Here is a 57671-nt window from a genome sequence, read left to right as displayed (position 1 = left end):
CCTGGAAGCCGGTGCTGGGTTATGCCGACATCGAGAAAAAGATGGCGCAGTCCGCGATCACCCAGCCCGATGCGCTGCAGATTTATGAGTGGATCTGCGAGATCCGCAAGGCCAAGCTGCCGGATCCCAAGGTCATCGGCAATGCCGGCAGCTTCTTCAAGAATCCGACCGTGACGCCCGAGCAGTGCGCCGACATCATCCAGCGCGAGCCCAAGATCGTCCACTACCACCTGGACGACGGCTCGGTCAAACTCGCCGCCGGCTGGCTGATCGACGCCTGCGGCTGGAAAGGCAAGAGCATCGGCAACGCCGGCGTGTACGACCGTCAGGCCCTGGTGCTGGTCAACCGCGGCGGCAGTACCAACCCGGTGACCGGCGGCGAGGTCATGACCCTGGCCAAAGCCATCCAGACCAGCGTGTATGAACGTTTCGGCATCCTGCTGGAGCCGGAACCGGTGGTGGTCTAGCGGGTTTGCTGGCCTGCACTTGCTACTATATTCATAGCTGCTTGCGCCCGTTGGACGGTGCTTCGAGCACTTTTGACCTGAAATAAGGGTTTCGGCGCCTCGAGAACGGTTTTTTGGCCGGTTTTATGCCCGGTCAAGCCAAAGCGGCTGGGCCGGCGTTGCACGTGGGGTGGGGGAAGCTGAATTTTTTTTCCGGGCATCTGCGCTCTGTTCAAGCTTGCTTTCATGCTTGCGTTTCATATTAAAGATTGGTTTAATGTGATTTCGTCAAATTAAAGAACTCTTTCACACCATGCGCAGCACCGGCACCTACGCCACCTCTACCACCTCGGGCGAGTCCGTGCAGGCGTTTGTGCCGCACGCACTGCCGCCCGCCAAGCCAGCGCTGGCGCCCGAGTCCTTCGTGGAGGCCAACCGTGCGGCCGAGCTAGCGCTTGCCCGGTTGTCAGGCGTTGCCGGGTTGGTGCCGTCGGTGGACTGGCTGCTCTACAGCGCCATTCGCAAAGAGGCGCTGCTGACCTCGCAGATTGAAGGCACCCAGGCCACGCTCGCAGATTTGTTTGACGAAGAAGCGGGTTTTGCGGTCAGCAACACCGACGACGTGGAAGAGGTCACCAACTACCTGCGCGCCTTCCGGCTGGTGCAGTCGCAACTGCGTGACCCGGCTGGCTTGCCCTTGAGCGTGCGCTTGCTGTGCGATGCCCATCGGCTGTTGCTGGATGGCGCGCGGGGCAACGGCAAACAACCGGGCGAGTTGCGCCGTTCGCAAAACTGGATTGGTGGCACACGGCCTGGCAATGCGGTGTTTGTGCCGCCACCGCCTGAGCGGGTGCCTGCCTTGCTGGCAGACTTGGAGCGCTTCGTCCACGACCAGGACAATGGCTCGCAACCCCTGCCGCCGCTTGTGAAAACGGCACTGGTCCATCTGCAGTTCGAGACGATTCACCCCTTTCTGGATGGCAACGGCCGCATCGGGCGCCTGTTGATTGCCGCGCTGCTGGAGCATTGGGGCTTGCTGCCCGAGCCGCTGATGTACCTCAGCGGCTACCTGAAGCAACACCAGGCCGAGTATTACCGCCGCCTGTCCAGCGTGCGCACTGAAGGCGACTGGGAAGGCTGGGTGACTTTTTTCCTGGAGGGCGTGGCCACGGCGGCCCACGATGCCGAGCGCAACATTGTGACCATCGCCACATTGCTGGCTACCGACCGCCGCAGTTTGCTGGCTGCGCCCAAAGCCGGACCCAGCAGCTACCGTTTGTTTGAAATGCTGCCCATGATGCCGCGCTTCACCATCGACCAAGTGCGCCAGAGGCTGGCCACCAGCTTCCCCACCGCCACGGCGGCGGTCAAGGTGCTGGAAGATTTGGGCATCGTCACCGAGCTAACCGGGCAGAAGAAAAACCGCAGCTACAGTTACACGGCGTACATTGCGCTGCTGGCTGAATAAGAAATTCGAGGGGGAGTTAAAAACCTATGCCAATCCCAAAATATGACGATCTTTTCAATCCACTGCTACAGGCAGTTCGAAACTTGGGTGGATCAGCTTCTGTTGCTGAACAAGAGGATGAGGTCGCAACGATTCTGAAATTGACGGATGCCGAGGTCTCGGAAATCCACCGAGGCAATCGCACCAAGCTCAGCTATAGATTGGCTTGGGCCAGAAACTACTTGAAGCGTTACGGGGTTCTCGACGATTCATCTAGAGGTGTTTGGGCTCTAACGAGTGAAGGGCAAAAACATCAGACGTTGAGTAAAGACATAGTCAAGAAATTTGTTCAATCCCTAGACCGAGATACGGTGAGCGGTGGCAGTGAGGTTGACCATGTCGATGTCTCAGATGAACTCAAAGATATTGATTGGGAAGACAAGCTGCTGGCGGTCATAAAAGCAATGCAACCGGATGCATTTGAACGCTTGTGCCAGCGTCTCCTTCGGGAGTCAGGATTCATTCAAGTTGAAGTGACTGGGAAAACAAATGATGGAGGGATAGATGGGAAAGGCGTTGTCCGGATTGGTGGACTCCTATCTTTTCATGTGATTTTTCAATGCAAGAGATACCAAGGTAGCGTTTCTTCCCCTGTCGTTCGAGATTTTCGAGGGGCGATGGTTGGTCGCGCTGACAAAGGCTTGCTAATCACAACAGGTACGTTCACTAAAGATGCGAGGACTGAGGCGCAACGAGACGGTGCACCGCCAATCGATCTGATCGACGGTGAGGCGCTGGTGGAAAAACTAAAAGAGTTGCGAATTGGAGTTCAGATCAAGGAGCGCGTTGTTGAAGAAGTTTTTATTGATGAGGCGTATTTTCAGAACGTTTAGCCACCTCGAAAAACTAAAAAGCCCGCATCTGCGGGCTTTTTAATCTCAAAGGAAGGTACAGGCTACTTTCCCAGCTTCAGGAAATCATCCCCCTTGCCGAGCTCCAGCATCCCGGCATTGGAGTAAATGCCTAGCTTGGCGCGGGTGTCGGTGATGTCCAGATTGCGCATGGTCAGTTGCCCAATGCGGTCCAGCGGGCTGAACGGCGCGTCTTCCACTTTTTCCATGCTCAAACGCTCAGGCGCGTAAGTCAGGTTGGGCGATTCGGTATTCAGCAGCGAATAGTCGTTGCCACGGCGCAGTTCCAGCGTGACGGTGCCGGTGATGGCGCTGGCGATCCAGCGTTGGGCGGTTTCGCGCAGCATGATGGCCTGGCTGTCGAACCAGCGGCCTTGGTACAGCAGGCGGCCCAGCTTGCGCCCGCTGTCGCGGTACTGCTCGATGGTGTCTTCGTTGTGGATGCCGGTGACCAGGCGCTCGTAGGCGATGAACAGCAGCGCGAGGCCCGGGGCTTCGTAGATGCCGCGGCTTTTCGCTTCGATGATGCGGTTTTCGATCTGGTCGCTCATGCCCAGGCCGTGGCGGCCGCCGATTTCATTGGCCTTGAGGATCAGGCTGACCAGGTCGGGGTAGTGCACGCCGTTGAGTGCGACGGGACGGCCTTCTTCAAAGGTCACGCTCACTTCTTCGGCCTTGACGACGCAGTCGTCTTTCCAGAAGGGCACGCCCATGATGGGGTTGACGATCTTGATGCCGCTGTTGAGGTTTTCCAGGTCTTTGGCTTCGTGCGTCGCGCCCAGCATGTTGCTGTCGGTGCTGTAGGCTTTTTCGGCGCTCATCTTGTAGCCAAAGCCGTTGGCGGTCATGAAGGCGCTCATCTCGGAGCGGCCGCCCAGCTCGTCGATGAACTGCTGGTCCAGCCAGGGCTTGTAGATCTTCAGCGCGGGGTTGGTGAGCAGGCCGTAGCGGTAAAAGCGCTCGATGTCGTTGCCCTTGAAGGTGGAGCCGTCACCCCAGATGTTCACGTCGTCTTCCTTCATGGCGCTGACCAGCATGGTGCCGGTCACGGCGCGGCCCAGCGGCGTGGTGTTGAAGTAGGTGGAACCCGCGGTGGTGATGTGGAAGGCGCCGGCCTGCAGCGCGGCCAGGCCTTCAGCAGCCAGTTGCGGGCGGCAATCAATCAGGCGCGCCTTGATGGCGCCGTATTCCATGGCCTTGCGCGGGATCTCGTCGTAGTCGGCCTCGTCAGGCTGGCCCAGGTTGGCGGTGTAGGCGTAGGGCAGGGCGCCCTTCTGTTTCATCCACAAGAGCGCGGCGCTCGTGTCGAGGCCCCCGGAGAAGGCGATGCCGACCTTTTGGCCGGCGGGAATGTTTTGCAGGATGGTGTTGGACATGTAGTGGCCTCTAGCCCTTGTGGATTAATCGCAGGCTGCTATGAAATTAAGAGTAAATCGCCTGCGGATCAACCGAAGTGGCAGATGTAGTGATAGGCCTCGCCGACACGGATGTCGAAGGACGAGTTGCCCGGCACGCTGAATTTTTCACCCGCGACGGACTTCACCCAGGCGTCGCTGCCGGCGAGTTTGTACTCGCAGGCGCCAGCCACACATTCCATGATCTCGGGCGCACCGGTCTTGAAGGTCAGCGTCGAGGGCAGCACCACGCCGACGGATTTTTTGGTGCCATCGGGGAAGGTGATGCCATGGCTGACACACTTGCCGTCGAAATAGACATTGGCCTGGGTGGTGACGCTGATGTTGTCGATTTTTTCTGTAGTCATGGTCGTGTGAAGGTGGGCGGGGGAAACATCCGGCTGCCGGGCTGGGGATGCAAAGCCCCTGATTTTAGGTCACCCGGGCCGCCGGCACGCGGCGGGCTGGTCTTGACGGGGTGAGGGCCCTGAATCCGATCGGCCATTTCAGGCGTATCACGAATGCAGGACAATCAGGTCCATGAAAGCAGAAAGCCCGGATACCCAATTGATCGCGCTCATTGACCGCGTGGCACTGGCCGATGAATCGGCGCTCAGGGAGCTGTATGAACTGACCTCTTCCAAGCTGTATGGCGTGGCGGTGCGTGTGGTCAGCAACCGAAGCTGGGCCGAGGACGTGCTGCAGGAAGCCTTCATCAACATCTGGCGCATTGCAGGCGACTACAAGGCGACGCTGTCGCCGCCCATGGCCTGGCTCTGCCTGATCGTGCGCAGCCGGGGGCTGGACTTCCTGCGGCGCCGCAACTCCGACCGGGCCGATGCGGTGCAAGAGCTTGACGATGTGCTGTCCGACACGCTGGAAGGCGACTCCGCCAACCCGATGGACACCGCGCTCGCGGGCGAGCAGGCCTGGGCCCTGCACCAGTGCCTGAGCCAGTTGGGAAACAAGCAGCGCGAGGTGGTGAGCCTGGCCTACCTGCGCGACTTGAGCCACGGCGAGCTGGCCGAGCAGCTCAAGCTGCCGCTGGGCACCGTGAAGACCTGGATACGCCGCGGCCTGGAGCAGTTGCGCGGCTGCATGGCCCGGTTTGCCTGAGATGAAACCGATGTTTGATTTGTTTGATCTGTTTGCTCTGTTTGTTCCCGCTGCGTTGCGGCGGGAAACTTCTGAAGAAGGTGGCGTATGAACCTGACCCGCAATCCCGCGCTGATCGATCAGCTGGCGGCCAGTTATGCGCTGGGCACCTTGCGTGGCGGTGCACGGCGCCGGTTCGAGGAACTGGCTCGCACCCATGCCTCGGTGCGCGCCGCCGCGCTGATCTGGCAAGGGCGCATGGCGTCGGTTACCGAACTGCAGGCGCAGGAGGCGCCCAGCCCGGCGGTCTGGAAGCGGATTGAAAACCTCATCCAGGCGGACAAGCAGGCCCGGGCCATGCAGGCCGCGCGGCAGGCGCCTGCGGGCCGCGTCAGCGCGGGCTGGTGGGCCAGCCTGGGCTTGTGGCGCGGGGCTTCAGCCGCCGGTGCCATGGCTGCCGTGGCTGCCGTGGTGGTGGGCGTGAACCTGAACACCCAGCTCAATGGTCAGGTCCGGGAGTTGAGTGCCAAGCTCGCGGCCACGCCTGAAATCCAGTACGTTGCCGTTCTGGCGGATGACAAGGCGGCGCCCTCGGTGCTGGTGACCTACGACCCCAAACACAGCCTGCTGCAACTCAAACACGTGGGCCAGTTCCACCCCGCGCCCGACAAGTCCCTGCAGCTGTGGGCGCTGCCCCCCTCGGGCGGTCCCAAGTCGCTGGGGGTGCTGGGTGACGGAACCGTGGTTCGCCTTCCCGCGCGCAGCGGCGAGGTCAATCAGGTGCCGGCGCTGGCCATCAGCCTGGAGCCCAAGGGCGGCGTTCCGGCCGGCAGTGGGCCGAGCGGGCCGGTGCTGTTCAAGGGTGCGCTGCTCCAGACCACGCTGTAGAGCCGGAAAGCGCCTCGGGCTTCAGCGGCCGGCAACAAAAAAGGGGCTAAAAAGCCCCTTTTTTTGTTTGACCGGCTTAGCGCCAGTGGCGGTGTCCGTAGCCGCCGCGGCTGTAACCGAAATTGAGCGACACGCCCACCGGTGGGTAGTAGGGCCGCGGGTAATAGCCGGGGTAGGCCACTACCGCCGGCTGCACATAGACCGGCTGCGAATACACCGGTTGGGCATAAACAGGTTGGGCATAGACGGGCTGCGAATACACGGGCTGCGCGTACACCGGCTGGGCTGGCTGGGCATAACCTGGCTGGACACCGGCCTGTGGCGCGGGCATCGCGCCGACCGGCGTGACCTGCAGCCGCACATACAGGCCGGGGTCGTTGGGCATCTGCACGGTGTGCTGCTTGTCGGCGTATTCGTAGACCACGTTGTAGTGCGTGGTGCGGTTTTCGTAGGACATCTGGGTGCCGCATTGCTGCACGTTCTGCACCTGGCTGCGGTTGCCTTCGATGTTGTTGCCGACCATGGCGCCGCCGACCAGGCCGATCATGGTCGCCAGGGCACGGCCGCCGCCATCACCGATGGCATTGCCCATCGCGCCGCCGGCCAGGGCGCCCATCACGGCGCCGGCGCCCGAGGGCGGAGCTTCGGTGACCATGGGCTGGACGGAGCAGACCTGGCGCGGCACGCTGACCTGCTGGACCACCGGGGTGCTGGAGATCACGCGCGCCAGGATGTCCATGGCCGAGGCGTTGACGGCAAACAGCCCGGAGGCTGCGGCGACAGCGGATAAAACAAGTGTTTTCTTCATGATTCAAATCCCTTTTCAGCCGGCTGGAAGAGGCCCGCCCGGGGAGCCAAAATAAAGTCTACCAGTTTAATGATTCAGAGTGGATTTGGTGCACACAAGTTCAGTAAAGCCCTGTAAAGCTGGCCCGGGACCCGGCCGTTTCAAAGCCTTTCCGACCAGCTTTTTTCGTCAAAACCGACCGTGACCTGCGGGCCCCAGTCCACCACCGGCCGCTTGATGACGCTGGGCTGCGCCAGCATCAGGGCCCGGGCGCTGGCCGCGTCCACCGTGGCGGCCTGCAGTTGCGGGTCCAGCTTGCGCCAGGTCGTGCCCTGACGGTTGACGAGTTTTTCCCAGCCCACCGCTTGCTGCCAGGCGGTGAGCCGGTCTGCCGGCACGCCCTGTTTTTTGAAGTCATGAAACGTGTGGGCCACACCGTGCGCGGCCAGCCAGGCGCGGGCTTTTTTGACGGTGTCGCAGTTGGGGATGCCGTAAACAGTAATCATGCGCGCATTTTCGCATGGTTTGACATCAAATTGGCCTTGACCCCTTATGGAGCGGGCGCTGACAGCTATTGATTTGATAGCTATACAACCCCATCCGGCGTACGGATGGGGCCGCGGCAGCAACGGACGCGGCGCGGCAGCGGCGACAATACCGCTTCCATGGACAAGCCCACCACCCTCGACGACTGGCTCGCACACTGCGAGCGCCTGCATCCCCGCGCCATTGACCTCGGACTGGACCGTGTGCGCAACGTCGCCGAACGCATGGCCTTGCGTTTCGACTGCCCGGTCATCACCGTGGCCGGCACCAACGGCAAGGGGTCGAGCTGCGCCATGCTCGAGGCCATCCTGGGGCAGGCCGGCTACCGTACCGGCGTCTACACCTCGCCGCACCTGGTGCATTTTGAAGAGCGCTGCCGCCTGCGCGGCGAGATGGCCAGCGCCGACCAGCTACTGCCGCATTTCGAGCGGGTCGAGGCGCTGCGTGGCGACATTTCGCTGACCTATTTCGAGTTCACCATGCTCGCCATCTTCAGCCTGATGGCTGCGTCCGGCCTGGACGTGGTGATCCTCGAAGTCGGGGTCGGCGGGCGGCTCGACTCGGTCAATATCATTGATGCCGACTGCGCATTGATCACGAGCATCGACATCGACCACACCGAACTGCTGGGCAAGGACAGGGAAAGCATCGGTCTTGAAAAAGCCGGCATCATGCGCGCCGGCAAGCCCGCGGTCGTGGGCGACCCGGTGCCGCCGCAAAGCGTGCTGGACCACGCCGCCGAAGTGGGTGCTGACCTGTGGCGTCTGGGCCATGACTTCAACTTCTCCGGCGACAAGCAGCAGTGGGCCTGGGCCGGCCGCGGTCGTCGTTATGCGGGCCTGGCCTATCCGGCGCTGCGTGGCGCCAACCAGCTGGTCAATGCCTCGGGCGTGCTGGCCGCACTTACCGCCCTGCGCGACCGCCTGCCGGTGACCGCGCAGGCGGTGCGCAACGGGCTGGGCATGGTGGAGTTGCCAGGGCGCTTCCAGATCATTTCCGGCCAGCCGACGCTGGTGCTGGATGTGGCGCACAACCCGCACGCGGTGGCGGCGCTCACCGAGAACCTCGACGCCATGGGGTTTTACCCCTGTACCCACGGCGTGTTCGGCGCCATGGCCGACAAGGATCTGGCGCAGATGCTCAAGCGGGTGGGGCCCCTGGTGGACCGCTGGTATTTCACCGATCTGCCGACCGCCCGCGCCGCCAGGGCCGACGATTTGCTGGCCACGTGGCAGGCGCTGAACACCCGCCAGGATGCCCGTGCCAGCGTCCATGCCGACCCGGTGCAGGCCCTGCAGGCCGCCGTCGCCGCCGCAGACCCCGCTGATAGAATTGTGATCTTCGGATCGTTCTATACGGTGGGAGGTGTTTTGAAGGACGGCCTGCCGCGTCTTTTCGCTCCGCACGCTGCCCCTGAGCGCCACGCTTCATCAACCGATACCTAACGTAACGGATACCGTCATCGCCATGCCGTTTTTCAACTTTCGCCGGGGCCAACCCTCTGCTGCAGCCGGGTCTGCCGCCCAGACCGAGAGCGTGGAAGTGATGCGCAAACGTGCCAAGCACCGCCTGATCGGTGCGGTGGTGCTGGTGCTGGCTGGGGTGATCGGTTTTCCCCTGTTGTTCGACACCCAGCCGCGCCCGGTCGCTGTCGATATTCCGATCGAGATTCCTGCCAAGAGTGGCGTCAAGCCGCTGGTGATGCCGGCGCCGGCCACCGCACCCGCCGCTGCAGCCAGCGCTGCGCCGGTCGTCAGCGACAAGGTCGCCACGCCGTCCAGCCTCTCGCCGCGCGAAGAAATCATCACGGAGAAAAAGGCCGAGGCGCCCGCTGAATCTGCGCAGGATGCTATCAAAAAAGAAGCAAAACCCGAGCCGAAACCGGATCTGAAGCCAGAACCCAAACCAGAGCCCAAGGTCGCGGCCAAAACGCCAACGGCGCCTGCCGGCGACGAGGGCGCCCGTGCCAAGGCCCTGCTCGACGGCAAGGTGCCTGCCGCGGCGCCCGCCACCAAGGCCGCGCCGGCCGAGGCGGAAGGCCGGCTGGTGGTGCAGGTTGGCGCTTTCGCCGATGCCGACAAGGCCCGGGAAGTGCGCCAGAAACTGGAAAGGGCGGGGCTCAAGACCTACACCCAGGTGGCTGACACCAAGGACGGCAAGCGCATTCGCGTGCGGGTCGGGCCTTTTGCCAGCAAGGCCGATGCTGACAAGGCCGCCAGCAAGATCAAAAGCCTTGATTTGCCGGCTGCTGTCCTGACTTTGTAAGCAGCTGACCTGTGGCGGTTGCTGACCTGGCTTTTCTGGGGGTATTGGTGGTGTCGCTGATCATCGGCGCGTGGCGGGGGCTGGTGTACGAGATCCTCTCCGTCCTCGGCTGGGCGCTGTCGTTTTACATCGCGCAATGGTTTGCGCCGGAAGTGGCGACCATGCTGCCGTTGCAGAGCGTCTCTGATCCAGTGCGTTACGCCGCGGCCTTTGTACTGATTTTCATTGTGTCCGTGTTTCTGGCGGGCCTGTTGGCGGTGCTGATCAAGAAGCTGGTGGAGGCGATCGGCCTGCGTCCAGTGGACCGCACCCTGGGGGCGGCCTTTGGCCTGGTGCGCGGGGTGATCCTGCTGCTGGCGGTCACGGTAGTTGTCAACATGACCGCCTTCAAGGCCAGCGCCTGGTGGCAGGAGTCCGTGGGTGCCGGCGTGCTGACCGCGGCGGTCCAGGGCCTGAAGCCGGTGTTGCCCGAACAGTTTGCAAAGTACCTCTAATGATTGGCGAATTGATGAACGGAAATGTATGTGCGGAATAGTTGGTGTTGTCAGTAACGCCCCGGTGAACCAGCTGATTTACGACGGGCTGCTTCTGCTGCAGCACCGCGGTCAGGATGCGGCCGGGATTGTCACGCAGCAGGGACGCAAGTTCTTCATGCACAAGGCCAAAGGCATGGTGCGCGACGTCTTTCGTACGCGCAACATGCGCGCGCTGCCGGGCAACGTGGGCCTGGGCCAGGTGCGTTACCCGACGGCCGGCAACGCCTTCAGCGAAGACGAGGCGCAGCCGTTTTACGTCAACGCGCCGTTTGGCCTGGTGCTGTCGCACAACGGCAACCTGACCAACGCTGCCGAACTCAAGGCGGAACTGTTTACCACCGACCACCGCCACATCAACACCGACAGCGACTCCGAAGTGCTGCTCAACGTGCTGGCGCACGAACTCGAAAAAACCACGCGCGGCCTGCCGCTCACGCCCGCCGACGTGTTTGCGGCCGTGCGCGGCGTGCACAAACGCATCAAGGGTTCCTATGCCGTGGTAGCGCTGATTGCCGGCCACGGCCTGCTGGCTTTTCGCGACCCCTTCGGCATTCGCCCGCTGTGTTTGGGCCACGGCCAGAACGACAGCGGCAACACCGTCATGGTGGCCAGCGAGTCGGTGGCCCTCGAGGGCACGGCGCACCAGTTCGAGCGCGACATTGCGCCGGGCGAGGCGGTGTTTGTGGACATGGAAGGCAAAGTCCACGCCGAGCAGTGTGCCGAGCATCCGCAACTGATGCCCTGCATTTTTGAATTCGTCTACCTGGCGCGGCCTGACTCGGTGCTGGACGGCATCTCGGTCTACCAGGCGCGCCTGAACCTCGGCGAGACGCTGGCCAAACGCGTGGTATCCACCGTGCCGCCCAACGAAATCGACGTGATCATCCCGATCCCCGAGTCCAGCCGCCCGAGCGCGACGCAGCTCGCGCACCTGCTCGGCATTCCCTACCGCGAAGGTTTTGTGAAGAACCGTTATGTGGGCCGCACCTTCATCATGCCGGGCCAGGGCGTGCGCAAGAAATCCGTGCGGCAAAAGCTCAATGTGATCGCCAGCGAGTTCAAGGGCCGCAACGTGTTGCTGGTCGATGACTCCATTGTGCGCGGCACCACCTCCCGAGAGATCGTGCAGATGGCGCGTGACGCTGGCGCCAAAAAAGTTTACCTGGCCAGCGCCGCGCCGCCCGTGCGTTATCCCAACGTCTACGGCATCGACATGCCGACCGCGGCCGAGCTGGTTGCGCATGACCGCACGGTCGAGGAAATCCGCGTCGCCATCGGTTGTGATGCGCTGATCTACCAGGACGTCGAAGGCATGAAACGCGCCATCGGTTCGCTCAACGGCAAGCTCGACGGCTTTGATGCCTCGTGTTTCGACGGCGTCTACATCACCGGCGACATCACGCCCGAGAGCATCGCCAAAATGAACGCGCAGCGCGTGGACAGCAGCGAAGAAGGCGATGTCGATGTTTCGCGCCTGGCGCTGCCCAATCCGCAGGAGGCCTGAGCATGGCCGACAAACAACTGCCCGACAACCTGCACCGCGACACGCTGGCCGTGCGCGTGGCACTGGAGTCCAGCCAGTACGGCGAGCACTCCGAAGCGCTTTACCTGACCAGCGGTTTCGTGCAGCCCGACGCCGAAACCGCGGCCCGGCGTTTTGCCGGCACCGAAGACGGCTACACCTACGGCCGTACCTCCAACCCGACGGTGACCAGCTTCGAGCGCCGCCTTGCCGCCATGGAAGGCACGGAAGCCGCCATCGGTGCCTCCACCGGCATGGGCGCCATCCTCATGATGTGCATGGGACTGCTCAAGGCCGGCGACCATGTCGTCTGCTCGCGTTCGATGTTCGGCTCGACGCTGACACTCATCGGCCGCGAATTCGGAAAGTTCGGCGTCGAGACCACCTTTGTTTCGCAGACCGATGTGGCCGAGTGGAAGGCAGCGATCAAGCCCACCACCAAACTGCTGTTCGCCGAAACACCGACCAACCCGCTCACCGACGTCTGCGACATTGCGGCGCTGGCCGATCTTGCGCACGCCGCCGGTGCGCTGCTGGCGGTGGACAACTGTTTCTGCACGCCGGCCTTGCAGCGGCCGGCTGAACTGGGCGCCGACCTGGTGATCCACTCCGGCACCAAATACCTCGACGGCCAGGGCCGCGTGATGGCCGGGGCGATCTGCGGCCCGACCAAGCTGATCGTCGATGTGTTCGGCCCGGTGGTACGCACCGCCGGCATGACGCTCTCGCCGTTCAATGCCTGGGTCGTGCTCAAGGGGCTGGAGACGCTGGGCATCCGTATGCAGGCGCAGTGCGCCAATGCGCTGGCCGTGGCGCGCTGGCTCGAAGCGCAGCCCGGCGTGGCGCGTGTTTATTACCCGGGCCTGGCTTCCCATCCGCAGCACGAACTGGCCATGCGCCAGCAGTCGGGGCAGGGCGGGGCGGTGGTGTCCTTCGATGTGGTGGGCAACGACCCCGATACCGCGCGCGCCAATGCTTTTCATGTCATCAACAGCACCCGTGTGCTCAGCATCGCCACCAACCTCGGCGACACCAAGACCATCATCACCCATCCCGGCACCACTTCGCACGGACGCCTGACCGAAGCCCAGCGGCAGGCCGCCGGCATCAGCCAGGGCCTGATCCGCGTGGCGGTGGGGCTTGAGCATATTGAAGACATCAAGGCCGACCTGCAGCGCGGCTTGGGCACCCTGACATGACACCAAAAACAAGAACGCGTTTTGCGCCTTCACCGACAGGCTTCATCCACCTCGGCAACATCCGCTCGGCGCTTTACCCCTGGGCGTTCGCACGCGCCACCGGTGGCGACTTCATCCTGCGCATTGAAGATACCGATGTCGAACGTTCCTCGCAGGCCGCGGTGGACGTGATCATCGAAAGCATGCGCTGGCTGGGTCTGGACTATGACGAAGGCCCGTACTACCAGATGCAGCGCATGGACCGCTACAAGGCGGTGCTGGCCGAGCTGCAGGCCGCCGGTCATGTCTACCCCTGCTACATGAGCATCGCCGAACTCGATGCCCTGCGTGAAAAGCAGATGGCCGACAAACAGAAGCCGCGCTACGACGGCACTTGGCGGCCCGAGCCCGGCAAGACCTTGCCGCCCATTCCCGCCGGTGTGTTGCCGGTGCTGCGTTTCAAAAACCCGCAGGGCGGGGCGGTGGTCTGGGACGACAAGGTCAAGGGCCGCATCGAGATCAGCAACGACGAGCTCGACGACCTCGTGATCGCGCGGCCCGACGGCACGCCGACCTACAACTTCTGCGTGGTTGTCGACGATCTCGACATGGCGATCACGCATGTGATCCGCGGTGACGACCACATCAACAACACGCCGCGCCAGATCAACATCTTCCGTGCCCTGGGCAAGGACGTGCCGGTCTATGCCCACCTGCCGACCGTGCTCAATGAGCAGGGCGAAAAAATGAGCAAGCGCCACGGCGCCAAGGCGGTCACGCAGTACGCCGAAGAAGGCTACCTGCCCGATGCCATGGTCAACTATCTGGCGCGCCTGGGCTGGAGTCACGGCGACGATGAAATCTTCAGCCGCGAGCAGTTCCTGCAGTGGTTCAACCTCGACCACCTCGGCAAGAGCGCGGCGCAGTTCGACGAAGCCAAGCTGCGCTGGGTCAACGCCCAGCACATCAAGGCCCTGGCCGACGACAGGCTCGCCGAACTGGTGTTGCCCTTCCTCAATGCGCATGCGCGGGCCAGCCTCGATGCGGATCGGCGCGTGGCCGCCTGCGCCTTGTTGAAAGACCGTTGCAGCACTCTGGTGGAACTGGCCGACTGGATGGGCGTGCTGGTCAGCCATGAGCCGGTCAGTGCGCAAGACATCCAGGCCCATGTGCCGGCCGATGTGGCGCCGGCCGTGTACCAGCTCGCCGAGTTGCTGGCCAGCTGCGAGTGGAACAAGCCGGCGATCGCGGCCGCCATCAAGCAGGTGTTGCTGGAGCAGGGTCTGAAGATGCCGCAACTGGCCATGCCGGTGCGGGTATTGGTCGCCGGACGCCAGCAAACACCGTCGCTCGATGCTTTTTTGTCATTGATGGACAGGGAAAACGTGATTGCGCGTCTCGTCCACTTGAAAAGGCTCTGATTTTCGGGCTATAATTCAAGGCTCGACGATTGCAGGGAAACTTGCAACATGGGGGTATAGCTCAGCTGGGAGAGCGCTTGCATGGCATGCAAGAGGTCATCGGTTCGATCCCGTTTACCTCCACCATTAAATGGTCGGGAAGTTTTTGATTAGAGTTTTTTTGGCAGGTCTTTGTGTAAAAACAAAACGCCTGCTGACGGAAGTTCCAAGGTTTAGACCCTATCGTCTAGAGGCCTAGGACACCACCCTTTCACGGTGGCTACAGGGGTTCGAATCCCCTTAGGGTCGCCAGAATTCTTCACAGCGATGTGAGGCACAAGGCACAAGTTGATAACAAGCCTGCGCAAGCAGGCGACTTGGCTCGCAAGAGCGAAAGTTGTCACTACCAGGAGTGGTAGTTCAGTTGGTTAGAATACCGGCCTGTCACGCCGGGGGTCGCGGGTTCGAGTCCCGTCCACTCCGCCAGTATTGAAGGGTTTGCTGCTATGAAAATAGAAGCAAACCCTTTTTGCTTTCCGGCGCCTGCATTCGCACGGCGGCCGTGGATCCTGCGCCGCGACGCGTAGTGATGGTGCCCGCTTTCAGGCTCGCGCGTTGTTCAGCGTCCGGTCGGGCAGTAGCTGTTTTTCGGTTCTTCCCCGCGCAGGTACTGCAATTCCTCTTCCTCGGTCGCCTTGCGCACCGACACCAGCTTGGCGCGGTCGCCGTACAGGTCTTTCAGGGTGTCGGTCATTTTCTGGAATGGATCGTCGTTCGGGCCGAAGGCCTTGAACCAGCGCCGCGCACGGCCTTCGTAGTGGAAGTCCACGACCCAGATGACGGATGTCTTGAAAAATTCAGCCATACAAGTGTGATCCGGTGGGATGACCAGCCGGGAATGGTGTTGTCCCCGGCCTGGTGATTAATCATTGTAGGCAGGTGTGGGCGACCTTGTTGCGCTGATTGGCCAGCGTTTTCCATGTTGCCGGTAGCAGGGCATCGGCCGACGCGGTAACCTTGGTCTGGCCATGGTTGGAAATATCAACCATCAACCGGCGAGCCGATTTTTTCGCCGAACCGTCCATCAGGGAGAAATCAATGAACCGGGATTTTGTCATGCGTCTGCTTCACGAGCGGATGGACCAGCCGGACCTGACCGAGGGGCGGGTGTTTGACATGGGCACGCTGGCCGAGGTGCTGATCAACGAGCTGGCTGAGAGTTGGGAGCAGATTCCCGAGCGCACCCGCGCCGTCATGATGGGCGCTGCCTTTGACCTGGTGGTGCAGGACCTGACGCTGCAGGAGGCCGACATCGAGGCGGCGCTGCTGATTGAAGGCCTGAAGAAGAAATAGAGCGCCGGCCTTCCGGCCCTTGCGGCCAACCCCTGCTGCCTCCCGCAACGCGCCGGCGAGCCGTGTCCCCCCAGTCTTGAAGCGGCTTGTCGCAGACATCACAATGGGCCCATGCGCAAACACTTTTCCGAAACCACCGGTCCGCAGCGCCTGGTGTATGGCCTCACCGCGGGACTGGCCGCGGCGGCGCTGCCGGTGCCGCTCGCCTGGCCGCTGCGCGGCTTGCTCGGCTGGTGCTTGGGCGTGGTCGTTTACCTGTTGCTGGCCTGGTGGCTGGCCATGGGTTTTGACGCCAAACGCACCCGCGAACGCGCCCAGGCGCAGGACGAGCCCAGTGTGGTGATTTTCCTGATGCTGTTGCTGGCGACCCTGGCCTGTGTGGCGGCCATTGTGTTCATGATGCAGCAGACCCGGGACCTCTCAGGCCTGGGGCGCACGCTGCAGATTGCCTTGTCGATGTCGGCGCTGGCGGCCTCCTGGGCGTTCATTCAGGCGATTTTTGCGTTTCATTACGCGCACCGTTATTACCAGGAAGAAAAGCGCCAGCAGCCCGCGGGGGCCGGCCTGCTGTTTCCCGGCGGGCAGGACCCGGACTATTTCGATTTTTTGTATTACGCCCACGTGGTCGGCATGACCTCGCAGGTGTCCGATGTGCAGGTGACCTCGCGCGCGATGCGTCGGCTCACGACCATCCACGCGGTGTTGTCCTTCGCCTTCAACATGCTGATCCTGGCGCTCAGCATCAATGTGGTGGCGGGTGCCCTGCAGTAAGCCTGCACCCGGCACGGCCGTCAGCCTTCGCGCAGCTGCTTGTCCAGCGCCCGCTTGTCGGCATGCCGGGTGGCCGAGCGTGACTTGCGGTGCGCACCCGCCTTGCGTTTCGCCGCCGGCACGACCAGCGGGTTGCGCGGCCGAGTGGCCTTGAGCTTGATCTTGGTTTTGCGTGCGGAACTCATCGCCCGATTTTAAGCAAACCGGTGGACAGCGCCGTGCCGCAGACGATGACCACCGCGCACACCAGCATCCACAGCGTGACGGCCTCGCCGAGAAACAGCGCGCCGTACAACACGGCAAACACCGGCACCACAAAGGTCACGGCCAGTGCGCGCGCCGGCCCGGCGGTTTCGATCAGCCGGAAGTACAGGATGTAGGCAATGCCGGTGCAGAGCACGCCGACCACCAGCAGGGCCAGCCAGGCGCTGCTGCCGGGCATTTTGGCCGGCCACAGCCACAGGGCCGGCAGCGCCAGGCCCAGGGTGGCGCCGATCTGGCTGCCCGCGGCGGTGACCAGCGGCGGCAGCCCTTTCAGGTAACGCTTGGTGTAACTGGCCGACAGCGCGTAACAGATGCAGGCCAGCAGACAGGCGAGCACGGCCCAGCCCGGCGCCACGCCCGAGGCATCGGGTTTGAAGGTGGCCTTGTCCCAGGCCAGCATGGCGACCCCGGCAAAACCCACCACCAGACCCAGCAGGCGCGAGTGGTTGGGCTTGTCCTTGAGCCAGAGCCAGGCCACCAGCGCGCCGAACATCGGCACGGTGGCATTGAGAATGGCCGACAGCCCGGTCGTGATCGACAGCAGCGCAAACGAAAAGCAGGCAAACGGAATGCCGGAATTGAACATGCCGATCAGGAACACATGGCGCCAGTTTTTCAGCAGGGTGGCGCCCAGCCCTCGCAGCAGCACCAGCGGCAGCAAAAAAGCCGCCGCAATCGCGACACGCACCGCGGCGGTCGGCAGCGGTCCGAACTCGACGGTGCTGATGCGCATGAACAGGAAGGACGAACCCCAGATGGCGGCCAGCAGCACGAAGTCGATGGCCCAGTGTTTCGGGCGGGCAGCGACGGCTGCGCTTGCAGAGGTTGAGCTCAAGACCGATGCTCCTGAAGAACGCCTTCAAGTTGCAGCAGGGCGGTTTTGCGGTCCAGCCCGCCGGCATAGCCGGTCAGCGCGCCGTTGGCACCCATCACGCGGTGGCAGGGCACGATGATGCTGACCGGGTTGCGGCCGACAGCGGCACCCACGGCGCGCACCGCGGCCGGTTTGCCGATGCGCCGGCCGACCTCGCTATAGCTGGCCGTGTCGCCCTGGGGAATGGCCAGCAACGCCTGCCAGACCGATTGCTGGAACGCGGTGCCATGAGCGAGGTCCAGCGGGACGTCGAAACGGCTGCGCTGGCCTGCGAAGTAGGCGGTGAGTTGTTGCATCACTTCTTTCAGAACGGGGTGGTCGGGATCGCTGGGCCAGGTCGCTCTGCGAGGCGAAGCGACAGTGGCGGGGTCTTTTTCTCCACCAGCCGGGGCCGCGGAACCGGCTTTGCCGGGCCGCAGGCGCAGCGCCCCCTCGGGGGGCAGCGAGGACACGTCAGTGCCGAGCGTGGGGGCCAACAATTCAGGTGGCAGGTGGCGCTGGCCTTCAAACCAGAGCCCGGCCAGGCCCCTGGCTGTGGCCGCGATGATGATGGTTCCGAGCGGACTCTGGAAACGTGTCTGGACGATGGAAGTGTCGAATTTCATGGTGAGCTCCTTGGAGTGTCTCTCATTGGTGCAAGCGCCGACTGGGCGGGCTTGCCTGTGTCACAGGGGATGTATGCCTTTTATGCCGCCAGCCCTTGCTGCACGGGCGCCACCAGCTATCAATGGCATAGCATCCGGCGGCGCAACGGCTTGCATGGCCCCGCTCCAGGCCCGAATCACCGCGTAACTGCGCCAGGGCTTCCAGACCAGCGAGGCGAGCTCGGCTTCCTTCGCCGGGTTCTTCAGCCCCTGCACACCGAGCGCCTTGTGCAGGGCCACGTCGCCGGCCGGAAAGGCGTCGGGCCAGCGCAGCGCCCGCATCGCGATGTACTGCGCCGTCCAGTCGCCAATGCCGGGCAACGCCTTCAAGGCGGCAATCGTGGCATTGACGTCGGCGCCGCCGTGCAGTTGCAGGCGTTTGTCGGCCACGGCCTGGGCAATGCCGACGATGGCGGTCTGCCGCTGCTTGACAATGCCGAGCTGGCCCAGCGCGTCGCCGCTGGCCTGCGCCAGCACCGCCGCGGCGGGAAAAAGCCTCGTCAGTGCGGGCCAGGGCGTTTCAATCGGCTCGCCGAACCTGTCCACCATGCGTTGCGCCAGTGTGCGCGCGGCCGCCACCGTGATCTGCTGGCCCAGCACCGCACGCACCGCGAGTTCGTAACCGTCCATCGCACCGGGCACGCGCAGGCCGTCGCCGCCCGGGAACCCGTCGTGCAGCACCGCGTTGATGGCCTGCGGGTCGGCGTCGAGGTCCAGCATGGCGCGCAGCCGCCGTATCACCAGCGGCAGCACCTCGCGCAGCGAGTCGCTGATGCGCAGCGCGACGTGGCAGCGGCTTTCGTCAAAGCTGGCGTGGACCCAGCCGGCATGCACCTTGCCGCTGACCTCTACGCGAAAAGTGCGCCCCATCGCCATGCTGCCTGCGCCGTCAGCTACAAATTCGATAGCGTTGATCTGGCGCTTTCTGAAGAACCCCGTCATCGCGGCCACGTCGTAGGGCGGGCGGTAACCGAGCCGGACGGTGATGCCGGTGTCCGGAGAAGTGGCGCCCTGGCGCCGCATCTGCGTCGGGTTCAGGCCGTAGTGGCCGACAAAGGCCGCGTTGAAGCGCCGCACGCTGGCGAAGCCGCTGATCAGCGCCACCTGCGTGACGGGCAGGGCGGTGTCGGCCAGCAACTGCTTGGCGGTCAGCAGCCGGCGCGTCTGCAGGTACTGCAGGGGCGACACGCCGAACTGCGTCTCGAAAATCCGCCGCACGTGGCGGTCGCTGACCCCCAGCTTGGCGGCCAGCAGTTCGACGGAAGGTGCGGCTTCCGTCCAGGCCTCGGGTTCATCCAGAAGGCGGGCCGCCTGGTGCGCCAGGATATAGCTGGCGTCCTGGATGGACCAGACCACCGAGTGCGGCGCCAGTTCCGGCCGGCAGCGCAGGCAGGGCCGGAAGCCCGCGTTTTCGGCCTGCGCGGCATGGCCAAAGAAGCGGCAGTTCTCGCGCTTGGGCGTCTTGACGCTGCAGACCGGCCGGCAGTAAATGCCGGTGGAGGTAACACCCGTGAAAAAGCGGCCGTCAAAGCGGGCGTCCCGGGCTTTGAGCGCGAGGTAACAGGCGTCGTCGGCAAGAGGGGTGGCATCCGGGGTCATGGGCTGGATGATACGTGGCGGGCAGGTTTTGACTAGCCGTTTCCGGACATCTCCCGCGCGCGCCCGGCGCCTACAATCGGCGCTGTTTCGCAACCCCAGGAGTGCCCACCCCATGCAGCTTGACGCATCCATTTTCAAGGCTTACGACATCCGCGGCGTGGTGCCCTCCACCGTCAACGAACCGGTTGCCGAGGCGCTGGGCCGGGCCTTCGGCAGCATCGCCCTGGCCCAGGGTGAACGGACGGTGGCGGTGGGGCGCGACGGGCGCCTCAGCGGGCCGGCCCTGAGCGCGGCGCTGATGCGCGGCCTGGTGGCCAGCGGCGTGGACGTGATCGACATCGGCATGGCCACCACACCCATGCTGTATTTCGCGGCCAGCACGCTGGCCAGCTCCGGCATCCAGATCACCGGCAGCCACAACCCCAAGGACTACAACGGCTTCAAGATGGTGCTGGCCGGCCGCGCGATTTACGGCGAGGACATCCAGGCCCTGCGCCGCAGCATGGAAGCCGAAGGCTGGGCCACGCCGGCCCGCGCGGGGCAGATCACCCAGGTTGATGTGCTGACCGCCTACCGCGACCGCATCGTTGCCGACATCAAGCTGACGCGGCCGATGAAAATTGTCATCGACTCCGGCAACGGCATTGCCGGCGCCTCGGCGCCCGCCATCTTCCGCGCGCTCGGCTGCGAGGTGACCGAGCTGTTCAGCGAGGTCGACGGCACCTTCCCGAACCACCACCCCGACCCGAGCAAGCCGGAAAACCTCAAGGACCTGATCACCGTGCTGCAGGCCGGCGACGCCGAGCTGGGCCTGGCCTTTGACGGCGACGGCGACCGGCTCGGCATCGTCACGCGCGACGGCAACAACATCTACCCCGACCGCCAGATGATGCTGTTTGCGCGCGATGTGCTGTCGCGCGCGCCGGGCGGCGCCATCGTGTTCGACGTGAAGTGTTCGCAGCGCCTGGCCCCCGAGATCGAAGCCGCCGGCGGCGTGCCCATGATGTATCGCACCGGCCACTCGCTGATCAAGGCGAAGATGAAGGAAGTCAATTCCCCGCTGGGCGGCGAGATGAGCGGCCACATCTTCTTCAAGGAACGCTGGTACGGCTTTGACGATGGCACCTACGCCGGCGCCCGCCTGCTGGAAATCGTCAGCCGTGCGCCCGACGCCGGCGCTTTGCTCAATGCGCTGCCCACCAGCTTCAGCACGCCCGAACTCAACGTGGCCTGCCGCGAGGGCGAGCCGCACACGGTGGTGGACACGCTGGTATCCCTGGCCATGGAGGCGATGCGCGATGCCGGGCCTGCACCGGCCGGTCCCGATCCCACCGGGGCCAGCGCGCTGCGCGAAGCCCTCAACGCCGGCGCCAAAATCTCCACGATTGACGGCGTGCGCATCGACTGGGCCGACGGCTTCGGCCTGATCCGCGCCTCCAACACCACGCCGGTGCTGGTGCTGCGTTTCGAAGGCCGCACCCCCGAGGCGCTGGCGCGCATCCAGGCCGACATGCTGGGCCTGCTGCGCAGCGTCAAGCCTGATGCTACTTTTGCAGCCGCAGCGCACTGAGCACACCGCGCAGTGAGAATCCTCCTGGTCAAGCTCTCGTCGCTCGGCGACGTGGTCCACACCTTGCCGGTGGTGCAGGACATCCTGGCGGCGCGGCCGGGTGCGCAGATCGACTGGGTGGTGGAGCAGGCGTTTGCGCCGCTGCTGGCCCCGCTGCGGGCAAGCGGCCATGTGCAGCATGTCATCCCCTGCGAGCTGCGCCGCTGGCGCAAGGCGCCGCTGGCGGCGGCCACGCGGGCCGGCTGGCGCGCTTTCAAACAGCAGTTGCAGGCCGCGCCCTACGACGCGGTCATCGACCTGCAGGGCCTGACCAAGTCCGCCTTGGTGGCGCGGTTGGCGCGGCTGGCGCCGGGCGGCAAGCGTTACGCGCTGGCCAACCAGACCGAGGGCTCGGCCTACGAAGCGCCAACGCGCTGGGTCGCCGACGTGGCCATTGCCATGGCGCCGCACATCCACGCCATGCAGCGCGGGCGCGAGCTCTGCGCGCGCGCCCTCGGCTACGCCGTGCCGCCGGTGCCGGATTTTGGATTAAAAGTGCCTCCTGCCCTTATGGAACGTGCGCCAGCAGCTCCTGAAACCATAGCGTTTGTACACGGCACCTCGCGCGCCGACAAGCAGTGGCCGCTGGAGCACTGGATCACGCTGGGCCGGCAGCTGATGGCGCAGGGCTATCGCATCGCCTTGCCACACGGCAGTGCGGATGAACTGGCTACCAGCCAGGCGATTGCCGCAGCATTGAATGGTGATGACGAGCGTGGGCGCGCCATCGTGTGGCCGCGCCTGTCGCTGGACGCGCTGACGCAGCATCTCGCGCAGTGCGCAGGTGTCATCGGCGTGGACAGCGGCCTGAGCCACATCGCCGTTGCGCTCGACCTGCCGCATGTGCAGATTTACAACTTCGACACCGCCTGGCGCACCGGGCCACTGCCTGATTCCGCAGGCGCAACTGCCCCGCGCCAACTCAGCGTTTTTGCCCAGCCCACACCGTCGGTGCAGGCAGTCTGGGACGCCTGGCTCAGCTGCCTGCCGCTGCCGGCGCAGGTGTCCGAATGGGCGCCGCTTCCCTGATGGTCCGCCAGTTCTACTCGCTGGTGATGTGGGCGGCCCAGCCCTTGTTGCGGCGCAAGCTGCGCCGCCGCGGCCTGGCCGAGCCGGGTTACCTCGACGCCATCGGTGAACGCTTCGGCCAGTACACCCAGCCCGCTGAAACCGCTTCCGAACTGGTGTGGGTGCACGCCGTGTCGCTGGGCGAAACCCGCACCGCCGGCATCCTGCTGGCAGCCCTGCGCGCGCAGTGGCCCGGGGTGCGCATTTTGCTGACGCACGGCACCGCCACCGGCCGGGCCGAAGGCGCGGGCCTGCTGCGCGCGGGCGACGTGCAGGTCTGGCAGCCGTGGGATAGCCAGGGCGCGGTGGCGCGCTTTTTCACACACTTCCGGCCGCGTCTGGGCGTGCTGCTCGAAACCGAAGTTTGGCCCAACACCGTGGCCGGCGCGCAGGCGCGCGGCGTGCCGCTGGTGCTGGTCAACGCGCGCCTGTCCGACAAGTCGCTGCAGCAGGCGCTGCGCATGGCGCTGCTGTCGCGGCCGGCCTATGCGGCGCTGGCGGCGGTGTACGCGCAAAGCGACAACGACGCCGAGCGCCTGCGCAAGCTCGGAGCGCCGGTGCGCGCCGTGTTCGGCAACCTCAAGTTCGACGCCGCGCCCGACGCGGCGCAGCAGGAACTTGGGCGGCAATGGCGCCAGGCGCTGGGCCGCCCGGTGCTGATGCTGGCCAGCTCGCGCGAGGGCGAAGAAGACAGTTTTGTGGAGCAAATCAAGCTCCTGGCCCTTTCCACACGGGCGCCAGCAGCTCCTGAAATGAGAGCAGATGTCGAAGCGGCGCCGGCCGCCGACTTCCAGCTGCTGATCGTGCCGCGCCACCCGCAGCGCTTTGACGAGGTGCAGGCGCTGATTGAACAACACGGCCTGACCGTGGCGCGCCGCTCCGGCTGGAACGGCGCACCGCCAGCCGCCGCCGATGTCTGGCTCGGCGACTCGCTGGGCGAGATGGCGCTGTATTACGCCATGAGCGACGTGGCCCTGCTGGGCGGCAGCTTCGCCCCGCTGGGCGGGCAGAACCTGATCGAAGCCGCCGCCTGCGGCTGCCCCGTCATCATGGGCCCGCACACCTTCAACTTTGCCGAGGTCGCCGAACTCGCCGAAGCCGCCGGTGCCGCGCGTCGCGTGGCGGACATGGGCGAAGCCGTGCGCGCCGCCCGCTCCCTGCTGAGCCGGCCGGCCGCGCAGCAGGCCGCCGCCGACGCCGGCCGGAAGTTCTCGGCGCAACACCGCGGCGCCGCCGCCAACACGGTGCAGGCGCTGGCGCATTTTCTCAAGGACTGAGCCCATGGCCGAGCCGCTCGTTAACCAGTACGGCGCCGACGTGCCCAAAGCCATCGCGCGCATGATCACCGCGGTGCACCCGGCGTTTGAATCGCGCAAGTTTGTCGCCGATGCGCTCAATGGGTATGACGCCCTGGCCCTGATGCCACGCGGAAAACACATCGCACGCGCCCTGCAGCGGCACCTGCCGCCGGACTACCCCAAAGCCCTGGAGATTCTTCTGGCCTCGCTCGACCAGCCGCACGGCCGGGACCCGGGCCTGACCCTGGGCTCCTTCCTGTACCTGCCGCACACCATGTTTGTGGCCGAGTTTGGCCTCGATCATTTTGAGGAATCGATGCGCGCGCAACATGCGCTGACGCAGCGCTTCACCGCCGAGTTCAGCATCCGGCCCTTTTTTCAGAAACACGAGGCCGCCACGCTGAAGCGCTTCAAACAATGGGCCAGCGACCCGAGCGAACATGTGCGCCGCCTGGTGTCTGAAGGCACACGCCCGCGCCTGCCCTGGGCCAGCCGCCTGCCATCTTTCCAGAAGAACCCGGCGCCGGTGCTGGAGCTGCTGGAACTGCTCAAGGACGACCCCGCGCTGTACGTGCGCCGTTCGGTCGCCAACAACCTCAACGACATCGGCAAGGACCACCCGGTCCTGCTGGCGAAAACCGCCAAGCAGTGGCTTCACGGCGCCAGCGACGAGCGCCGCTGGATCGTCCAGCACGCGCTGCGCTCCGCCGTCAAACGCGGTGAGGCCGGCGCACTGGAGGTACTGGGCTTCGGCAAAAGCGCCAAGGTCGAAGTGTCCAACGCGCGCATCACGCCAAAACGCGTGGTGATGGGCGAGAAGGTGAACATCGCGTTCGACGTGTCCAACACCAGCGCCAAGCCGCAGGACGTGCTGGTGGACTTCTGCATCCACTACGTCAAGGCCAGCGGCAAAACCAGCGCCAAGGTGTTCAAGCTCAAGGTGGTGAGCCTGGCACCGAAGGAAACGGTGCGATTGAGCAAGACGGTATCCACCGCCGAAATGACGACGCGCAAACACCATGCGGGGCTGCACCGGGTGGATGTGCTGCTTAACGGGCAGGCGACGGAGTTGGGGAAGTTTGAGTTGACGGCTGGCTAGATTGAGGGCTTACTGAAGCTTTGCGAAAGTTGGCGTAGTCAAGTCGTTGAATACCACAAGCGAGGGCATGTCATAAAAATGAGGATGAGCTGAAGTATGGGAGTCAGTTTGAGGGATGAGCTAGTGAATAACAATAGTTTTTTGTTGCAGATATCTAAGGCCCTTGCATTGGCATTGATTTTGGGAATTGGCGTGAGCGCCTGTGGGGCCGGCAGCCAAAGCTGGAAAGAGGAGGTGCAACTGAGTGATGGAAAAGTCATCGTCATCGAACGGGAAACGATTCACTCACGGGGCGGAGGTGAATGGGCGAGCAACAGCAGCGGTTCGAAGCCTGAAGAGCGGAAAGTTAGATTTTCCTCGCTAGATAGAGCAGGCGGAAAACCGGAATGGCGATCAACAAAAAAAGACTCCCAGACATGGCCGGAAAAGCCATTAGTACTCGACGTCGAAGCTGGGCAGTTGATCGTTATCTCAATCCTGTCAACTTCATCTGCCTGTGAGATCTATTCAAAGTATGTTCATCGCAATGGCGTGTGGGTTGAGGAGGCACTTCCAGAGAAATTTGAGCAACGTGAAACCAATTTGATGATTCGAGATGGCACCGATATCCCCAAATTCGTGGATCTGAAAACAAAGTACAAAGAAAATTCGACGAACGGGTATCGCGGATCACTCAAACGAGTGGGGCCTTCTCGCCAAGTATGTAGTTGATCTGCTGAGCACAGCAACATCAAGAATAAAGGCATTGCTTTGAAGCATCTTGGAAGACGCCTGCAAATACTGTTGACAGTGATCGCTGCGCTGCTGCTAGGCGCTTGCTCCAGAACCGTGCAATGGGAAGAAGAGGTTCCGCTGAATACGGGGGAAACGATTTGGGTCAAAAAGACAGTGAACTACACCTTGCGAGGTGGGGCAGGGAATCCGTTTGATATCGCTTACCGTCCTGATTGGGTGGAAAAGCTGTCATTTGAATGGAGCGGCAAGAAGTACGTTTATGAAGGTGACGCGCGCGTCATTCTGCTGGCCATTTCTCCACAAAAACAACCAGTGCTGGTTGCGCCTGCAGCCGACAGTAGTTGGCAATGGAAGCATGACTACAAATGCACGATGCCGTTCTATGTGCAACTGGTTCCGGACTCCGCGAACAATACCTGGACATGGCCGCCAGCTATAGAACCGTGGCTTTTCGGGTTGTCGCACAACCTCATGCGGACTCGCAATCCTCCGTCCCAAATGCCCGCCCGCGTTACAGCGCTAATAAGAAATTCGGAAGACAAAGCGGGGTCGATGCAAACTCCGTCACAGGCAAAAATAGATCCGACTTACAAGACGGATTCATGCATTAAAGGGAAGTAGAAGACGACCAGTGACATTGAATACTCGTAACTATCCCCTGAGCGTCTTCATCTGGCCTTGTCATATGCCCAATGCCCAATGCTGTCGTCACTACTGGCGAACGGCAACAGGCGCATGCTCCGCCATCAACCCAGCTACCCACTCAATAAACACCCGTAGCTTGCTGCTGACATGCCGGTTAGTCGCAAACGCGATGTACAGCGGCATTGGGTCAAGGCGCCATCCGTCGAACAGCGGCACCAGCTCACCGCTGGCCCGGTGCGCCTTCGCCATGTAGTCCGGCAACCAGAGAACACCCATGCCGGCCTGGCCGGCCGCGAGGTAGGCGTTGCCATCGTCGACCGAGAGCACGTAGCGTCCCTGCACCTTGATGCTTTCGTCGCCTGAGTGCATGGCGTACGGCACCGCCTTGCCGGTGCGTGCCCACAGGAAACCCACGATGCGGTGGTGCGTGTCCTCCAGTTCGCGCGGGTGCAGGGGTGTGCCGGCACGCGCGAGGTAGCTCGGTGCAGCGTAGACCCTGAGTTGCAGATCACCCACGTGGCGGGCCATCAGCGACTGGTCGGTGAGTTCACCGCCGCGCACCACGCAGTCCACCTTGTCGCTGATGATGTCCACCATGCGGTCGCTGACGCCCATGTCGAGCTGGATGTCGGGGTATTGCGCGTGGAAGGCCGGCAGGGCCGGAATCAGGATCATGCGGGCCAGGGGGCTGGGCACATCCACCCGCAACCGGCCCCGGGGCAACGCCGAGGCGCTGGACAGGCTGGTCTCGGCATCGTCCACATCGGCCAGCACGCGCAGCACACGCTCGTAGTAGGCGGCGCCGTCGGCCGTGACGTTGACCTTGCGTGTGGTGCGGTTGAGCAGCCGCACGCGCAGCCTGGCCTCCAGTTGCTGCACCAGTTGGGTCACGCTGGTCTTGCTCATGTGCAGCGTTTCGGCCGCCTTGGTGAAGCTGCCGGTTTCCACCACGCGGGCGAAGGCCTGCATTGCATCGAAACGGTCCATCGCTGCTCCATCCTTGTTGATTGTTTGGATTCTACGAACAGTGATGGACAGGCTTGCCTGTTTATCCGGGCGCCCAGGCCTTCTACAGTGGCCCCATCGTTAACCCCGGGGCCGGCAGCGGCCCCTTGATGGAGCACATCAATGACAAAGCGTGACGTCGTTTTTCCGCCCGGGCGCCAGGCGCTGTATGAGCGCAACCGCTATTCGCCGGCATTGAAGTCCAACGGCTTCCTGTTCGTGTCGGGGCAGGTCGGCAGCCGTGAGGACGGCTCGCCCGAGCCGGATCTGGAGGCGCAGGTTCGGTTGGCATTCGACAACCTGAATGCCATCCTGAAGGCCGCAGGCTGCAGCTTCGACGACGTGGTGGACGTGACCGTCTTTATCGTCGATCCCGAATCGGTATTCGAGACGGTCTGGAAAGTACTGCCGGATTATTGGGGCGACGCGCCACACCCGACGCTGACAGGTGTCGGCGTGACGTGGCTTTACGGCTTTCAGTTCGAAATCAAGGTGATAGCGAAGCTACCTAAATCCAGCAAGGACTAACGGCGAATCGCTCCAGGGTCAGACACTGCGCTAAGCAGCCTGGACTTCCGTCGCAGGTCTGGGCATGGCGCGCCGTTCGTTGCCCAGCACGCGGCCTGCGTTGAGGCTGCTGATGGGAATCGTGATGTCCTGGGGAATGCCGCCGGAGAGCTGCAGGGCCAGATAGCGCCCGCAGCACACGCGCAGGAAGGAGGCGAAGTTTTCCACCTCGGCGCGTTCATGCAGCAGCTCGTCGTAGAGCCGGGTGCAGAGCTGCGGCACGCTCATGCCGTCGCGCCTGGCAATCTCGTCGAGCACCCGCCAGAACAGGTTTTCCAGCTTGATGCTGGTTGCCGCGCCATGGAGTCGCACCGAGCGGGCGCGGCTTTCATACAAGCTGGGGTCGGCGCTGATGAATACCTTGCACATGCTTTGGCCTCCTGAGGGATCCGCCATGATGCGGCAAACGCGGTGCCGCTGCAAGCGCCGCGCCACCGCTACCCAGTGGCGGGCTAGTGGCTGATGCGTGTGCCCAGCAGTGCCAGGAACTGGGCGATCCAGGCCGGATGCGCCGGCCAGGCCGGTGCGCTGACGAGGTTGCCATCCGTGTGTGCGGCATCGATGGCGATTTCGGCGTAGGTGCCGCCGGCCAGCTCCACCTCGGCGCGGCAGGCAGGGTAGGCCGAGCAAGTGCGGTTTTTCAGCACGCCGGCGGCGGCCAGCAACTGCGCCGCGTGGCAAATGGCGGCCACGGGCTTGCCGGCGTCAAAGAAATGCCTGACCATCGCGGTCACCGCCGGGTAGGTACGCAAGTACTCGGGCCCCCGGCCGCCGGGCAGCAGCAGCGCGTCGTAATTCTCGGCCCGGATGTCTGCAAATGTCGCATTGAGCGCGAAGTTGTGGCCCGGCTTCTCGCTGTAGGTCTGGGCGCCTTCGAAGTCGTGAATCGCCGTCTTGATCTGATCGCCCGCCTTCTTGTCGGGGCAGACCGCGTGCACCGTGTGCCCCACCGCCAACAGTGCCTGAAACGGCACCATGGTTTCATAGTCTTCGCAATAGTCACCGCAAATCATCAGGATTGTTTTGGCCGCCATGTCTGTCTCCTTGGGTTGCTGAGCAAGTTCTCAGCCCCGAATTATTCAGCGCATGGCGGTGGCCTGGGTGTTAGCGGGCTACTACGTGGGACAGAGCACGGCATGTGGATGCCGCCTGCGATGAGCTACTGCGTCAGCAGTGAATTGATCAGCAGCAAGTCTTCCGGCGTCAGCGTGCCATTGGCCTGACGCAGGCGCAGCCCGCCGATCAGCACGTTGTAGCGCGCCTGCGCCAGGTCGCGTTTGGTCTAAAACAGCTGGCTTTGTGCGTTGAGCAAAATGATATTCACCGCTGAAATGACCACGCGCAAACACCATGCGGGGCGGCATCGGGTGGAGGTTCTGCTTGATCGGCAGGCTAGGGTGCTGGGGGTGTTTGAGTTGATGGCTGCTGGTAGCATGGCCAGGCCACGATTCAGAAACAAGAGCCCTCGATAGGGCTGGTATTTTCGACGCGGAATTTTCTTCGGGGGTGCGGGCTGCCTGGTCAGAGCGGCTTGTTCACCTCACTCACTACAGGCTCAGTCATGCGCAGCAACTCCGTTTTGTTTACCTGGGAGATCGGACAGGGCTTCGGGCATGTAATGCCGCTATTGCCCATAGCCCGGGAGCTGAAGGCTCAGGGCCATCGGGTCGTTTTTGCTTTAAGGGATGTCCGGGGAGCCGGGGCTCTACTCAAGAACGAAGGTTTCACCGTTCTACAGGCACCCGCGCATCCCGATCAGTTTTTTCCGGCACATGGCCCCCAGCCGCAAACAATGGCCGATATCCTGCAGGTTTTCGGCTTCACGTCGAAGCAAAGCCTTTTGGGTTTGGTTGCCGCCTGGGAAGGGTTATTCGATCTCTGCAAACCGGACTTGGTGATTGCCTCCTATGCGCCCTTGTCTTTGCTCTGCGCCAGGCGCGCGGCGATCCCGACCATCCTGATGGCATTGCCCTTTGAGCTGCCAGCTGCAGTGCATCCCTGCCCACCCCTGCGCTCTGGAGGCGCCACGCCCAGCGGGCGGGTAGACGATCGAATCATTCAAACCATCAACGCGGTTTTTTCTGCAGGGTTCATAGCCAGCGTGCACGAGATATTTAGCGCCACCAAGGTATTTTTGATGAGCTTCCCTGAACTCGACGCGTTTGCACCTCGCGGCCCTGTGGAGTACTGCGGCAATCTTTTTGTCACCGATGTCGGGCGCGCGCCCGTTTGGCCTGAAGGAGGCAATTCGCAAAAGGTCTTCGCCTATCTCAATGCATCTCTTCCCGATCTGGCTGGCCTGCGGGAAAAGATACACGCATCACTCCATTCTTACTGCATTGTTCTTCGCGACGCCGACGAGTCACTGCTTCACGCGTGGAAGGCACCTAACGTATCCGTCGTGTCCGAGGCTGTCTGCCTGGATCAGGCATTCAAGGACTGCGATGCTGTATTGAGTTACGGGGGTGCTGGATTTATAAGCGCCAGCTTGCTTGCGGGAAAACCCCTCGTCTTCTATGTGCGCAATCTGGAGCCCTACCTCAGTGCGCAGCAGGTCGCCAAATTGGGGGCAGGCGTTCTTCCCGTACCTCAAAGCCCGTCAGGTGTGCTGGCTGGCCTGAATAAAGTGTTGAATGACAGAAGCTTTACCGAAGCCGCTCGGTTGTTTGCATGCAAACATAAGAATCACCATCCTCAAGAACTTGCTTGCAAAATCGCTGCAGCCGCGTTGCAGATAACCAAGTCATGAACTAATAATTTAGTGTTGCATTGCTCGCGGGCATGCTTTCACAAGCGGGTTCTTCTTGATCGTTTACCCTTGTTTTGGTATGGACCCCTGTCATTTCTGACAGGGGTCAGAGTGTTGATTTTTTCTTTCGTCGGTAAATTGCGTCGCATCAAAGTGTTTCAAATGTATATTCGCGCAAGCCAAAGAGCTGCAGCCGAAAAACAGAATACGGGCAGGGAGGAAGATGCAGGACATTCCGTCGAAGGAGGGGAGAGGAACGCTGTCCGTCCAGGATTTGATGTGGGCGCTCGGCAGTCTTTGCCAGTTGTACCGCATTCCCTTTTCCGCAGACCTGCTGCAGCAGCAATTTCCGCCACCCTACGACAAGACCACGCTGCTGGCCGCGGCCAAGGCCCTCGACTTCAAGATCGGTGAAAAAACCGTCACCGCGCGCGAGCTGACGACCCTGCCCTTGCCTTGCCTGGCATTCATCAAGTATCTGGCACCAGAGTCAGCGTCACAGCCGCTCACAGCGGAGGCTCCGCAAGACGTTCATGTTCCGCAATTAAAACCCGCGCTGCTGGCCAGGCTGGAGGAAGGCCAGCTGATGTACTTCGAAGTGGGCGACCAGGCGCCGCGCACGGTGGCGGTCGCCGAGTTCGACTCACATTTCGAGCCGGAAGTCATGCTCTTTGTTCGCTCTGCTGCACAAGCCGCGGACGATGACATGGCAGAGGCCAAGCCCAAGTTCGGCTTCAGGTGGTTCGTTCCCGAGTTGATCAAGCACAAACGCATCTGGCGCGACGTGCTGGGCGCTTCGCTGGCCATTCAGCTGGTGGCGCTCGCCACCCCGTTGTTCACCCAGGTGGTTATCGACAAGGTGGTCGTGAACCAGACCCAGAGCACCCTGTGGGTGGTCGGTATTGCCCTGGTCATGTTCATGATCTTTTCTTCCACCATGACCTGGATGCGCCAGTATCTGGTGCTGCACACCGGCAACCGCGTGGATGCCGTGCTCGGGCAAACCGTGTTCCGCCATCTGTTTCGCCTGCCCATGCCTTACTTCGAGCAGCGCCAGACCGGGATTCTGGTGGCCAGGCTGCACGGCGTGGAGCAAATCCGCGAGTTCGTCTCCGGCGCCGCCGTCACGCTGCTGCTCGATTGCCCTTTTTTGTTGATCTTTCTTGCGGTCATGTTTTGGTACAGCTGGCAACTGAGCCTCATCGCGCTGACCATCATGCTGCTCATTGTCGGACTGAGCTTGGTAGTCACCCCCATCTTCCGCGTCAAGCTCAACAAGCAATTTCTGCTGGGGGCAAAAAACCAGGCCTTCGTGACCGAGTACCTCTCCGGCATGGCCACCGTCAAGTCGCTGCAGATGGAGCCGGTGCTGGAACAACGCTACGGCGACCAGATCGCCGAATACCTGGCCGCCGGTTTTGAGACCAAACAACTTTCCAACACCTACAACACTTTCGCCAACGCGCTGGAGCAAACCATGACGCTGGCCATCCTGGTAATGGGCGCCTTGCTGGTCATCGACAGCGCCAACAACGCGGCCACTGGAACCACCACATTCTCCATCGGCATGCTGGTGGCTTTCCAGATGTTTGCCAGCCGCATGAGCCAGCCCATGTTGCGCCTGGTGGGGCTGTGGCAGCAGTTTCAGCAGGCCAACATCGCCGTCAAGCGCCTGGGCGATGTGATGGACATGCCCACGGAACCCTATGCGTTGATTCCCAAGCGCGCCGGGAACAAAGACGAGCTGGGCGGACACATCGACTTTCAGGCCGTGTCTTTCCGCTACTCCGAGCAGCACCCGTGGCTGTACCGCCACCTCAACCTCATCATCAAGCCTGGCCACCTGACGGTGCTAATGGGCCCCAGTGGCTGCGGCAAAAGCACGCTGGCCAAGCTGCTGCTTGGCTTTTACCCACCCAGTGATGGCCGCATCGTGATCGACGGGCAAGACTTGCGTTACCTTTCAGCCAATGAGTTACGTACCAACTTCGGCGTGGTGCCGCAAGAGACAACGCTGTTCTCCGGCACCGTTTACGAAAACCTGCAAATGGCCAATTCCCAGGCCAGCTTCGAGCAGATTGCGCAGGCCTGCAAGATGGCGGAGATTCACGACGTTATTGAAGGCTTGCCGCAGGGCTACCAGACACCGCTGGGTGAACATGGTGTCGGTTTGTCGGGAGGACAGCGACAGCGCATTGCCATTGCACGGGCCTTGCTAAAAAAGCCCAAGGTGCTGATCTTCGACGAAGCCACCAGTAACCTTGATAGCCAAACGTCAGAGCAATTTGCCAAGACGATTAACCAACTCAAAGGCACGGTGACTATGCTGTTTATTGCGCACATCCTTCCGCGCGGATTGCAGGTGGACGAGGTGATTCAGTTTGGGCCGCGAGTGAAGGCTAAATATGGCTCATCGGTTGCCTCAGATCCGTCACAGCCCAAGCAGATGGCAGTGATAGAGGATGATAAGTCGACCATGATTTAAGAGAAGCGAAGTCGCCGTCCACGCGCCAATGATTGCGACTGCTTGCACCGTCAAGGCGAGGCCACTCCGAACCCGCCGTGGGAATGATGAGTGGTTCGAAGTTTCAGATACCTAGGAAGAAATGCATTTATGAAGCTGAAAAATTTGCGGTCTATATCCAAGTCAGCTGGTTTAGCGTTGGCTCTCGTATTTGGAGTCAGCATCACTTCGGTCGCAGCAATGTTTGGATTCGGTGGCGATAGGTGGAGCGAAGAAGTTTTGCTCCATGACGGGCGGAAGATGATTGTCGAGCGCTCACAGAGTTACGGCGGTCGCGGAGAAGTGGGACAGCCAGCTCCTATCAAAGAACACTCAATCAGCTTTGCGCTACCTGGTTCTCGCAAACCCTTCAAGTGGACCAGTGAATATAGCGACGATATTGGGCGTACTAATTTCAATCTTCTGGCCGTGCATGTAAAGGAAGAAACGCCTTATCTCGTCGCTTCTCCAAATCTTTGCTTGTCATACAACAAATGGGGGCGACCTAATCCTCCATATGTCTTTTTCAAACATGACGGTTCTGCGTGGCAACGCATATCGCTCGAACAGTTTCCATCAGAATTTAAAACTATCAATGTCGCTCAAACATTGAATTCATTTGATATCGCTCAAATGATCAAACGGAGCCCGGTGTCGGCATCAGAAATATTGGAGCGGAACAGGCGGCTCCGGCAACCGGAGTACCGCAGTATTCTGCGAGAGGCACTTCCAAGCGCAGGCGGTGACGGATGTAGCGTGATGATTCCTAATGGCAAGGGTGGCTGGCTTGGCATCGATTGGTTCAGAGATCAACCGAATTCCGATGCTTGTTTAAAAGTCTGCACTCAAAAAGGACTTGGTCCTGAATTTTGTCCGTGCAAAAACTTATTTGAAAAGAAGTAATCATGACAACGAAACTCGAATATGCATTGATGGCCGGCGGCGCGTATCAATCTACTCGCAACTCCATAAACTGGTTTCCTACACCGGAGGGATGGACATCATCGCGGCACGAAACGCAGGAAAGTGGCTTTGAAGCTATTGTCTTCAAGCGAGGCTCCGAGATCGTAGTTTCTTACGCGGGAACTTTTACACCAAGCGGTGCCGATCATCAAGCAAACTCTGGTCTCGCGGGAGGTCTCGGGTCGGCCCAACTCGTGGAAGCTGTTGAATACTACTTGCAAATAAAGGCCGCTAATCCCTCAGCTATTATCACCCTCACTGGTCATTCACTTGGCGGCGGTCTCGCTTCCCTAGTCGCTGTATTCTTTGGTGTGGAGGCGAAGACCTTTGATCAAGCACCGTTCGCAAAATCGGCGGCAACGGGAAGGTTCGGGGTCGCCAGCCCGGTTGGCGCTGATCTTTTGCAGATATTGACCGATAAAGGTTACCTTTCTGAGCAACTGTGGCCGCTGCAGAACTACTTGCTATCGCAGCCCAGAACTGGGGGGATACCAAACTCTAACCTTGTGACTGACATCAATGTGCAGGGCGAGTTCCTCTCTACTTCAATTCGAACTCCCTTCTTCGATCGTATCGGGACTTCTGACGAGGAAATCAAAAACAGCGCGACTGGGGTCTCAGGTTTTAGTTTGCACTCTCAAGCTCTATTAACGGCGTATTTGCAAAGCCGCGAGGGTGCTATAGGCCTCACCTTGGAAGCTGCCACTTTCAAGTTTCCTAACCTGCTAAAGATCATTTTTGATTCAAACTTGTATTCTCTGGCAACTGACAAGCCGGAGCCAAATTTGCTCGAGCACTTGGTGCGACATCAGGCGGGTGGAATTGATGGTATAGCTCCGGGGGGTGACGCCATGCTCACCAATTTCACCAAAGATCTTCAAAAGTTGGGCACAAACATAGCTGGCTTGAACAAACAAGCACAAGACGCCATCATCGCCCAAGGCATCGAGTGGTACTACTGGCAGACAAGAGACTACGGGGGGCAAAACTTCTTTATCGGCGGCGTTAGCGCACCATCCGGCTTGTTGCAGTACACCACCGCCAAGGGCGAAGAGCTGGACGGCGCGCAAAGTAAAGCTAACGTATATGTCGATAGGTGGTTGAGCAACTTTCTTGCGCGTGAAGCGGTGCTCAATAGCGCTCCGCCCGCCGAGCGCATCAAAGCCGACGATTATGCGCAGTGGAGCGTAGCGGCGAGTGCTGTGGGTGATGGGGCAGCAAATGACTCGAATGAACGACAGATACTTATTGGGAGTGAAGGTGCCGACAAGTTCACTGGAGGTGACCAAGCCGACGCTCTGTGGGGCGGAATTGGTAACGATGAACTCATCGGTGGCAACGATGACGATTTGTTATATGGCGGCAGCGATGACGACACTCTGAGCGGCGACGAAGGCGACGACACCCTTGAAGGTGGTGCTGGTAAGGATAGTCTTAAAGGGGGTACTGGAAAAGATACATACGTCGTCGGAAATGGCGTTGACACGATTGAAGACGATGAGGCTGGTCTTGGGAGCGTGGAAACTGCCCAGGGAACCGTTTTTGGTGGCGGCAAACAAACCGGTAGTAAAACCTGGGAATCAGGCGGCGTCAAATACATTCAACAGGGCAACGATCTTGTAATTGTGAACGGCGGCAATGCTGCAAATCGAACCATCATTCAAGATTTTGATTTTGAAATGGGGAAAGCTGGTGGCCACCTCGGCATCAGGCTTACCGAGGATGAAAAAAAGAAAGAAAAGGACCTCGAAAAATTTAACGTTCCCGACGAAGTTTCCAAGAAGGTGCGTCAAGGCCTCAACTGGTCCCGTCCCAGCGATCCTTTGATTTTGGACCTTGACGAGGACGGCGTGGAACTCACTGCATCCAGCAGCGCAATCCTGTTTGATCACAATGACGACGGCGTGAAAAACGGCACCCAGTGGGCCCAAGGTGATGACGGAATTCTTGTACGAGACATTAACGGCGACGGCGTCATTAACAGTGGCCGAGAACTTTTTGGTGACCAAACCCGGTTGCCTAATGGCCAACTCGCTGCCAATGGGTTTCAAGCCCTGTCTGCGTTAGACAAGGATGTCCATGGTTTAGGCGATGCCGTTATCGACGCAAACGACACGGCCTTTGCCGAGCTGAAAGTCTGGCGCGACCATAACCAGGACGGTGTTTCGCAGACCAATGAGCTGCAAAGTCTGAGCGATGCAGGTATCTCCAGCATCAGTTTGGATGCCAACGCCCAAGGTGCCAGTACCTTCACCAGAACAGCGTCATCTGGCGACGCAACGACTGGCCTGATCAGAAACATAAATCTCAGTGCCGATCCCTTTTACAGAGAGTTCACTGAGAACCCTGCGATCACGGCGGCCGCTGAAGCCTTGCCTCAAATCCGGGGCTCAGGTTTGGTACGCGATTTGCAGGAGGCCATGAGCTTGGGAACCGCGCAATCCCAAGCCCTGGAACAAATCATTCGTACATTCAAGGTTGCCGCGAATGCCCAAGAGCGTCAATCACTGCCGAGTGTCGTGGTGGACGCCTGGGCCGATACAAGTGCAATGGGAAATGCGATTGGACGAAACCCCATTCCAGCGATTGCTGCCTACTGGTATGTCAGCAGCCCGGGCCAAGCCATCCGCATCTTTGCGGCGCAGCAACCGGCGCTGTATCGGCAGCTCAGCACGCTGGAGAACTTTAACGGCCAGCTCATCGTCGAGCGTTACGTTCGACCCGTTAACTCCTATTACTTCAACTCTGCCTCGGGTAACTATCAATATTACACCTACTACACAGTTGCTATTGAAGGCGAACGCTTACCCTTCTTTCAGGCCGCCTATGACAGCCTAAAGGCAAGCGTTTATAGGAATCTGTATCTGCAAACTACAGCGGCGGATTACCTGGATCAGATAGAACACATCGTTGACGACCACGGCGTGCGTTTAGATTTCAGCGCTGTCAATGAAATCTTCGCCCAAAAAACGGCGGCAGATCCTGCGCAAGCAACGGTGGAGCTTGCGGAGTTCTTGCATTTCACCCAGGACAGTATTTCCGAAAGCCGCTGGGACGGTGCCGTCCGGCTGGCGGACCTGTTGGAAACGGTCAGCTTTACAGCTGAACAAGCGAAAGCCATCGGCTATCTGCAGCTCAAATTCACTGGTGATGTTGGTGGTCTATTCACCGGTGGCAACGAGTCCGACATCATGGTCGGCGGAGTAGGAAACGACACTCTGGCAGGCTACGCAGGCGCGGATATCCTGCTTGGGGGAGCGGGCAACGACACCTTGCTGGGCGGCCAAGGTAACGACCAGCTTGTGGGTGGCCGAGGGAATGACACCATGGACGGCCAATGGGGCAACGACACCTATTTCTGGGGTCGCGGCGATGGCAATGACAGTATCTATGACGTCTATGCCGATGCTGGCGGGAAAAACGCGGTGGTCTTGCGCGGGCTTAACCCGCAAGACATTCAGATCAACTTGCTGGCCACGGATGACTACAAGGCAGTACGCATCACTATTACTGACACCGGTGAAGCGCTGGTGTTAAAGACCACGGACATAGGCGACTACTACTATTGGGGTGGAAGTACTGCTCCTGTCGCCTTAATATTCGCGGATGGCACGCAATGGAGCATGAGCGATATGGTGCGCAGTACGTTGCCGATGCCGACGGATGGCAACGACACGCTGATTGGCTCAAACCTCGACGACTTGCCGATAAGTTTGAGTGGCGGGGCGGGCGATGACCTCATCATCGGACGTGGCGGCTCCGATGTCATCGAAGGCGGAGCTGGCAACGACACGATATGGAGCCACGCGTACCGGATCACTCCTGGCGGAACTGGCAGCGGCAACCACGCCACTTTGGAGTTTAGAGAAAGCTACAACAACAGCGACACTTATATCTTTGGTCGTGGTGATGGGCAGGATACGGTCGTGGACTATGACAATGGGAATATTGATCATGATGTTTTGCGTTTCAAGCAGGGCATATCCTCAACTGATCTCGTACTGGCGCAGCGTGGACGTGACCTGGTGGTTTCGATCAAAGAAACGACGGATCAAATCACATTCAAGAAGTTCTTCTCGGGCTGGGCGCCGGGACAAAAATCAGCCGAGAGTATTGAAGCGTTTGAGTTCTTCGATGGCACTGTCTGGAATTTGGCTCAAATCAGTGCTGCGGCTTGGCTGGGGACCGATCAGTCCGACGTGTTTGCGGGAGGCATTGGAGCTGACCATCTCGGTGGTGGCGAGGGAAACGACCAGCTGTACGGCAGTTACGGTAACGATCTGCTAGAGGGCGGTGCCGGTGACGACAGCTTAATAGGGGGCGAGGGAGACGACATTCTCGACGGGGGTGCAGGAAATGACTTTCTGTCGGCAGATGGAGGCAGCGACATCATCCGTTTTGGCATAGGAGATGGCCAGGATGTACTAGCTGCCGACCGGGGGGACTTGTATCAGCAGTATCGCAACAGTTACCTCGGTATTCCAAATCAGTCTACCGGTAACAATATTCTGGAATTGAAAGCCGGCGTCGGGCCCGGAGACCTCAAGCTTGCACGGTTGGGCAGCGATTTGGTTGTCAGCATCAGAGGCACAACAGACACGCTAACGATCAGATATTTCGTGGACCGGCTCACTGCCAATGCGCCACAGGCCAGCCAATTCAATCTGACGGAAATACGTTTCGCTGATGGAACCTCCTGGGGACCAGCCGAAATCCTGGCCCAAACATTGCGCGGCGACAGCACGGCGGAGAAATTCGTCGGACTGGTGGGTGAAAAAACCTTCGACGGTGCAGGCGGCAACGATACATTTACCGACATAGGTGGCCCGTCCACTTACCTGTTTGGTCGGGGCGACGGTAATGACATGGTTCGCACGGACGTGTCTTCCGGTGTCATTACTTTGCGATTCAAGGAAGGTGTGTCAGCCCAGGATGTGCAGGTTCGACGCGTTGGAGATGCTGCGGTTTTCACCATCCTTGACACCGGCGACTCAGTTACTTTCGAACGGGTTTTTGCTGCGAACTGGGGCGGGGGCGGCATTCTGGGATTTACCGCCGTGGAATTTAATGACGGCACCGCTTGGAGTCCTGCGGAGATTAACGTACGCGCCATCGTCGGTACCTCCGGTGACGACAACATAAGTGACGTCATGCAGTCCGAGATCACCACTCTGAGCGGTGGAGCCGGCAACGACATTCTGACCGGAACTCGAGGGACAACCATCTACACCTTCAACCGCGGAGACGGGCAAGACACCCTTATTGAGGATTGGGGGAACAGTGAAAGTTACGACGGCATTCGTTTCGGGGCGGATATTGTTGCCAGTGATCTGCTTGTGTCTATCAGGGGTGTCGATTTGGTCATCCGTATTGCTGGAACAGAAGATCAGATAACCCTCAAGGCGAACCGTGGCGCGACGATGGAGTTTTTCGAGGTCGGTGGCGTCACTCTTTCGCATGCCGATATTCTGAGCTTGGTTGAAAGCGACAGCGGGGAAGCACTGTTGGGCTCCTCTGCCGATGACGTTCTCATTGGAACGGGCAAATCTAGCATCATTACCGGGTACCAAGGAAACGACACGCTAGTCGGAGGCGGTGGCAATGACACGCTTGATGGCGGCGACGGAAATGACATCCTGGAAGGCGGTGCCGGCCGGGATACCCAAAAAGGAGGGGGCGGAACCAACATCTACCGTTTCGAGCGAGGAGATGCGCTTGATACGATTGAGCTGACCTCCGGCGCCTCCAGCATGCTGGAAATAGGGACCGGTATCTCGCTGTCCGACATCACCGTGCAAGTTGGCTACGGATATGACTCGAACCTAGGCGGTGAGTATGCCGACAGAATGGTGATTGGGTTAGGTGGTAACGATGCTTTAGTGATTCAGGCACCGACCGGCGTTGCACTGGATGCAAATTTTTCCGACACGTTCAGTCTCAGGTTGGCAGACGGCACCATCGTGAGCTATGCCGAGATCGTTTCCATCCAGGACTCCGGCGTTCTGGGCAACCAGTACCATTTTGGTCCGGACCACACCGTTCGCGGTAGCCAAGGGGATGATTTCATATATACCGACGGATCCAAGGTCTTTGTTGATGGGCGCGGGAACAATGACAGTTTGTATGCAGGCGGCGCTGGAAGCCTGGCGTCCGGCGGGTCGGGCGATGACTCACTCGCCGCCACTTATGGCGACGTAGTGCTTGCTGGCGAGTCGGGAAATGATTTACTTCGTAGCGACCCAGGAGCCAGCACTACCTACGCGTTTAATGCCGGTGACGGCAAGGATCGAATAGAACGGGGAGACGCCGAGCGAGGCGTTCTTAGCTTGGGCCTTGGCATCACCGCTGCCGACGTGCACCTATGGATCGACAGCTCCAGCGGGGATCTCGTATTCAGCATGGATGGATCCGGAGACGACGAGGTGCGGGCGGCGTGGTATCAGTCTGACCTGACAGCACCGTCATACGAGCGGGCACTGCGTTTCGTACAAATCATCGATTCGAACGGCGTCGTACAGCAATACGATCTTGCGCAGATGCTGGAGGCGGTCGATTTTAGTCCGAATGCCATTGGCGGGAGTTCGGCCGCAACCGGCACATCCTTGCAGGCAGCTTCAGCATTTCTGGTGACGACTCCGAACCCGGTATTCGGGGGAGCTGCTGCAATTGCGTATGCACAAACCGGTGATCTCCGGGGCGTCTATACCATTGCAGCCAATGCCGATCTCGACGGAGACAACCTTCTCTTTGGAACTGCGGGGGCCGATGAGCTGAATGCCGGGGCCGGAAATGATGTGGTTGTCGCCGACGACGGTGACGACCTTGTCTGGGGCGGCGAAGGCGACGACATGATGTATGGCGGCGCCGGCCGAGATTTCTTAGACGGCGGAATGGGAAATGACAAAGCGTACGGTGGCGAGGGCGACGACGTCTACGTCTATACCCGCGGTGATGGACTTTTGTACATCGAAGACTTGTCAACCCCTGCGGGCGGTGATGGCGGCTACGGCGGATATGGGGGATATGGCGGTTATGGGGGGTATGGCGGTGGTGGAGGCGGAAACTTCACTTTCGAGAACGAACTGAGATTTGGCGTGGGTATCACCGTCGCAGATCTGAGCTTTTCCCGCTTGGGCGACAACCTGGTCCTCACCATTGCTGGTTCTGAGGGCGACGTCATTACGCTGGCGGGATTCGATGCCGACCGTCCCAATGGCAATCTGTCGATCGCGCGGTTTGTGTTCCAGGATGGCATGTCCGTCGAGCTCGATGATCTCCTGGCCTCAGGAGAGAGCGTCCTCGTCAGCACGGAAACCGAAGACGGAGTAATCCAGGGAACCAGTATTAACGACGAACTGCGCGGCGGCGCGCAAGCTGACGCACTGTATGGTGGCGCCGGCAATGACACGCTGATTGGCGGACGCGGTGCCGATGCCTATGTCATCGACGATGACGGCGAGGGCCATGACATCATCATCGATGATGACATGGACGCCAACATCATCGTTTTTGACGGCAGTGTCACGTCCGATGAAATCAGCTTCACAGTTGAAGGCGGCGTCAGCACGATCTGGTATCGCAACTCGTCAATAGTGTTGAGTGGATGGGACGGTTTGGATGCCGCAGAGTCGCCCGTCAGTCAAATTCTGTTCTCCGACGGCAGCGTGATGTCCATGGAGCAGTTGTTTAACCTTCCAAGAACCATTCGCGGCACGCCAGGCGACGATGTATTGGCTGGAACCACCGGCGACGACGAGATTGAAGGCCTGGAAGGCAATGACCTGATGCAAGGTGGCGGTGGCGCCGATATCTACTACCTTGATACCAACTCCGGCCAGGACGTCATCACTGATCTGTCCACTCTTGGACAAGAAAACACCATTGTTTTCACGGATATTGAGGACCCGGATGGTTTAAGGCTAACACTCAATGCGGAAGGTCATCTGGTGATCTTGCTGGACAGCGGAAACTCGGTGACCTTGACCAATTTCAATCGTCTGACACTGCTTGGTGAGCGCACGATTGAGTTCTTCGAGTTTGGCTCTTCTGGAACTGTACTAACCTACGACGAGTTGATGGAACGCGGTTTCGTGATTGATGGAACGGAGTCCGGCGACCTGCTGCGCGGTACCGCATTGCACGATCTGGTGAATGCGGGTGCGGGCGACGACACGATGGAAAGAAGTACCGGTGGCGATGTTCTCCAGGGCGGAACAGGCAACGACAGCTACGAGTACAACATCGGCGATGGACTGGTCACCATCAACGACCTGGCTGATGCGACAGGCAGCAATGTGTTGCGCTTCGGTGCGGACATCACCCCGGAAAGCATCGAACGGAAACTGCGTTTTATCGTAGATCCAAGCGATGCAACATTGAATCGCTTCCTCCTCGTTTTTGATGAGAACAACCAGATCAGCATTTCGGGCTTCGATCCCCAGAATCCAGCCGAAAGTGCGCATGGCATTGAGCACTTCGAGTTTGCCAATGGCAGAGTCTTGAGCTGGAACGAGTTGCTCGACAAAGTTTTTGTGGTCGAAGGCGACAGCGATGCCAACAATCTGGAAGGCACTGCGCGAAGTGATCGACTCTATGGCTATGAAGGTGTCGATTACCTTTATGGAGATGCAGGAGACGACGTCATCACAGGCGGAACTGGCGACGATGACCTGGAAGGTGGCCAAGGATCGGATAACTACGTCTTTAACCTGGGCGACGGACAGGACGCGCTATATGACGAGGACTCCGGAAACACGATCTCCTTTGGCGAAGGTATCACTGCGGACAGCATTTCCGTGGTTCGTGAGGCCAACGGCTTCACGGTCACTTACGGAGCCTTGGGCGACTCCATCTTCGTTGAAGGCTTTGATGCGCTTTCGCGGCCGATTGCCAACTTCGAGCTGGCTGACGGCACAATTCTGCGCTTCAACGACTTCATCAACCAGGCGCCAGTTGTCGCCAATCCGCTGGATGGCCAAGCCGGCCGTGTTGGGGATGCGTTGACGTTTGTGCTGGATGCAGACGCGTTCTCGGACCCCGATGGTGATTCGCTGGAGTGGGCCGCTCAGCTCAGTGGTGACCAGCCGCTGCCTGCGTGGCTGGAATTCAACCCCGCGACGCGAACGTTCAGCGGTACTCCGCCGACAGGTGCGCATGGAACGTACCAAATACAGATTTATGCCCGCGATCCAAGCGGCGTGGCCATCAGTCAGGTGTTCTCGCTTGAAGTTGCGAATGCCAATGCAACACCGGAGCTGGTCAATGACGCCGCGATCGCTGGTGAAGATGGCCCTCCGACAATCACGGGCAACGTATTGGCTAACGACCAGGACGCTGATACCTCAGACACGCTGCAAGTCCTGTCTGCCGGTGTGTTTCAGGGGATGTGGGGGAATCTCACGTTGTCCGCCGACGGAAGCTACACGTACACGCTGAACAATGCCAATGCGGAAGTCCAGAGCTTGAGGGCTGGTCAGCAGGTTGTGGATTCCTTTACATATACAGCGACGGATGGAACCGTTAATGTTTCTGCCCAACTGCTGGTGACCGTGAATGGTTCCAACGATGCGCCCACGCTGGGTGCTACCGTTGCGGATCAGATGGCCGCGGAAGATGCGGTCTTCACCTTTGCCGTCCCATCTGGCAGCTTTGCTGATATTGATACGGGCGATACGTTGACCTATACCTCGGTGCTTGCTGGCGGCAATCCGCTGCCGTCCTGGTTGAACTTTGACGCTGCGTCAGGCGTTTTCTCAGGCACGCCGACCAATGCAGATGTTGGCAGCCTGGTTGTCGTCCTGACAGCGACTGATGCCAGCGGCGCCAGCGTGAGCGAGACATTCAATGTCGCAGTTGCAAACGTCAATGATGTTCCTGTCGTGACGCTGGTGATCGACAGCCAGGTTGCAGCGCAAGACCAGTCCTTCAGCTTTACCTTGCCTGCTGGCACATTCATAGATATCGATGTAGGCGATGCCCTGGTGCTGTCTGCCACGCTGGCTAACGGAGACCCGCTGCCAAGCTGGCTCAACTTCGACCCCGCGACCGGTACCTTCAGCGGAATCCCGGCGAACGGGGATGTCGGTGCATTGAATGTCAGGGTGGCCGCAAGTGACACAGCAGGTGCCTCGGCATCCAGCGTGTTCACATTGGCGGTTTCCAATGTGAACGACGCACCGGTGCTGGTTCAGCCTCTGGCCGATACGGTTGCCACAGAAGATGCGGCCTTCAGTTACACGCTGCCTGCCAATGCGTTTTCCGACATGGATACGGCTGACCACCTGACCTATGCCGCAACGCTGGCGAACGGAGACGCGCTACCGACCTGGCTGAGTTTCAATGCCGCCACCGGTACTTTCTCCGGCACGCCGGCGAATGCCGATGTCGGCCATGTGGATGTGCGTGTGACGGCGACGGACGCCTCAGGCGCTCAGGCGGCAGATGTGTTCAGCATCGCGATCACGAACACCAACGACGCACCGGTGGTGGCGCAGGCCATTGCCAACGGCGTAGCGCTGGAAGACCAGGCCTTCTCGTTCACGATACCTGCAACGGCTTTTGCCGATGCGGATGTGGGCGATACCTTGGCCTATGCCGCGCAGCTTGTGAACGGCAATCCCTTGTCTTCCTGGCTTGCCTTCGATCCGGCGACCGGCACTTTCAGCGGCACGCCTGGCAATGCTGACGTGGGCATCATCAGAGTTCTGGTGACGGCAACGGACAGCTCAGGCGCGAGCGCATCCGACGTGTTCGACCTGGACGTTAGCAACACCAACGACACGCCTGTCGCCGGCAATGACCTGGGCGACGCTGCCGAGGATGGTGGAACGGTCACCCTGACCGCGGCCGTTCTGCTCGCCAACGACGCCGACGTGGACGCTGGAGACAGCAAGCGCATTTCTGCGGTTGCCGCGACTTCAGCCGCAGGGGCCACGGTGACGCTGGTCAACGGCAATATCGTCTACAAACCAGGCAGCCTCTTCCAGAGCCTGGCCCAAGGCGCAACGACAACCGACACCTTCAGCTACACCGTGTCCGACGACGCGGGGGCAACCAGCACGGCGACCGTGACCATGACGATCACTGGCACCAACGATGCACCGGTGCTGGCGCTGCAAACAGCAGCCCAGACGGCTACACAAGGCGCCGCGTTCACCCTGGTCTTGCCGGCGGGTTCCTTCAGCGACGTGGATGCCAGCGACGGCCTGAGCTGGTCAGCCAGCCTGGCCAACGGCAATCCATTGCCGTCATGGCTGGTCTTCAATGCGGCCACGCGGACCTTCTCGGGTACCCCGGGCAGCAACGACGTGGGCGCGTTCACCCTGCGGGTGACGGCAACCGACCCGGTCGGCGCCAGCGCGACCGCGAGTTTTGCCCTGACCGTGCAAAGCGGCAGCACGCAAGGCCAGACTTTCATCGGCACCAGTGGCAACGACACCATGAACGGAACGCCCTACGAAGACATCCTGGATGGCCGGGCGGGCAACGACATCCTCAACGGTGGCGCAGGCAAGGACATCATGACCGGCGGCACTGGCTCTGACAAACTGTCGGGTGAGGCAGGCGACGATACCCTGGGCTTCAGCGTCGACGCCATATGGACCGGCAGCCACCGCGCGGTCAATGTTGGCAGTCCCGGCAACGCCGGCAGCGGAGAGACAGTTTCCTTGTCCGGCAAAAACCGCAGCCATGACATCTTCAACGGCGGCGCCGGCTATGACGCCCTGGTGGGGACCAATGGCCACGATGCACTGTTTCTTGATGACAGCTACAGCCCACCGGATGATTACGTCGGGCCCCGCATCCAGCAGTTCGAGCTGATCAGCATGGACGGCGGCAACGACGTCGTCGATCTGACCAGCCGGCGCTATGCCTACGGCGATGTCACTATTGACGGCGGCACAGGGAACGACGTTTTGTGGGCGTCTTCCGGTAACGACCAATTGCTGGGCGCCGACGGAAACGACCAGCTCGACGGCGGCGCTGGAAACGACATCCTCGGAGGTGGTGCTGGTAACGACGCGCTAGACGGTGGAAATGGTAATGACGTGCTTGATGGCGGCACGGGCAACGACGACTTGGCCGGTGGACTGGGCAACGATATTTACCTGCACAGCCTCGATGGCGGAGCCAATGTGATCTCCGAAAAGGGTGGGCAGGACGTGATCCGCTTTACGGCCGGGATCTATTCCAATGCGGTGAGCGTGACGCGTCACCACAACGACCTGGTCCTGAAGGTGGCGGGTCAGAACGGCCGCGTCACGGTGGAAAACTGGTTTGGTTCCAGCGCGGACCGCGTCGAGCGGGTGGAGTTTGCGGACGGCACGGTTTGGAATGAGAAAGCCTTGCGGGAACTTGCGGACGGGGATTCTGGCGGTGGTTGGGGCGGTGGTTGTGGTTCCGGACAAAACTCCAATGGCAGCAACCATGGCCGTGACGACGACCACTCCTCCTACGACCGGGGGGAAGCGCGTGACAAGAAGAAGGATGACCAGTCGGACAGCCTGGCAAACGCCATCAACCAGATCAACGAACGGCTGGCGGCCGCACCTCGCCACGACTTCGGCTCACTCGCGGCCTACCTGTCCCAGCAGGGCGGCGGCAGCACGGGACCGCTCACGGCCGCGCAGATTGCGCGGCAATGGAACACCGTCAAAGGCTCACTTCAGCGTCTGGGCCAGGACGACGACGGCGACAGGCAGGGTGTGCAGGGCGGGAGTTTCGGCAGCGGAGATGCCTTGGTACAGGGTGCCATGCACTGGGGGTTTGCCGGTTCCGTCGGACAGTCGGGCGCAGCGGGCGGCATGTCATCGCTCAATGGGCTGTCTGAAGGTTTCAAGAAGTTGAGCTGAGATGAACAACGCTGAATCTGCGCCGCAAGGTGAGCGGCAAAGCCCGGACGCCGGCAGTCTTTCCAAAGGTGGAGCTGCCATGGCCGCCGTTCAGAAGAGCGTTGAACGCCTGGGAGACCGTATTCAGGCCGATCCGCGGGATTTTCAACCGGCCTTGATGCGTCTGCAGGACTCGCCGCCCAGTCCACTGGGGCGGCGGGTGTTGTGGGCGGCGCTGATTTTTCTGACAGCGCTGCTGATCTGGGCGATCTTTGGCCGGCTCGACATCGTGGCTGTCGCTGAGGGCAAGCTGGTGCCCGATACCTACCTGAAAATAGTGCAACCCACCGATGCGGGCGTGGTCAAGGAAATCCTGGTCAAGGAAAACCAGTCCGTTGAAGCCGGGCAGGTGCTGATTCGCATGGACACGGCGCTTTCGGAGTCGGACCTCAAAGCTCTCACTGCCGACTATCACAACAAACGCATTGCGTTGCGTCGCATCGATGCCCAGCTAGCCGGCACACCATTTCTCCCACGCGCCGATGAACCTTCTGCACTGTTTGCGCAGGTTCTCGCCCAATACACAGCCAACCGCCAGGCCTATGAAAATGCACTTGCCCAAGAGCGGACCACCCTGGAAAAGGCCCGACACGACCTGACGGCAACGCAGGAGGTGCGCAAGAAGCTGGTACAGACCCTGCCACATTACAGGCAGCAAGCCGCAGCTTATGAAAAGCTGCTCGGCGAAGGTTTTGCCGGCAAGCTGATGCATACCGACAAACAGCGCGAACTGATCGAGAAGGAGCAGGATTTGCTTGCCCAGGAAGCGGTGATTGCTTCTGCGCAAGGCACCATCCTGCAGGAGCAGAAAAAGATCGAACAGATCACCGCCGACTATCGGCGTCAGCTACAAACCGAACGAGTCGACATCGCATCCCAGCTGGAAAAAGCCAGCCAGGAAATGGCCAAGCAGGAGCACCGCAACACTTACCTGGAGTTGAAGGCGCCGCAAGATGGCGTGGTCAAAGACCTGGCGACGCACACCGTGGGTACCGTCACCAGCCCGGGCACTATTTTGATGACACTGGTACCGATTGATGAGAACCTGCGCGCCGAGGTATGGGTCAAGAACGATGACATCGGGTTTATTCACCCGACCCAGAGCGTCAAGGTAAAGGTTGCTGCTTTCACCTTCCAGAAATACGGCATGGTGCAAGGCCAGGTGGCCCAAGTGAGTGCCGATGCCAGTGAGCAAGGGGCGGCAGATGGCCAACAAGGTCAGGCTAAAGCAAGAGCTGACCGATTCACCTACAAGACGATGATTGACCTCAAAGCCCAGATGCTGGAGACCGATGGCGCGAAGCACCGCCTGACGCCGGGCATGCAGGTTTCAGCCGAGATTCATCTGGGCACGCGCAGTGTGCTTGAGTATTTGCTATCGCCTGTGACCAAGGCTTTCCGCGAAGCAGCCCGCGAGCGGTAGTCCGCGTGAGGCCCTGAGCTGAGGAAGCCCACTCAGCGTAAGCATCACGCTGTCTGAAGTAAGGATTTCCGGTGCGCCAGGTTCAATTCACTTTTTCTTGCGGGATGCAGCTGACCTACAAGCTCAACAGCACCAGAACTGCGGCGTTGTGGTGCGAGAAGCTTGCAAAAATGCATCGTCGCTACTTGCTGCGCACAGATGTGAACCACCGCCATGGTTTTGCCACCAAGCCGGAGATTCAGGCCGCAGTGGCCAGGCTCAAGAAGAGCGCAACTTTTTTGGGATTCCCGTTGGAACCCTTGACCAAGCAGAACTGGCAGGGAGAATTAAACAGGCTGCACATCAACTTTCCTGAGTTCTTCAAGGGTAAGTTCGATCGTGAGAGGTTCCAGGCAGCCCATGAGACAAATTTGCTGATTCATTGGCTGGAGTACGAACTGGCTAATCTGCTGGTCGGCAAAGACCAGTACATCTTCAATCTGGACTTCAACCATTTTCCTCCGGCATATAACCTGAAGACGAAGATACCCGAGGAGGAATTGGGTAATTTTGATGCTGCGTTGGCGTTCGGGAATTTGCATCTTCACTACGTTCACATCGGCCGCCATTTTCTGGAGATGGTTGACGCCAATGACATGGACTGTGTCCCCCACCATTTCATAGCTCAACATGACTTCAACGCGACTTGCGGCTTGGTGTTCTCAGAGCCGTGCGACCCGGTTCGCTTAGAGGCCCCCATGAGGGATTACTACGACCGGCTAGGTGCGAAGGAATTTTTCGGTTTTGAGTATGAAGATCCGAAGCTGGCTAAGGGCTTTTTCAAGATCGGAGAACTTGTAGACCTGCCTGAATACTCTACTTTTGCACAGCGTCAGGCATTACGAGACCAACTCAAGAGGTCGCGGATTTCTGCTTGGCAGCATTTATAGCGGCTCGACTATGAATTGCGGATACGCGTGATGAACGAGCGAATATCCGGGGGCAAGGAGCTGCATATGCCGACCAGTTTGGCAAACACAAAGCCAGTTGACGTGCACGGCGATTCCATATTGCGAGGAGGCACCTCCAAATTGCGGAGAGCCAACCCGCCCTTTGTGCAAATCGAGATCACCACCAAGTGCAACTTTAAGTGCTTCTACTGCGCAGGGCGCCATATGAAGCAGGAGAACATGCCTTGGGAACGATTCGTAAAGGTTCTTGAAAAGCTTGACGCCTTGCCCCACACCGTGTCACTTCAGGGTGAGGGAGAGCCCACGGCGCACCCGGAGTTCTGGCCCATGGTCGACCGGCTGATTGCCTTGGGACATCAGCCTTACATCATTACCAATGCCAGCCTAATCGACGTTCGCCAGGCTGCCCTGAAATTTCAATCAATCGGAGTCTCTGTGGACACGCTGGATGAAACGGAGGCACATCGAATCGGTCGATATAAGTTGCACAACGTGCTGCGACGGGTGCATGAGCTGATCGCAGCCATGGGTGCCTCAAGAATCATTGTGCACACGGTTTCGTATGGACAGGACATTGAGCCCGTGAAAAGGTTTGTGAGATCTCTTGGTGCCAAGCATCTCATCCAGCCCATTCAGACGAAGCCGGACTACGCGAAAAACTACGCAAATGAAGCGACAGTAACGTTCTGGCGCCACAAGAATCACTGCCGTTATCTTGAGTTGCCTTTGATGCGTTACTTCGATGTCACCGGGAGGGAATCGCCTTGCTGCTATATCAAGGATATGAGTGTGTTTGATACTGCGGAACGCTTAAAGACCGAGTTGGCCAGCGGCAAGGTGCCCAATGCCTGCGTTGGCTGCAGGGAGATAGCGAGTCCGTTGTAGACCGTCTCCTCGACGCCTGTCTGAACCAGGAGCGTAGCGCTGTGGCCGCGTTTTTATTGGGACCCCCTTTCAAGGGACCTCCGGTAAGTGCAGCCCTTGATTTTTCGCTGGAGTTCTCAATGATGAGTCTGCCGACTACCGCACCAGCAACGAATTGATCAGCAGCAAATCTTCCGGCGTCAGCGTGCCATTGGCCTGGCGCAGCTTGAGGCCGCCGATCAGCACGTTGTAGCGCGCCTGTGCCAGGTCACGTTTGGTCTGAAACAGCTGGCTTTGCGCATTGAGCACATCGATGTTGATGCGCACGCCGACCTGGTAGCCCAGCTTGTTGGCGTCCAGCGCGCTCTGGCTGGACGCTTCGGCGGCTTCCAGCGCCTTGACCTGGCCCTGGCCCGACAACACGCCGAAGTAGGCGGTTCGCGTGCCCAGGGCGACGCCGCGTTTGGCGCCTTCCAGGTCGGAGCGCGCCTTTTCTTCGAGTGACAGCGTTTCGCGGATGCGGTTTTGCGTGGCGAAGCCGGCAAACAGCGGCAGGTTCAGCGCCAGGCCGACGGTGGTGCTGTTGGTGCGGTAGTCCAGCGGCCCGGCCGTGGTGGCGCTGCCCTGGGGGTTGCGCTGCACGCCGTAGCTGGCGGTCAGGTCCAGCGTGGGTTTGTGGCCGGCTTCGGCCTTGTCGATCTCGAGTTTGGCGACTTCCAGGTTGGCCTGGGCCTGGCGCACCGTCGGGTGCATGTCCTCGGACTGCCGGACCCAGGTGTTCACGTCGGCGGGCACCAGCGGCGGCAGCTCAACAGGCACCAGCAGGCCTTTGGGCTGCGCGTCGGTTCTGCCGACCAGTTGGTCGAGTGCGATTTTCTTGACGCGCAAGTCGTTTTCAGCGGCAATTTCCTGGGCGGTCACCAGGTCGAAACGCGCCTGCGCCTCGCGCGAGTCGGTGATGGTGGAGGTGCCGACCTCGAAGTTGCGTTTGGCCGAAGCCAGCTGTTCACCCACCGCGGCTTTTTGGGCCCGGACAAAAGCCAGCGTGTCCTGCGCGGCCAGCACATCAAAGTAGGCCTGGCTGGTGCGCACGATCAGGTCCTGTTCAGCCACTTCCAGCTGGGCCCTGGACAGCACCACCTGCTGCTTGCCCTGTTCGTAGGTCGCCCAGTTGCCGGGCCGGTACAGCGGCTGGGAGGCGTTCAGCGAGGCCGTCTGCGTCGGGAAGCTGCGGTCAACGACCGGGTTGTTGTTTTCAAAGTTGGTGCGCGACGCCCCCAGCGACAGTCCGGCAGTTGGCAAAATCCCCGCCTTGGCCTGTTCGGCCTTGGCCAGGTTGGCCTCGTACAGCGAACGTGCCGACTGGTAGGACGCGTCGTACTCGCGCGCCGAACGGTACAGCTCCACCAGGTTCTGCGCCTGGACGGCTGGCGCAAAAGACGCCAACACGGCACTTAACGCAAGAGACAGGGGCAGCAGGGCCGGTTTTTTCAAGAGCGTTTTCATGGGGAGTCCTGATGGAATGTGAAATCGGTGAAGAGGCAGGCCGGCGGGTCAGTAGCGCGGGACGCTGGCATCGCGCTGCTCGGACCACGCGTTGATGCCGCCCTGCAGGTTGACGACCTGCGTGAAACCGTTCTGCGCCAGGAAGTTGGCCACCTGCTGGCTGCGCGCGCCGTGGTGGCACAGGCAGGCCACAGGCTGGTCGGCCGGCAGCTCTTCCTTGAGATCAACAATCCGCGCAGCGACGGCGCGCATCGGAATGTGCAGCAGCCGGAAGCCGTCTTCCTTGACCGACGCCGTCTGCACTTCCCATGGCTCACGCACATCGAGCACGATGGGTGTTGGGCCGTCGGCCGGCAGGCTGGCAAGCCAGGCGGGGAAATCGGCAGGGGACAGTTGGTCAATCATCGGAACGGCTCGGTTTAAAAGTTGAATTTGGACGGTTCAGGGAAGTGGAGCAGGCGAGGTGCGACCGTGTCCCAGCCTTGGGTGGTGCGGAAGGCGGCGTCGCCGACGCGGGTGACCAGCGTGGCGCGCATGACGGGCTCAAAACCCACGATGGCGCTGAGCCGGCCGCCGATTTTCAGCATCGCCAGCAGGGCGGGAGGCACATCGGCGACCGAGCCGCTGAGCACGATCACGTCGAAAGGGCCGCTCAGCGGGTCGCTGCCAGCCACCGCCTGGCCGAGTTTGGCGGCGCCGTCGCCGGTGCGGACTTCGGCGTTGTAGACACCGGCTTTTTTCAGGTTGTCCCGGGCCAGTTGGGCCAGGTCGGGGTCGATCTCGAGCGTGATGACCTGCTGGGCGCGGTGCGCCAGCAGGGCGGCCATGTAGCCGGAGCCGGCGCCGATTTCCAGCACTTTTTCATGTTTTTGCACCGCCAGGTCCTGCAGGACGCGCGCCTCCACCTTGGGCGCCAGCATGCATTGGCCGGGTTTGGTGCCCAGCGGGATCTCCATGTCGGCAAAAGCCAGGGCCCGCATCGCGGGCGGCACAAAGTCCTCGCGCTTGACCACGGCCAGCAGGGAAAGGACCTGGCTGTCCAGCACTTCCCAGGGGCGGATCTGCTGCTCGATCATGTTGAAACGGGCTTGTTCGTAGTTCATGGTGTGGCCTGTAATAAACGGTGGGACTGTCGGGGAAAACCCATCATTTTAGTTGGGGGGCAACCACAGGGGCGGGCAGGGCGCGCCGGCCGCTAAAGATTCGCTTGAACCATTGCGCCAGGTCATCCAGGTAGCAGTAAGTCACCGGCACCACCACCAGCGTCAGCAGCGAGGAGGTGATGACGCCGCCAATGACGGCCTGGCCCATGGGCGCGCGCTGCTCGGAGCCCTCGGTCAGCGCAAAGGCCAGCGGCACCATGCCGAAAATCATGGCCAGCGTGGTCATCAAAATCGGGCGCAGGCGCACGCGGGCGGCCGTCAAGAGGGCTTCGCTGCGCTCCATGCCTTCATCCCGCATGCGGATCGCAAAGTCGACCAGCAAAATCGCGTTCTTGGTGACCAGGCCCATCAGCATCACCACGCCGATGATGGAAAACATCGACAGCGTCGAGCGGAACAGCAGCAGCGCCAGCACTACGCCGATCAGCGTGAGCGGCAGCGAGGTCATCAGCGCCATGGGCTGCAGAAAGCTCTTGAACTGGCTGGCCAGGATCATGTAGATGAACAAAATCGCCAGCACCAGCGCCGAGATCGCATAACCGAAGGACTCGGCCATGTTTTTCGTCGAGCCGCCAAACTGGTAGCGGTAGCCGGGCGGAAAGCTGATGCTGTCGAGCGCCTTGCGGATATCGGTGGAGACCTCACCGGCCGAGCGGTTGTAGACGTTGGCATTGATGGCGACTTCGCGTGTCAGGTCGCGCCGGTTGATCTGGTTCGGACCGGTGGCTTCCTTCACCGTGGCTACCTGGCTCAGGCGCACCGTGCGGGACGAGCCGTCGGGGTTGCTGCCGATGACGCTGCTGATGAAGGGCAGGCGCTCCAGGTCCTGCGGGGCGTTGCGGGAATCGGGCGCAAGCCGCACGTTCACGTCGTAGGTCTGGTCATCGGGCGCGCGCCAGTTGCCCACCGTCTGTCCGGCCACCAGGGTGCGCAGCGACGCTGCGATCTGCGAGACCGACAGGCCGAGGTCGGACGCGGCGTCACGTTTGACGTCCACTTCGATCGTCGGTTTGTTGGCCTTGAGGCTGGAGTCCAGGTCCACCAGGCCGGGAATGCCGCTGATTTTGGCCATCACCAGGCCGGTCAGGCGCTCCAGCTCTTTCAGGTCGGCGCCCTGTAGCGAGAACTCCACCTGCTTGTTGCCGCCCACCGCGTCGAGCAGGCCGACGTGTGTCACGGTGATGCCGGGAACCTGCTTGAGCCGCTCGCGCAGCACGCCGGACATTTCGTCCACGTTGCGGCTCCTGGCCTTGCGGTCCACCAGGCGCACGTAGATGCTCGCGTACATCTTGCCCTGCGCACTGCCGGTGTTGATGGTGGACAGTGTGTATTTCACTTCGGGAAATTCCCGCAGAATGGTTTCGACCTGCCGTGTCTTGGCCTCGGTCGCCTCCAGCGACGAACCCACCGGCGTGTAGAAATTGAGCGAGGTTTCCGAGAAGTCGGCCTTGGGCACAAACTCGGTACCGAGCAGGGGCACCATGAAAACGCTGGTCACGAAAATTGCCAGGGCCAGACCCACGGTGGCCAGCCTGTGCACCAGGGACCAGCGCAGAATGCGCTGGTAAGTCTCGGCCAGCGAGTCGGTGGCGCGTTCGAACCAGCCGGTGACGCGGCCTATGGTCCGGTCGTAAAAAGTAACTGGCTTGCCGTGCTGGCCGTGCGCATGAATGCTCGGGTCGTGCCAGATGCTCGAGAGCATGGGATCCAGCGTGAAGCTGACAAACATAGAGATCAGCACCGCCGCCACGATGGTGACGCCGAACTCGTGGAAGAACTTGCCGATGATGCCGCCCATGAAACCGATGGGCAGGAACACCGCCACGATGGAAAACGTGGTGGCCAGCACCGCGAGGCCGATTTCCTGCGTGCCCTCCATTGCCGCCTGGTAGGGCAGCTTGCCCATCTGCACATGGCGCACGATGTTCTCGCGCACCACAATCGCATCGTCGATCAGCAGGCCCACACACAGGCTCAGCGCCATCAGCGTGATCATGTTGATGGTGAAGCCGAACAGGTTCATGAACAGGAAGGTGCCGATGATGGAGATCGGCAGCGTCAGGCCGGTGATCACCGTGGAGCGCCATGAATTCAGGAACAGGAAAACGATCAGGATGGTCAGCAACGCGCCTTCGATCAGCGTGCGGCGAACGTTTTCAACCGCAACCCGGATGGGCCGCGAGCCGTCGCCAATCTGCTCCAGCCGCGTGCCGGACGGAAGCTGGCCCTCCAGCTCCTTGATCGCCTTGTTCAGTCCGTCCACCACCGCAATGGTGTTTTCGCCCTGGGCTTTTTGCACCGTGAGCAACAGCGTGCGCTGGCCGTTGTACAGCGCCAGGCTGTCGATCTCCTGCGAGCCGTCGCGGATGGTGGCGACCTGGTCCACAGTGACGCTGCTGCCTGCGCCGGCGGCGGACACCTTGCGTGCCACGATGATCTTGCCGAAGTCTTCGGGCCGTTTCATGCGGGCGTCGATTTTCACCACGCGTTCCTGCGCCAGCGAACGGATGGCGCCCACCGGCAGGTCCTGGTTTTCGTTGCGCACGGCGCTGGCCACCTGGTCGGCCGTGATGCCCAGCGCTTCCATCGCCTGCGGGTTCAGGTAGATGTTGATTTCGCGCTTGCTGCCGCCCACCAGGCTGACCGAGCCGACGCCGCGCACGTTCTCAAGCCGCTTCTTGAGCACCTGGTCGGCCCAGTTGGTCAGTTCGACGGCGGTGGGCAGGGCCGCTGTGCCTGCCGCGACAGGCGTTTTGCCATCTGCGCCTGCCGCCATCGGCAATACGGCGACCGACCAGATGGCACGGTTGGCCGGATCGAAGCGCAGCACGCGCGGCTCCTTGACCTCGTCACGCAGCAACGGACGCAGCGAAGCGATCTTTTCGCGCACGTCTTCCGCGGCCTTGCGGCCGTCGATCTGCAGCTGGAATTCGATGATGACGACCGACTGGCCTTCGTAGCTGCGCGAGGTCAGCGCGTTGATGCCGGCGATCGAGTTGACGCCTTCCTCGATTTTTTTGGTGACTTCGCTTTCGACGATCTCGGGCGAAGCGCCGGGGTATTCGGTGGTGACCACCACCACCGGAAAGTCAATGTTCGGAAACTGGTCAACCTGCAGGCGCTGGTAAGAGAACAGGCCCAGCACCACGATGGCGAGCATGACCATGGTCGCGAAGACCGGATTTTTCAGGCTGACCTGGGTGAACCACATACCAGCTTAAGGCGCGGTTTTGGCGGAGGCTGGCGCAGCGGGTGCAGCCTGGGTCCAGGCGGGCGCCTGCGTGAACTTCACCGCCGTGCCCTCGCGCAAGGCGCCCACCGCGCCGGCGATCACCACCGCGTTTTCCGCCAGCCCCTTGACCGCCACCAGGGTGCCGCTGCCCGGTTCTCCGCCACTGCTGCCGCGCAGGCCCAGCTCCACCGGCTTGTGCACCACCTGGTTGTTTTCAACTACCTGCACATAGGGCGCGGGCTTGTCGGTGCGCACGGCGCTTAGCGGCACGGCCAGGGCCGACAGGCGCGTCGTGCCCAGCGTGCCCTGTGCAAACAGACCCTGGCGCAGACCCAGGGAAGGAACCTGGTTGTCGATGCCCAGGTACACCAGCACGCTGCGGCTGCCGCCCTGGGCGCTGGGGTTGATGCGTGCCACCGTCGCCTTGACGGTTTGCGCGCTGCCTTCGATCTGCAACACGGCGCTCTGGCCGGGGCGCACCGTCAGCGCATCGGCCGCGCTCAGGCTGGCTTCCATTTCCAGCCGGCTCAGGTCCACAATTTCCAGCACCCGCACGTCCACCCCGAGGCGCTCACCGGGCTGGGCCAGGCGCTGCGCCACCTGGCCCGACAGGGGTGCGCGCAGCACCGTGTCGTCCAGCGATTTTCTGGCCACCTCGGCCGCGGCGAGTGCGGCCCGGTGGTTGGCTTTGGCCGCGTTGAGATTGGCCAGCGAGGCGTCGAGCGCGGTTTTGGAAATGAAACCCTGGTTGACCAGGGCCTGGTTGTTGTCGTACTGGCGCTGCACGATGTCGATCTGCGCTTTGGCCGAATCGGCCTGCTCCTGCGCCTGCCGCATGCGCGACTGGTACTCGCTGGCGTCGATGCGTGCCAGCACCTGCCCGGCCTTGACGGTGTCGCCTTCCCGCACCGTCAGGCCCTGCAGTTCGCCGGCCACCCGCGTCTTGACGAAGGCCGAGTTGACGGCCTTGAGCGAACCCGACACAGGCAGCCCCTGGCTCAGCTCCATGGTTTTGACCTGGAACACATCGGTCGCGGCCAGTTCGACCACGGTTTGCGCCTTCGCGGCCGTGGAATTGGCCAGCGCCTGCTGCTGTTTTTTGCGTGCCGCCAGCGTGCCCCACACGGCCGTGGCCAGCAGGAGCAGCAGGACGAGGGCGATAACCCATTTGATCCAGGGTTTCATTTTTTTGCCTTGCCAGTGGTGGGGGCGGGCGCCACGCAGATCCCGTGGAGGATGGTGTCGACCTGGGTGGCGATGTATTTGGTGGCGTTGCCCGGCAGGCTGGGGTCGGCGCAGGTGCCCGCGGAATGTTTGGCCAGAATCAGGAAGATCATGGGCGCAATCACGCTGTAGATGGCGTAGTCCAGGTCCATCGGCCGGAATTCGCCCCGGTCGATGCCGCGCTGCATGATGCGGCGAAACAGCGCCTGGCCGGGCTCGATGACTTCCTGTTGATAGAAAGCGGTGATTTCGGGGAAA

General features: G+C 61.0%; 46 protein-coding genes, 3 tRNA genes and 1 pseudogene (2 of these 50 cut by a window edge). 30 read left to right on the top strand and 20 right to left on the bottom strand.

Annotation, left to right across the window (positions count from 1 at the left end; translation table 11 throughout):
* The 3 genes from murB to AAG813_RS00780 all read left to right on the top strand — a co-directional run.
* Positions 1-467 carry the 3' end of a UDP-N-acetylmuramate dehydrogenase gene (murB, locus tag AAG813_RS00790; RefSeq protein ID WP_341910799.1) on the top strand. It extends 595 nt beyond the left edge of the window, so the window shows 467 of its 1062 coding nt (coding positions 596-1062); its start codon lies beyond the left edge, outside the window; its stop codon occupies positions 465-467.
* Positions 468-759: 292 nt separating this feature from the next.
* Positions 760-1914, top strand: a complete 1155-nt coding sequence (locus AAG813_RS00785; protein WP_341910797.1) for a Fic family protein — start codon at positions 760-762, stop codon at positions 1912-1914.
* A gap of 26 nt (positions 1915-1940) precedes the next feature.
* The gene (locus tag AAG813_RS00780; protein ID WP_341910795.1) at positions 1941-2786 is read left to right on the top strand and encodes a restriction endonuclease; all 846 of its coding nucleotides are present in this window, start codon (positions 1941-1943) and stop codon (positions 2784-2786) included.
* A 62-nt stretch (positions 2787-2848) separates the two neighbouring features.
* Here the strand turns inward: AAG813_RS00780 and argG are convergent, their stop codons facing one another.
* Together argG and AAG813_RS00770 are read right to left on the bottom strand one after the other, a co-directional pair.
* Complete coding sequence (gene argG, locus AAG813_RS00775; RefSeq protein WP_341910792.1) at positions 2849-4180, bottom strand: argininosuccinate synthase; 1332 nt, start codon at positions 4178-4180, stop codon at positions 2849-2851.
* A gap of 68 nt (positions 4181-4248) precedes the next feature.
* Complete coding sequence (locus AAG813_RS00770; RefSeq protein WP_341910791.1) at positions 4249-4566, bottom strand: pyrimidine/purine nucleoside phosphorylase; 318 nt, start codon at positions 4564-4566, stop codon at positions 4249-4251.
* 172 nt (positions 4567-4738) lie between these two features.
* On the opposite strand from AAG813_RS00770, the gene AAG813_RS00765 reads away from it, so the two are divergent.
* Positions 4739-5314, top strand: a complete 576-nt coding sequence (locus AAG813_RS00765) for a sigma-70 family RNA polymerase sigma factor (RefSeq protein WP_341910789.1) — start codon at positions 4739-4741, stop codon at positions 5312-5314.
* A gap of 87 nt (positions 5315-5401) precedes the next feature.
* Positions 5402-6181, top strand: a complete 780-nt coding sequence (locus AAG813_RS00760) for an anti-sigma factor (RefSeq protein WP_341910786.1) — start codon at positions 5402-5404, stop codon at positions 6179-6181.
* 76 nt (positions 6182-6257) lie between these two features.
* Here the strand turns inward: AAG813_RS00760 and AAG813_RS00755 are convergent, their stop codons facing one another.
* Positions 6258-6989: a glycine zipper 2TM domain-containing protein gene (locus AAG813_RS00755; protein WP_341910784.1), complete on the bottom strand. Its 732-nt coding sequence runs from the start codon at positions 6987-6989 to the stop codon at positions 6258-6260.
* A 140-nt stretch (positions 6990-7129) separates the two neighbouring features.
* The gene (locus AAG813_RS00750) at positions 7130-7474 is read right to left on the bottom strand and encodes an ArsC family reductase (protein WP_341910782.1); all 345 of its coding nucleotides are present in this window, start codon (positions 7472-7474) and stop codon (positions 7130-7132) included.
* A gap of 159 nt (positions 7475-7633) precedes the next feature.
* Between AAG813_RS00750 and folC the strand changes: the two genes are divergently transcribed.
* From folC to AAG813_RS00705, 9 genes are all read left to right on the top strand, one after another.
* Positions 7634-8959 carry a bifunctional tetrahydrofolate synthase/dihydrofolate synthase gene (gene folC, locus AAG813_RS00745; RefSeq protein ID WP_341910780.1) on the top strand — a complete coding sequence of 442 codons (1326 nt, stop codon included), beginning with the start codon at positions 7634-7636 and terminating at the stop codon, positions 8957-8959.
* A gap of 22 nt (positions 8960-8981) precedes the next feature.
* Entirely contained in the window at positions 8982-9779 is a 798-nt protein-coding gene (locus AAG813_RS00740) for an SPOR domain-containing protein (RefSeq protein WP_341910778.1), read from the top strand.
* Positions 9780-9790: 11 nt separating this feature from the next.
* Complete coding sequence (locus tag AAG813_RS00735) at positions 9791-10273, top strand: CvpA family protein (RefSeq protein ID WP_341910776.1); 483 nt, start codon at positions 9791-9793, stop codon at positions 10271-10273.
* A gap of 28 nt (positions 10274-10301) precedes the next feature.
* Positions 10302-11819: an amidophosphoribosyltransferase gene (gene purF / locus AAG813_RS00730; protein ID WP_341910774.1), complete on the top strand. Its 1518-nt coding sequence runs from the start codon at positions 10302-10304 to the stop codon at positions 11817-11819.
* A 2-nt stretch (positions 11820-11821) separates the two neighbouring features.
* On the top strand, positions 11822-13036 hold the full coding sequence (locus tag AAG813_RS00725) for an O-succinylhomoserine sulfhydrylase (RefSeq protein ID WP_341910772.1): 1215 nt from the start codon (positions 11822-11824) through the stop codon (positions 13034-13036).
* Positions 13033-14436, top strand: a complete 1404-nt coding sequence (gltX, locus tag AAG813_RS00720; RefSeq protein ID WP_341910770.1) for a glutamate--tRNA ligase — start codon at positions 13033-13035, stop codon at positions 14434-14436. The genes AAG813_RS00725 and gltX overlap by 4 nt, the downstream gene beginning before the upstream one ends.
* 50 nt (positions 14437-14486) lie before the next feature.
* A tRNA-Ala gene (locus tag AAG813_RS00715) sits at positions 14487-14562 on the top strand.
* Positions 14563-14651: 89 nt separating this feature from the next.
* A tRNA-Glu gene (locus tag AAG813_RS00710) sits at positions 14652-14727 on the top strand.
* A gap of 97 nt (positions 14728-14824) precedes the next feature.
* Positions 14825-14901, top strand: a tRNA-Asp gene (locus tag AAG813_RS00705).
* A 133-nt stretch (positions 14902-15034) separates the two neighbouring features.
* Here the strand turns inward: AAG813_RS00705 and AAG813_RS00700 are convergent.
* A complete protein-coding gene (locus AAG813_RS00700; RefSeq protein ID WP_341910768.1) occupies positions 15035-15280 on the bottom strand; it encodes a hypothetical protein in 246 nt (81 codons plus the stop codon).
* Between the two features lie 61 nt (positions 15281-15341).
* Positions 15342-15533, bottom strand: a complete 192-nt coding sequence (locus AAG813_RS00695) for a hypothetical protein (RefSeq protein WP_341910765.1) — start codon at positions 15531-15533, stop codon at positions 15342-15344.
* Between AAG813_RS00695 and AAG813_RS00690 the strand changes: the two genes are divergently transcribed.
* Together AAG813_RS00690 and AAG813_RS00685 are read left to right on the top strand one after the other, a co-directional pair.
* On the top strand, positions 15532-15768 hold the full coding sequence (locus tag AAG813_RS00690; protein ID WP_341910762.1) for a hypothetical protein: 237 nt from the start codon (positions 15532-15534) through the stop codon (positions 15766-15768). The two genes, AAG813_RS00695 and AAG813_RS00690, sit on opposite strands and share 2 nt — an antisense overlap.
* A 111-nt stretch (positions 15769-15879) precedes the next feature.
* Positions 15880-16539, top strand: coding sequence for a DUF1345 domain-containing protein (locus AAG813_RS00685; protein ID WP_341910761.1), 660 nt, complete (start codon positions 15880-15882; stop codon positions 16537-16539).
* A gap of 20 nt (positions 16540-16559) precedes the next feature.
* Here AAG813_RS00685 and AAG813_RS00680 read toward each other — a convergent pair whose 3' ends face one another.
* The 4 genes from AAG813_RS00680 to AAG813_RS00665 are packed head-to-tail and all read right to left on the bottom strand — an operon-like array spanning position 16560 to position 19920.
* Positions 16560-16724, bottom strand: a complete 165-nt coding sequence (locus AAG813_RS00680; protein ID WP_300540956.1) for a hypothetical protein — start codon at positions 16722-16724, stop codon at positions 16560-16562.
* The gene (locus AAG813_RS00675) at positions 16721-17638 is read right to left on the bottom strand and encodes a DMT family transporter (RefSeq protein ID WP_341910757.1); all 918 of its coding nucleotides are present in this window, start codon (positions 17636-17638) and stop codon (positions 16721-16723) included. The genes AAG813_RS00680 and AAG813_RS00675 overlap by 4 nt, the downstream gene beginning before the upstream one ends.
* Entirely contained in the window at positions 17635-18282 is a 648-nt protein-coding gene (locus tag AAG813_RS00670; protein WP_341910756.1) for a methylated-DNA--[protein]-cysteine S-methyltransferase, read from the bottom strand. The genes AAG813_RS00675 and AAG813_RS00670 overlap by 4 nt, the downstream gene beginning before the upstream one ends.
* Positions 18283-18342: 60 nt before the next feature.
* Positions 18343-19920 (bottom strand): AlkA N-terminal domain-containing protein, encoded by a 1578-nt coding sequence (locus tag AAG813_RS00665; protein ID WP_341910754.1) that lies wholly within the window; start codon positions 19918-19920, stop codon positions 18343-18345.
* A 112-nt stretch (positions 19921-20032) separates the two neighbouring features.
* On the opposite strand from AAG813_RS00665, the gene AAG813_RS00660 reads away from it, so the two are divergent.
* The 6 genes from AAG813_RS00660 (at position 20033) to AAG813_RS00635 (ending at position 26350) form a co-directional block, all read left to right on the top strand.
* Entirely contained in the window at positions 20033-21490 is a 1458-nt protein-coding gene (locus tag AAG813_RS00660) for a phosphomannomutase/phosphoglucomutase (RefSeq protein WP_341910752.1), read from the top strand.
* A gap of 12 nt (positions 21491-21502) precedes the next feature.
* Positions 21503-22558: a lipopolysaccharide heptosyltransferase I gene (gene waaC, locus AAG813_RS00655; protein WP_341910750.1), complete on the top strand. Its 1056-nt coding sequence runs from the start codon at positions 21503-21505 to the stop codon at positions 22556-22558.
* Positions 22540-23874, top strand: a complete 1335-nt coding sequence (locus AAG813_RS00650) for a 3-deoxy-D-manno-octulosonic acid transferase (protein ID WP_341910749.1) — start codon at positions 22540-22542, stop codon at positions 23872-23874. Before waaC ends, AAG813_RS00650 begins: the two co-directional genes overlap by 19 nt.
* A 4-nt stretch (positions 23875-23878) precedes the next feature.
* Positions 23879-24994, top strand: a complete 1116-nt coding sequence (locus AAG813_RS00645) for a DNA alkylation repair protein (RefSeq protein ID WP_341910747.1) — start codon at positions 23879-23881, stop codon at positions 24992-24994.
* A gap of 123 nt (positions 24995-25117) precedes the next feature.
* Positions 25118-25705, top strand: a complete 588-nt coding sequence (locus tag AAG813_RS00640; RefSeq protein ID WP_341910745.1) for a hypothetical protein — start codon at positions 25118-25120, stop codon at positions 25703-25705.
* A 72-nt stretch (positions 25706-25777) separates the two neighbouring features.
* Entirely contained in the window at positions 25778-26350 is a 573-nt protein-coding gene (locus AAG813_RS00635; RefSeq protein WP_341910743.1) for a hypothetical protein, read from the top strand.
* A 90-nt stretch (positions 26351-26440) separates the two neighbouring features.
* On the opposite strand, the gene AAG813_RS00630 is transcribed toward AAG813_RS00635, so the two are convergent.
* On the bottom strand, positions 26441-27361 hold the full coding sequence (locus AAG813_RS00630; protein ID WP_341910741.1) for a LysR family transcriptional regulator: 921 nt from the start codon (positions 27359-27361) through the stop codon (positions 26441-26443).
* Between the two features lie 141 nt (positions 27362-27502).
* Between AAG813_RS00630 and AAG813_RS00625 the strand changes: the two genes are divergently transcribed.
* Positions 27503-27907 carry a RidA family protein gene (locus AAG813_RS00625; protein ID WP_341910739.1) on the top strand — a complete coding sequence of 135 codons (405 nt, stop codon included), beginning with the start codon at positions 27503-27505 and terminating at the stop codon, positions 27905-27907.
* A 30-nt stretch (positions 27908-27937) separates the two neighbouring features.
* Here the strand turns inward: AAG813_RS00625 and AAG813_RS00620 are convergent, their stop codons facing one another.
* The 3 genes and pseudogenes from AAG813_RS00620 to AAG813_RS00610 all read right to left on the bottom strand — a co-directional run.
* On the bottom strand, positions 27938-28315 hold the full coding sequence (locus AAG813_RS00620) for a ribbon-helix-helix domain-containing protein (protein WP_341910736.1): 378 nt from the start codon (positions 28313-28315) through the stop codon (positions 27938-27940).
* Between the two features lie 83 nt (positions 28316-28398).
* Complete coding sequence (locus AAG813_RS00615; RefSeq protein WP_341910733.1) at positions 28399-28980, bottom strand: DJ-1/PfpI family protein; 582 nt, start codon at positions 28978-28980, stop codon at positions 28399-28401.
* A 125-nt stretch (positions 28981-29105) separates the two neighbouring features.
* Positions 29106-29270 (bottom strand): annotated as a pseudogene (locus tag AAG813_RS00610) (channel protein TolC); the annotation flags it as partial.
* Positions 29271-29507: 237 nt separating this feature from the next.
* Here AAG813_RS00610 and AAG813_RS00605 point away from each other — a divergent pair.
* The 7 genes from AAG813_RS00605 (at position 29508) to AAG813_RS00575 (ending at position 50309) form a co-directional block, all read left to right on the top strand.
* On the top strand, positions 29508-30695 hold the full coding sequence (locus tag AAG813_RS00605) for a nucleotide disphospho-sugar-binding domain-containing protein (RefSeq protein ID WP_341910731.1): 1188 nt from the start codon (positions 29508-29510) through the stop codon (positions 30693-30695).
* Positions 30696-30918: 223 nt separating this feature from the next.
* Complete coding sequence (locus AAG813_RS00600) at positions 30919-33180, top strand: peptidase domain-containing ABC transporter (RefSeq protein WP_341910729.1); 2262 nt, start codon at positions 30919-30921, stop codon at positions 33178-33180.
* A gap of 129 nt (positions 33181-33309) precedes the next feature.
* Positions 33310-34101: a hypothetical protein gene (locus tag AAG813_RS00595; protein ID WP_341910726.1), complete on the top strand. Its 792-nt coding sequence runs from the start codon at positions 33310-33312 to the stop codon at positions 34099-34101.
* Between the two features lie 2 nt (positions 34102-34103).
* Positions 34104-47012 (top strand): putative Ig domain-containing protein, encoded by a 12909-nt coding sequence (locus AAG813_RS00590; protein ID WP_341910724.1) that lies wholly within the window; start codon positions 34104-34106, stop codon positions 47010-47012.
* A gap of 1 nt (position 47013) precedes the next feature.
* Complete coding sequence (locus AAG813_RS00585; RefSeq protein WP_341910722.1) at positions 47014-48474, top strand: HlyD family type I secretion periplasmic adaptor subunit; 1461 nt, start codon at positions 47014-47016, stop codon at positions 48472-48474.
* A 71-nt stretch (positions 48475-48545) separates the two neighbouring features.
* On the top strand, positions 48546-49403 hold the full coding sequence (locus AAG813_RS00580; RefSeq protein WP_341910720.1) for a hypothetical protein: 858 nt from the start codon (positions 48546-48548) through the stop codon (positions 49401-49403).
* A gap of 30 nt (positions 49404-49433) precedes the next feature.
* Entirely contained in the window at positions 49434-50309 is an 876-nt protein-coding gene (locus AAG813_RS00575) for a radical SAM protein (protein WP_341910718.1), read from the top strand.
* A 135-nt stretch (positions 50310-50444) separates the two neighbouring features.
* On the opposite strand, the gene AAG813_RS00570 is transcribed toward AAG813_RS00575, so the two are convergent.
* The 6 genes in view from AAG813_RS00570 to AAG813_RS00545 are tightly spaced (at most 48 nt apart) and all read right to left on the bottom strand, a layout consistent with a single transcriptional unit that may run on beyond the window.
* On the bottom strand, positions 50445-51794 hold the full coding sequence (locus AAG813_RS00570; RefSeq protein WP_341910715.1) for a TolC family outer membrane protein: 1350 nt from the start codon (positions 51792-51794) through the stop codon (positions 50445-50447).
* A gap of 48 nt (positions 51795-51842) precedes the next feature.
* A complete protein-coding gene (locus tag AAG813_RS00565) occupies positions 51843-52199 on the bottom strand; it encodes a rhodanese-like domain-containing protein (RefSeq protein WP_341910713.1) in 357 nt (118 codons plus the stop codon).
* Positions 52200-52213: 14 nt separating this feature from the next.
* Positions 52214-52897, bottom strand: coding sequence for a protein-L-isoaspartate O-methyltransferase (locus tag AAG813_RS00560; RefSeq protein ID WP_341910711.1), 684 nt, complete (start codon positions 52895-52897; stop codon positions 52214-52216).
* 43 nt (positions 52898-52940) lie between these two features.
* Positions 52941-56168: an efflux RND transporter permease subunit gene (locus tag AAG813_RS00555; RefSeq protein ID WP_341910708.1), complete on the bottom strand. Its 3228-nt coding sequence runs from the start codon at positions 56166-56168 to the stop codon at positions 52941-52943.
* Positions 56169-56174: 6 nt separating this feature from the next.
* Complete coding sequence (locus tag AAG813_RS00550) at positions 56175-57374, bottom strand: efflux RND transporter periplasmic adaptor subunit (RefSeq protein WP_341910706.1); 1200 nt, start codon at positions 57372-57374, stop codon at positions 56175-56177.
* On the bottom strand, positions 57371-57671 hold the 3' portion of the coding sequence (locus tag AAG813_RS00545; protein WP_341910704.1) for a TetR/AcrR family transcriptional regulator. The gene runs 392 nt beyond the window's last position; 301 of the gene's 693 nt are visible here — the last part of the coding sequence; the start codon falls outside the window, past its right edge; the stop codon is at positions 57371-57373. The genes AAG813_RS00550 and AAG813_RS00545 overlap by 4 nt, the downstream gene beginning before the upstream one ends.

The sequence above is a fragment of the Polaromonas sp. YR568 genome, from assembly GCF_943371715.1.
Classification (GTDB): domain Bacteria; phylum Pseudomonadota; class Gammaproteobacteria; order Burkholderiales; family Burkholderiaceae_C; genus Polaromonas.
The sequence above is the reverse complement of the archived record's forward strand: the minus strand, read 5'-3'. Positions and strand labels throughout refer to the sequence as shown.

Excerpts from the sequence above, each read along its gene's own strand:
- AAG813_RS00785 (WP_341910797.1), top strand. The coding sequence starts at position 760 with ATGCGCAGCACCGGCACCTACGCCACCTCTACCACCTCGGGCGAGTCC.
- AAG813_RS00780 (WP_341910795.1), top strand. The coding sequence starts at position 1,941 with ATGCCAATCCCAAAATATGACGATCTTTTCAATCCACTGCTACAGGCA.
- argG (WP_341910792.1), bottom strand. The coding sequence starts at position 4,180 with ATGTCCAACACCATCCTGCAAAACATTCCCGCCGGCCAAAAGGTCGGC.
- AAG813_RS00770 (WP_341910791.1), bottom strand. The coding sequence starts at position 4,566 with ATGACTACAGAAAAAATCGACAACATCAGCGTCACCACCCAGGCCAAT.
- AAG813_RS00765 (WP_341910789.1), top strand. The coding sequence starts at position 4,739 with ATGAAAGCAGAAAGCCCGGATACCCAATTGATCGCGCTCATTGACCGC.
- AAG813_RS00760 (WP_341910786.1), top strand. The coding sequence starts at position 5,402 with ATGAACCTGACCCGCAATCCCGCGCTGATCGATCAGCTGGCGGCCAGT.
- AAG813_RS00755 (WP_341910784.1), bottom strand. The coding sequence starts at position 6,989 with ATGAAGAAAACACTTGTTTTATCCGCTGTCGCCGCAGCCTCCGGGCTG.
- AAG813_RS00750 (WP_341910782.1), bottom strand. The coding sequence starts at position 7,474 with ATGATTACTGTTTACGGCATCCCCAACTGCGACACCGTCAAAAAAGCC.
- folC (WP_341910780.1), top strand. The coding sequence starts at position 7,634 with ATGGACAAGCCCACCACCCTCGACGACTGGCTCGCACACTGCGAGCGC.
- AAG813_RS00740 (WP_341910778.1), top strand. The coding sequence starts at position 8,982 with ATGCCGTTTTTCAACTTTCGCCGGGGCCAACCCTCTGCTGCAGCCGGG.
- purF (WP_341910774.1), top strand. The coding sequence starts at position 10,302 with ATGTGCGGAATAGTTGGTGTTGTCAGTAACGCCCCGGTGAACCAGCTG.
- AAG813_RS00725 (WP_341910772.1), top strand. The coding sequence starts at position 11,822 with ATGGCCGACAAACAACTGCCCGACAACCTGCACCGCGACACGCTGGCC.
- gltX (WP_341910770.1), top strand. The coding sequence starts at position 13,033 with ATGACACCAAAAACAAGAACGCGTTTTGCGCCTTCACCGACAGGCTTC.
- AAG813_RS00700 (WP_341910768.1), bottom strand. The coding sequence starts at position 15,280 with ATGGCTGAATTTTTCAAGACATCCGTCATCTGGGTCGTGGACTTCCAC.
- AAG813_RS00690 (WP_341910762.1), top strand. The coding sequence starts at position 15,532 with ATGCGTCTGCTTCACGAGCGGATGGACCAGCCGGACCTGACCGAGGGG.
- AAG813_RS00695 (WP_341910765.1), bottom strand. The coding sequence starts at position 15,533 with ATGACAAAATCCCGGTTCATTGATTTCTCCCTGATGGACGGTTCGGCG.
- AAG813_RS00685 (WP_341910761.1), top strand. The coding sequence starts at position 15,880 with ATGCGCAAACACTTTTCCGAAACCACCGGTCCGCAGCGCCTGGTGTAT.
- AAG813_RS00680 (WP_300540956.1), bottom strand. The coding sequence starts at position 16,724 with ATGAGTTCCGCACGCAAAACCAAGATCAAGCTCAAGGCCACTCGGCCG.
- AAG813_RS00670 (WP_341910756.1), bottom strand. The coding sequence starts at position 18,282 with ATGAAATTCGACACTTCCATCGTCCAGACACGTTTCCAGAGTCCGCTC.
- AAG813_RS00665 (WP_341910754.1), bottom strand. The coding sequence starts at position 19,920 with ATGACCCCGGATGCCACCCCTCTTGCCGACGACGCCTGTTACCTCGCG.
- AAG813_RS00660 (WP_341910752.1), top strand. The coding sequence starts at position 20,033 with ATGCAGCTTGACGCATCCATTTTCAAGGCTTACGACATCCGCGGCGTG.
- AAG813_RS00650 (WP_341910749.1), top strand. The coding sequence starts at position 22,540 with ATGGGCGCCGCTTCCCTGATGGTCCGCCAGTTCTACTCGCTGGTGATG.
- AAG813_RS00645 (WP_341910747.1), top strand. The coding sequence starts at position 23,879 with ATGGCCGAGCCGCTCGTTAACCAGTACGGCGCCGACGTGCCCAAAGCC.
- AAG813_RS00630 (WP_341910741.1), bottom strand. The coding sequence starts at position 27,361 with ATGGACCGTTTCGATGCAATGCAGGCCTTCGCCCGCGTGGTGGAAACC.
- AAG813_RS00625 (WP_341910739.1), top strand. The coding sequence starts at position 27,503 with ATGACAAAGCGTGACGTCGTTTTTCCGCCCGGGCGCCAGGCGCTGTAT.
- AAG813_RS00620 (WP_341910736.1), bottom strand. The coding sequence starts at position 28,315 with ATGTGCAAGGTATTCATCAGCGCCGACCCCAGCTTGTATGAAAGCCGC.
- AAG813_RS00615 (WP_341910733.1), bottom strand. The coding sequence starts at position 28,980 with ATGGCGGCCAAAACAATCCTGATGATTTGCGGTGACTATTGCGAAGAC.
- AAG813_RS00605 (WP_341910731.1), top strand. The coding sequence starts at position 29,508 with ATGCGCAGCAACTCCGTTTTGTTTACCTGGGAGATCGGACAGGGCTTC.
- AAG813_RS00600 (WP_341910729.1), top strand. The coding sequence starts at position 30,919 with ATGCAGGACATTCCGTCGAAGGAGGGGAGAGGAACGCTGTCCGTCCAG.
- AAG813_RS00595 (WP_341910726.1), top strand. The coding sequence starts at position 33,310 with ATGAAGCTGAAAAATTTGCGGTCTATATCCAAGTCAGCTGGTTTAGCG.
- AAG813_RS00590 (WP_341910724.1), top strand. The coding sequence starts at position 34,104 with ATGACAACGAAACTCGAATATGCATTGATGGCCGGCGGCGCGTATCAA.
- AAG813_RS00585 (WP_341910722.1), top strand. The coding sequence starts at position 47,014 with ATGAACAACGCTGAATCTGCGCCGCAAGGTGAGCGGCAAAGCCCGGAC.
- AAG813_RS00575 (WP_341910718.1), top strand. The coding sequence starts at position 49,434 with ATGAACGAGCGAATATCCGGGGGCAAGGAGCTGCATATGCCGACCAGT.
- AAG813_RS00570 (WP_341910715.1), bottom strand. The coding sequence starts at position 51,794 with ATGAAAACGCTCTTGAAAAAACCGGCCCTGCTGCCCCTGTCTCTTGCG.
- AAG813_RS00565 (WP_341910713.1), bottom strand. The coding sequence starts at position 52,199 with ATGATTGACCAACTGTCCCCTGCCGATTTCCCCGCCTGGCTTGCCAGC.
- AAG813_RS00560 (WP_341910711.1), bottom strand. The coding sequence starts at position 52,897 with ATGAACTACGAACAAGCCCGTTTCAACATGATCGAGCAGCAGATCCGC.
- AAG813_RS00555 (WP_341910708.1), bottom strand. The coding sequence starts at position 56,168 with ATGTGGTTCACCCAGGTCAGCCTGAAAAATCCGGTCTTCGCGACCATG.
- AAG813_RS00550 (WP_341910706.1), bottom strand. The coding sequence starts at position 57,374 with ATGAAACCCTGGATCAAATGGGTTATCGCCCTCGTCCTGCTGCTCCTG.